The following is a 57671-nucleotide window of genomic DNA, read 5'->3' as shown; positions in this document are numbered from 1 at the left end:
GTTTCCGATTCGGATGACGATGACGATTCGGACGATATCGGCACCGACAGGCTCTACTCCGACCAGTCCGAATCGGACCTGGAGGATTTCGACGCGGGGGAGTCCGACCCAGGAGATTCGGACGCAGGGGCATCGGACGCGGGGGATCCAGGGGATCCGGACCCGGGGAATTCGGACCCAGGGGGTACCGAACCGGAGGATTCGGACCCGGAGGATTCGGACCCGGAGGATTCGGACGCTGGGGAAGCCGACTCGGAGGAAGGCGAATCGGAGCAGGACGCCGCCACCGGTAACCCGTTCGATTCGTTGCCGGCGCCGCCGATGGAGTTGGCCGACCCGGCCGCGATGCGGGTGTTCGGTCCGGACTACCTCGCTCCGATCGAGGACGACGCGCTGCAGGAAACGCTCGAGAAAGCGCTGCGCGGTCCCGAGGGATTCGTCGCATACGCCGACCCGAGTAGCTATCCCTCCGCCGACAGTCCGTACGGCACGATGATCAACCCCGGCTTCCAGGACATTCCGGGGCGCAGGGTGAATTGCCAGGACTGCATGCTGGCCGGTTTGGCGAGCTTCCTCGGCTACCCACTGGTCGCCGCACCGGTTCATCCCATCATCGTGGACGGCAATGTCGTCTGGGACGGTGAGTCCTTCGCTGCCGGCCGGCAATATTGGATGACCGGGCTCGGTGAGCGGCGCTTCCGGGCCGGGTCCAGGAGCCCGCGCGAGCAATTGACGGCCATCCACGATCAGGTGGCCGAGCTCGGGCCGGGGTCGGCGGCCCTCGTTTCCACCGTCTGGCAGTCGATGGATCCAGCGGCCCAGGGCGGGCCGGAGGGTAGTGCCGGCCAACCCGTCAGCGGCGACGGACACGGCGTGCTGATTGTCTATCCGAAGCCGGATCCGGACAACCTCGATGAGAACGGTCAGGTCATCGACAACGGCCCGCTCTGGTGGGATCCGCAGAGCGGCGAGATGTCCCGCCGGCCGCCCGAAACGTTCGCGCGGTCCTCCCATGAGATCGGGTTCACGTTCATCCCGCCCGGTCGTTCCGTATTCGATGCGGCGGGCCGGCGACCGGTTCAGGCGCCGCGGCCGGAACCACAGCCGGTGCCGCCGCGCGCGGAACCGGCGCTGGTCCCGATACGCAACCGTCCGGCGCCGATGCGGTTGCCGGATCCCGCGCGGACTCGCCGGTTCGGGGCCGGTGCGCTGGATCCGGTCGAGCATCCCGGGCAGCAGAAGTTGCTCGACAGTGTATTGCGGGACAGCAGCGGCAATTTTGTGGTGGGAGCCGATCCGCGAACCTACCCGTCACCGGGGTACCCGTACGGATGGATGGTCAACGGCGGCAACGGCGGCGCCCCGGGCCGGAGCACCAATCGGTGGGATGCGGCGCTGTCGGGGCTGTCGTCGTTCCTGGGTAGCCCGTTGGTCGCTGCCCCGCGGTCACCGGAGGCGGGTCCCGGGCAGTACGACACGACCGAAGAACCCCGGCGGGCCGTCCAGTGGCTGCAGACCCAGCCCGATGATTTCGGCTCCGGCTCGCCGGAACAGAAGTACGCGGCACTACGGGACCGGGTGGCTCATTCCGGACCCGGGTCGGCGGCATTGGCTTTCTGCGGTGTCGGCACGGTGGACCCCGATACCGGCGAATTCGCGGTCGATCAGGACGGGCGGTTCGTCCTCAGCCACTACGAGCCACTGGTGCTGATATTCCCGGTGATCGCCACAGCCGACGATCGAATCCCGCGGCCGGCCGAGCCGGTGTGGTGGGATCCGCTGACCGGCACTACCTGGGAGCAAGCGCCGGCCGAGATCGTGGATATGACAGTGCAGCTCCGGTTCATCGAGATCCGGCCGGGTACGACGGTGGATGCGTCGGGGCGGGGTTCGGTGGTGCGGTCGGTGCCGGTGCCGTTGGTGGTGCCGGTGTTCAATCGTGCGGGGCCGCCGATGCGGTTGATGGATCCGTCGCGGGGGCGGGTTTTCGGTCCTGGCCAGTTGGCTCCGTTGGAGTTTGCTGGTGTGGAGGGGCCGTTGGAGTCGTTGTTGTCCGACGGCGGTGGTGGGTTTGTGGTGGGTGCGGATCCGCGGAGTTTTCCGTCGGTGGGGAATTCGTTTGGGTGGTTGGTGAATCAGGGTGGGCATTTTGTGTTGGGGCGGGGTTCGAATCGGTGGGATGCGGCGTTGTCGGGGTTGTCGTCGTTTTTGGGGTATCCGTTGGTGGCTGCTCCGCGGTATGCGGATGCCGGACCGGATTCGTACAGCGATGCGGACGAGACCGACGGGTATTCGCGGGCCCTGGATTGGTTGCTGAGCGCACCCGACCATTTCCGGGGCGGGTCGCGGCCGCAACAATACGCGGCGCTGCACGCATGGGTGGCGATGCTCGGACCGGGGTCGGCCGCCCTGGCTATCCGCGCGGTTCCCGAGCTGGATCCCGTGACCGGGAGCCCGGTCCGGGTGAACGGCCGGGTCGTGGTCTCCCACCACGAACCCGCGGCCCTGGTGGTCTACCCGGCGCGCGTTTCGAGGGACAATCCGGGGCCGGCCCCCGGACCGGTGTGGTGGGACCCGGCCACCGATGACACCTGGGAGCAGCCGCCCGCCGAGCTGAGCTCGGTGACCGGCGAGCTGAGCTTCATCGCCGTGCCCCCCGGCCGGATCATCGATCCCGACCTGGAGCCGGCCGAGGAGGAACCTTCCGACGACGAGTCGGACGAGTTCTCTTCGGACGACGATGATTCCTACGATGGTGATTCGGACGATGAATCGGTCCAGCCGGTCGACTACGGTGCCGACCCGTACCGTCCGGATACCGAGTCCGGTCAGTCCTTGCCCGGGCCGGCGCCGGTTGCGCCGGCGACCTCCATCCCGTGGTTCGGTGCCGACGAACGTGCCGTGATTCCGAGTCTTTTCCGGGATCAGGATCGCGAGGTATGGGGCGGGGTCGGACAGCGGCATCAGGATGCACTGGAGGACGCGGTGCGGGTCGGTGACCAATTCGCGCTGTTCCAGAATCCGGCGACCTTCAGCGCGGTGGCGGGCGGCGAACCGTATGGGTTGCTGATCGCCGCCGCCGGCCGGCGGCACCTCGAGGATGCCTGCCAGGATATTTCGCTGTCGCTGATCTCCACCTTCTTCGGGAAACCTCAGGCGGCTTCCCCGCGGATCGGCCCGGTCAAACGGGATACGCACACCTCCGGTATGTCTCAGGCCACGAGGTTCCTCGGCCACCGGGGCCTCTCCCTCGACCTGGACGGCCGATCGATCGAGCAGCAATTCCACGAGGCGCACCGGCTCTTCGCCGCGCTGGGGCCGGGCACCGCGGTATACGTCAACCTCGTGTGGCACCGGCAGGAGGACGGGCGCAAGCTGTACCATCCGGACGGTTCGCCGCAATGGGACGGTGGACACGCCATGGTGGTCGTGTATCCCGACTACGGCGCGGATCCGAACGCCGACCAGGGCCCGGTCTGGTACGACGCGCAGCTGCGGACGGCGAACTACGGCGGCCCGCCGGAACATGTCCTGGCGAACACGGCGCGCGTCGATTTCGTCATCGGTACCCCCGAATCCGTATCGGCCGCGGCACGGCACCGCCGGGCACTCCGGCGCGCGATGAGTGACGGCCGTGGCGGATTCGCCAGGTACCGGGCCCCGTCCGCCACCGCGGTGCCGGGCGGCCGGCCGTACGGTGAGCTGGCTACCTTCGATTCCGGGGACCCGGGCCGGTTCAGTTTCTTCGAGTCCGCGCTCGCCGGGGCGGCGTGTTTCGTCGGCCTTCCGGTTTTCGCCGCCGCGAGCCCGAACTCGTACAACGTCGATGGGCGGCCCACTCCGGACGAGCTGCTCAACGGGGGCGGCCGCGATCTGGTCCGGCAGTGGTTCGGTAAGCGGCTGAAGTCACTGGCCCGGGATAATCGGACGATCGCCGAGCAGTTCGCCGAGGCGTATTTTCAGGTGGCGGGCCGGGACTCGGGGTCGCTGGGATTGGCGGTTGTCTCCGGGGGGCCGCGTGGTGCCGATCTAGCGGCGCTGCTGCTGGTCCACCCGAGGTCGGCGGACGGCCGGGGGACGGCCCCGGTGTGGTGGGACACCATGACGGGCCGACAGTATTCGCAGCGTGAGATGCTGGCCGGCCTCGCGCAGAACCCGGAGTTCGAGGAACTCTCCTTCGTGACCACCAGCGGACGGGGCCTGCGCGACTATCTCGCGGAACCGCTGTCCGGCCTGTCCGGCGCCGGGGCACCGGCACGGAGGGCCGGCCGGGTGTGGGAACTCGCCGACGACTCGGACGCGGATACCGCCGGTGAGGGCGCCCCGGAAATGGGTGGCGACGAGGCGCCTCGGCCGGACGCGGGCCCGCGCGACGGGACCGGTCCGGTGCCCCGGCTCCCGCTCGGTGAGCGTGCCGGCGGGTTCCACGGTGAGGTGACCGGTTCGCCTTTCCACTTGCGGGATCGGCTGCGCCGGCTTCTGGGACGCGGCCCGTCGCCGGTCGGTACGCACGTCCGGGCTGCGGCGGCGAGTGGTGTTCCGCGGCTGACCGATGAGGAGCTGGCGCTCGTTCCGGATCCCGCCGAGCGCCGGGACGGCAACGGGTACATTGCCGTCGATCCACAGGATCAAGCGGCATTGGATGCGGCATTGCGCGACCCGGTGACGGGTAAGGCCGCGCAGTACCCGAATCTGGTGGCCTTCTCGGCGGTCGGTGGGACGCCGGCCGGGAAACTGATCAACGGGCCCGGGTCGCAGGAAATCGGCCGGTGGCGGAACTGCGCCGATATTTCGCTGTCGGCGATAGTCTCGTTCTTCGGTGTGCCGCAGGTCGCGGCTCCGCGGCCCGGCACAATTCTGCGGGACTATTTCACGTTCGGGGATATGCAGGCATTTCAGATGCTCGGCAACCGGTTCATGTCCTTCACCGGCCCGGCCGCGAAGTCGGTCCCCCAGCAATACGAGACAGCGCACCGCTTCATCAAGGAGCTGGGGCCGGGCACGGTGGCCCAGGTCAGCACGCACTATCAACGGTTCGACCGGTACGGCAACAAGGTATTCAACGACGACGGCTCCCCGAAACTCATCGGCGGGCACGCAACGATCGTCTACGTCCCGGACGACGGCCCGGACAGCGGGCCGATCTGGTTGGATCCGATGAGCGGGAGGTGGGAAACGGAGCCGCCCGAGGGCTACCTGTTCGCGGCGGGACGAGTGTATTTCGTGGTCGGCCGGCCGGATCTCTATGTGGCCGCGCTGAAACATCGCCGGGCGCTGCGGAACGCGCTGGACGACGGCAAGGGCGGGTTTGTCAGGTATCAGGATCCGTTCGTGCCGGTGCGTGGTGGCCGCGCCTACGGTGAGTTCGTCACCTTCGGGGCGGGGGACTCCGGCGGGCGAGCCAGTGTCCACGAATCGGCGCTCGCGGGAGTGTCGTGTTTCCTCGGGCGGCCGAATTTCTCGGTGCCGAGCTGGAATCATCTGAATCCGGGCGGGCAGCCGGCCTCGGACGAGGTGCTGTGGGACGGCGCCCGGGACCGAGTAAAGGAGTACTTCGGCACACCGCTGGAGTCTTTGTCGTCCCCGGATTCTCCGGCGCTGCGGCAGCAGGTGGACGCGGCATACGAACAGGTTTCGAATCGGGGTCCTGGGTCGGTGGGCGTGGCGTTCGTATCGTTGCCGGAGAAGATTTCCCCAACGGGCCGAAGTGTCCCGGGTAAAGATGTCGCGGCGTTCGTGCTGGTCTATCCGAAAGCCCAGGACGGTGCGGAACAGCCGGCGCCCCTGTGGTGGGACACGATGACGAATACGCGGTATTCGCGGTCGGAGATGGCAGACCTGCTGGCCGCCACACCGGAATTCGGTGCGCTGTCGTTTGTTTCGGCCACCGGCGATGAACTGGTGCACCACCTTTCTCATTCGTATACGAGTTATCCCGTCGCCAACCCGGGCCCCGAACCGGTACCGGAACAAGAGGACGAGGACCCGGACGGGGCGGCGGGTACACCACCGGTCCAGGGCCCGCCGCAGGCGGTCGATGCGGCCGGATCGGCCGACCGTGACGCGATTCCGGTCGACGCGGGCGAGGACGGCGGTGCGGACCAGACGGTTCCGGTCGATGCCGGGCCCGCTCGGGGAACGGAAGCAGGTCCGTCCGAGACGCGGAAGCGGGCGTTGCCCGATTCCGATGCGGCACCGGAAAAGCGACGCCGGCTGGGTGATTCGGATCCGTCGCCGGAGAGCGAGGAGACGGCGCCACCGGAGCCCGTCGCGGTGTTCGACCGGCCGGCGCCGCCGCTGCGTTTGCCGGACCCGTCGCAGAGTCGTCGTTTCGGTCCGGGGCAGCTGGCTGCCCTCGAGCACCCCTTCCTGCAGCAGGCGCTGGAGAACAGGCTCCGCGGTCGCGAGGGAAACTATGTGGCCGGGGCCGATCCACGAACCTATCCGACCGCGGACCATGCGTACGGAAAGCTGATCAACGCGGAAGGATTCTTCCCGCTGGGGCGCCGAACCAATATGTGGGATGCCCTGATGTCGGGACTGTCGTCGTTCCTGGGGCATCCCTTGGTTGCGGCGCCCAGGTACCCGGCCGGCCCCGATCGATACGACAACGGTGACGAGGGAGCCGGTGGGTACACCAGGGTCCTCCAGTGGTTGCAGCGTCAGCCCGATCGCTTCGGGACCGGCACGCTGCCGGAACAGTATGCGGCGCTGCATAATCGAGTAGCCGCACTGGGCCCGGGGGCGGCCGCGGTGGTGATCGGTGTGATTCCCGTGATGAACCCGGCGACCGGGCAGCCGGTGCGCGATCGGACCGGTAGGGTGGCCACCCGCCTGGAGCCGGTGGTGATTGTCTATCCGCGGGTCACCTCGCGGGACAACCCGAACCCGCCGCCCGGCCCGGTGTGGTGGGTTCCCGCCACCGGCGAACACTGGACCCGGCCGCCGGCCCATCCGATCGCCGGCAGCAGCTCGTTCGGTTTCTTTGTGATTCCGCCCGGCCGGACCATCGATTCGCCGAATCAGGATCAGGCGAATACGCCGCGACCGGACCATGCGATACAACCGGTGCTCAACCGTCCGGCGGCGCTGCGGTTGCCGGATCCGTCGCGGTCGCGTCCTATCGGCCCCGGTCTGCTGGCTCCCGTCGAACATCCCGGTCTGCAACGGGCGGTGGCGGATGCCTTGCGAGCGGGTGGTGACACCTTTGTCGCCGGGGCCGATCCGCAGAATTACCCCACGCCCGGTAATCCGTTCGGACGGCTGGTCAACGGCGGGCAGAGCCGGACTGTCCTGCGTGGACGGGACAACAACCAGTGGGACGCGCTGCTGTCAGGGCTGTCGTCGTTCCTCGGTCATCCCTTGGTCGCTGCACCCCGGAATGCCGTTTCGGGCCCCGGCGGCCCGGGGAGTATCGAGGACGCCGGATGGGTCCGCTGGGCCGGGGCATGGCTGGGCAGCCGGCCCGATACCTTCCGCGGCTCACTTCCTGTTGCGCAGCAGTACGCCGCACTGCACATCTGGACGGCCATTCACGGACCGGGCACGGCCGCGGTCGCGCTGCGGATGATGCCCAAAACGGACCCGGTTACCAGGCGCCCGATGGTCGCGGACGGCAAATATGTTTTCTCCCACTATGCCCCGCTGCTGGTGGTCTTTCCGCAGATCACCTCCATCGATGATCGGGAGCCGCCGCCCGGCCCGACGTGGTGGGACCCGGTGACCGGGCAGACCTGGGTCCAGCCGTCGGCCGCGCTGATGGCCGGCAGCGTGGGACTCGCCTTCATTCCGGTCCGGCCCGGTACGACGGTCGACCCGGCTCTCGGCAATCCGACGAATACACCCGCACCGGCCGCCCTGGAAGACATCGGCGCGGCGGCCGAGAATGCGACGGAAATCAACAGTGTCGCCGATAACGATGACGCGCCGGATATCTACAGCGCGTCCGACGAACCCGGCGCCGCCCGTGGTGCTCGAGCGGACGCATCCCCGGCCACCGGACCGGCCGAGCCATCGGGAGCCGGTGCGGACTCCGCGCCGCCGCACGACGCGCACGGCAGCCGGCCCGATCCCGCCGCGCCGACCCCGGCGACTCCGCCGAACCGGTCGCCCCAGCGCCCGATGCCCGAGCCGCCGATGCAGTTGATCGCGCCGGCGCAGACCCGGGCGTACGGTCCCGGGTTCCTCGCCCCGGTGGAGAGCCCCGCACTGCAGCAGGACTTGGAGAACGTGCTGCGGAGCGCAGACGGGACATTCCTCAGATACGCCGATCCGAGCAAGTACCCGGCCACGGGGGAACCGTACGGTAAGCGAATCAACCCCGGCTTCGGTGTCGCACCGGGCCGGGCCACCAATTGCGTCGATTGTGTGTTGTCCGCGCTGGCGACCTTTCTCGGCCTGCCGACGGTGAGCGCGCCGGTCTTTCCCCGTCAGGTCGGCGGTACGGTCAACGGGGACCTGCCCGAGGAACACCACCCCAGGCGGTCCCGGGCGATGTTCCGGATTCCGGTGCAAAGCTTCAGAGACGGAAACCGTTCCATACCTGAGCAGTTCACCGCCATCCATGATCTCGTCGCTTCGTTCGGGCCCGGATCGGCGGCCACCGTCAGCGCCACCTGGAAGGCGAACGACCCGGCAAGCGATGCCGGCCACGCCGTGCTGGTCGTCTATCCCGCGCCGGATCCGGCGCACCGCGACGCAGCGGGAAACATCATCGATGAAGGCCCGCTGTGGTGGGATCCGCAGTCCGGCGAAATGGCTCGTCAGCCGTTGGAATGGATGATACGGAACTCCGCCCGGGTCGTTTTCCGGCCGATTCCGCCGGGACGGAGCATCGTCGGTATCGGCGCGGCCGATGCTCCGCCGGCGCCGCGACCGCGATCGGCTACCCTGCCACCGCCAGGGCCGGTGACCGCGCCGGTGCACAATCACCCGGCCCCGGCGCGATTGCCGGATCCGGCGCAGAGTCGCGGCTCCGGGCCTGACCGGCCGCTGACGCTGCAACACCCCGGTCTGCAGAACGTCCTGGAGACCGCGTTGCGCACGAGCGACGGAACCTTCGTGGCCGGCGCCGATCCGCGAACCTACCCGACACCGGACAGTTCATACGGATGGATGGTCGGTGAAGGTGGTAGGGGGCCTCGGAAACTCGTCCCGGACGAATGGGATGCGGCGATGTCCGGCCTCTCGACGTTCCTCGGCAATCCCCTCAGCACTGCCTTCCGAAAGCAGCAGGACGGTCCCGGCCACCGCGACGCCCAGGTCAACGGGTTCGACAGGGCACGCACGTGGTTGCGGAGCCGGCCCGATAATTTCGGCTTCGCCCGCCCGGTGCGGGAACAGTACGCGGCTATGCACAATTGGGTAACCGCCCGCGGACCGGGGTCGGCGGCCCTGGCCGGCCGCGCGATCCCCACCACCGACGCCGCTACCGGCAAGATCTCGATCTCCCACTTCGAGCCGGTGGTGGTCGTCTTCCCGTCGATCGCCGACGCGGGCGGCGAACTGGCACCGCCGGCCGCGCCGCTGTGGTGGCTCCCGGCGACGAACGAAACCTGGGAGCAACCACCGGACGCATTGATCGATACCAGCATGGCGCTCGTCTTCGTCGCGCTGTCGGCGGGGACCGCTGTCGATTCTTCCGGTCGTAGTCAACCGAACCCACCGCCGCCACCCGGGCTTCCAGCCCCGATCCCATCGGCACCGGCGACAGCGCAGAACGCCGATCTGCCGGTGTTCGATGATGGTTTGATACCGGTGCAGCCGGCGACGGTCGACGCCGAGCACGCGCCAGGGCAGCCCGGGCCGGAGCCGGAACAACCCGCGGATGCGGATTCGCAGACTCGGCGGGAACAGAGTTCCGGGTTGTCCGGGGTTGAGCCACTGTACGAACTCCCTGGGGATGAGCCGCGGTACGAACTCCCTGGAGACGATGCGCGGTTCGAGCTGCCCGGGGACGAAGCACTGTACGAACTCCCCGGAGACGAGCCGCCGCGCAAATCGCCGGTGGACGGAACCGGCCGGCCGGGTCCCGCGGACACACCGGGACCTCGCGATGGTGATCGGCAAACAGACCCGGCTACCGAGGCCGACGAGCACCGGCGCGAGGGTGGCCGCCGCGTGGGTGAGCCGGTATCAGGAGCGGGACGGAACCCGGCCGGAGGTGGGGACCACGAAGTACGGAAGCCGGAGGCCGCGCCGCAGGATCCGGTAACCCGGCACCCGGTGCCGCAGCCACCGGCACAGCTGGCCGACCCAGCGAACACCCGGGTGTTCGGGCCCGGATTGCTTGCTCCGGTCGAGCACCCGACGTTGCAGAGAACCCTCGAGGACGCGCTCCGGGACAAAGCTGGGGAATACGCCGTATTCGCTGATCCGAGCACCTATCCGCCCGGCGGGACACCGTACGGGAAGTTGATCAATCCGGGTTATGGAGTCGAGCCCGGCCGTTTCACCAACGGCCTCGAATGCGTGCTGTCCGGGTTGGCGACTTTCCTCGGCCACCCGCTGGTCGCCGCGCCGCGTTATCCCGATACTGTGCACGGACTCGTCGGCCCGATCGGTCCCGAGCGCAACGGCGAATACCGCATGTACGCCGTACTGCAGACCCCCGTCAACCATTTCGACGGCGGAACCAGTTCTGTAGCCGAGCAATTCGCCGCTCTCCACAATCGTATGCGCGCGCTCGGCCCCGGCTCGGCGGCCGTTGTCCACAACGATCTGTACGCGAAGGATCCCGCCACCGGCGAGCCGCTGCTCGACCGAGCCGGCAATCCCGTGCTGGGCGCCTCGTTCGATTCGCTGATCGTCTACCCCGTCCCGGATCCGGCGAACCGGGACGAGGCGGGCAAGGTCATCGACGCGGGCCCGGTGTGGTGGGATCCGCAGTCCGGGGAGATGACCCGCCTACCACCCGAGCGGCTCATCCGCGACTCCGCGACAGTGGGTTTCCGGGCGATCCCGCCGGGCCGCACGATTATCAGCGAGTCCGGTGCGGGACGGCTACCGGCGCCGGCGCCCGCACCGCGGCCCCGGCCGGCGCGCCCCCTCGTTCCGGTGATCACACCGGTGCACGATCGCCCGGTGCCGCCGGCGCGGCTGCCGGACCCGTCCGCCGGTCGCCGTTTCGGCCACGGCCGGCTGGCTCGACTCGAACATCCGGCGCTGCAGGTGCTCGTCGAGGACGCATTACGCGGTGCCGACGGTACCTTCGTGGCCGGGGCGGATCCGGCGAGCTACCCGACGCCGGAGAATTCGTACGGCTGGTTGATCAACCTGGGTGCGCCTCCCGGCACCGGTCGCGAAAACAACAAATGGGATGCGACATTGGCGGGAGTGGCGACGATCCTGGGTTATCCCGTGGCCGCCGTTCCCCGGCATCCGGACCCGGGGCCCGGCCGATACAACAGCAACGACGAGGCCGGGGGCGTGGCCAGAGCCTGCCAGTGGCTACGTAGCCGCCCCAACAGCTTCGGTTCCGATCTCCCGCTGCCGGAGCAGTACGCGGCACTGCACGCCTGGATTGCCATGCTCGGGCCGGGTTCGGTGGCGGTGGTTTTCCGGGCGATCCCCAAGACGGACCCCGAAACCGGCGAGTGGATGACCGACCCGCGCGGCAAAGCCCTTGTCTCGCATGTCGAGCCCCTCGTGGTCACCTTTCCGGCCAGGGAATCGAGAAACAATCCGCAGCCACCACCGGGGCCGCGGTGGTGGGACCCGGCGGCCGGCGATACCTGGACCCAGCCGCCGGAGGCGCTGATCGCCGAGAGCGCGGAGCTCGGCTTCATCGTGCTACCACCCGGCCGGGTCATCGATGCTCCCCACCCGGTGTCCGCGGCCGGGCGGATAACGGAACTGCCGGACGACGCCCCCCAGGGGCCGGACCTGGAGAGCAGTATCCCGGCGCCAGGAACTTCGCCGACGGTGCCGGATGATGCAGGCACGCGGCAGGATGCCGAACGCTCGCCGGTGCCGGTGCCGGCGCGTATCGGGCAGGTACGGGAAGTGCCAGAGGACGAACCGCCGCGACCGGACACGTCGAGTGCGTCGGTGGCGCCGGCGCCGGGTGGGGCTGTTTCACCGTCGCGGCGGGTGGCGTGGGGCGGGCACCTCGACCGTGCGACAGTCGGCACGCCCTTCCGTCTGTGGCAGCGATTCCGCAGGCTGCTGAGAGCGGGCACCTTGCCGCCGACGCAGCAGGTCGCGCGGTCGGCCGCGGTTCCGTGGTTCACCGCCGGCGAAGTGGCGGCGATTCCACAGCTGTCCGCCGATCGGGACGGCCGCATCTGGGGCGAGCTGGAAAACCGGTCTTATCAAACGGATCTGGACGACGCGCTGCGTAACCCCGACGGCTCCGGTTACGCACTGTTCCAGGATCCGCGGACCTTCACGGCGGTGCCGGGTGGCCGGCCCTATGGGGAAATCCTCAACGGGCCGGGCACGCGGAACCTGGGCCGCAACGACAACTGCCAGGACACCTCGCTCGCACTGATCGCCTCGTTCCTGGGCAAACCTCAGGTCGCGGCACCGCGGATCGGGTCGGCGCCGCACGGCTTGTTCAACGGGAAAGCGCAGGCGGCGCGGTTCGTCGGTAACCGGACCCTCTCCTTCGCCGACGGGTCCCGGTCGATCCCCGAGCAGTATCGGGCGGCCTACGAGCATATTGCTGCCCTGGGGAAAGGAACGGTCGCATATGTCTCCATCGAATGGCACGGGACGGACAGCGACGGCAACAAGCTGTACCACCCGGATGGCTCGCCGAGGATCGATCGCGGTCACGACATCGTGGTGGTCTACCCCGCCTATTCCGACAAGGAACGGGACAAAGGCCAGGTCTGGTTCGACGCGCAAACCGGCAAAAGCTACCAGGGTCCGCCCGCGGATTTCGTCGAGAAGTCGGCGGCGGTGACATTCGTGATCGGAACCCACGAGTTCGTCGTGCCCGCGGCGAAGCATCGTGCGGCGCTCGAGGATGCGCTGCGCAACGGCGAAACCGGGTTCGCCGCGCACCGGGATCCGAGTTCGTACACCTCGGTGCCCGGCGGCACGCCGTACGGCGAGCTCGTCAATTTCGGTGGGGGTTTCCCTGCGGAAGGCAGAATCAGCTTCTATGAATCGGCGATCGCGGGACTGTCGTGCTTCAGCGGCCGTCCGATATTTGCTGTGCCGAGCTGGGACCGTGTGAACCCGGGCGGGCGGCCCACACCTGATGACGTCCTGCACCAGGGCGGACGCCGAATGATCGAGGAAATGTTCGGTGCCGCGCTGACCTCGCGTGCGGGCGCATCCCCGGTTCAGCAACTGACCGGAGTCTACGACGAGGTCGTCGATCTGGGCCCCGGGTCGGCGGCTTTCGTCGAGGTGTCGTGGGATGCCGACGGAGCGAAAGGGCCGGCCGAGGCGGGGATCCTGCTGATCTATCCGGTGACATCGGAGGACGGCGGGGAGTCGGCACCGGTGTGGTGGGACCCGATGACGAACACCCGGTACTCCCACGACGAGGCGCTGGCCCTGGTGGCCCGGTACAACCAGATCTCGTACGCCACGGCCGGCGAGAAGACGTTGACCAACTTCTGCCACAACGTGGAGTGGCCGCACAACGGGAGCCCGCGTCCGATTCCGCGCGCCGTTCCGGTACCCGACGAGGTCGATTCGATCGATTCCGGGACAGCGCGTGGAGGAGGCGACGGCCTGCCGAGCGCGCGGGCGGATGACCCCGGACACCGCCGGGAGAACTGGTACAAGGGGCACGGTCGGCCGCAGCGCCGCCGCCCCGAGGAGTGGTCGTTGCCCAGCGATTTCCGGGCGCCGGCGCCGTCCGACATCCAATGGCTGCCGGAGGTCGCGGTGTCGGCCGACGGCGATCCGGACCCGGAATCCACCGATCCGGAGATGGTGGAAACGCCGGACACCGACGGTCCCGGCTCGCCGCCGGCCGTGGACGCTGCACAACAGGATGAGCCGGATGTAGATGTTCCGTTCACGTTGACCTGATCCGATAGCGGCCGGACCGCAGCCGTCCGGCACCGAATTGGAGGAGTGATATGCCCGACCTGCTGGAAACCGTGGAGGACGTGCGGCAGTACCTGGCAGAGGCATTCGGCCCGGAAGCCGTATTCGCGGTGTATCCGTGTGAGTTCGGCTGGGTGTGCCGGGAGGAACTGCCCGAGGAGAACAGCGAAGCGGGTTTCGGTATGGGCAACTACGTGATCAACCGGCGAACCGGGGTGATCACCGCGCACGGGAGCCTGCACCCGCTGATGATCGGCGAAATGTACGACGAGGATATCCGCTCCGCCCGGCCGGTCCAGGGCTACCAGGTGTACCCGCCGACCTGGGAGATGCAGGTCGACCGGGTGCGCGACACCTCGGCGGACGTGGAATACCGGGTCCGTGCTCGTTCGCTGAAAGTGCCGCCCGAGGAACCGCCGACGGAGCATCTGCTGACCATCGACAAGGAAACCTTCCGTTACCACACCGATACCGGCGATATCCACGTGACCTGTACCCACACCGTCACCTGGGCCGAATCGCGGTGGCGGCGCGACGGCAGCTGGCCGGCGGGCGCAAAACTACGCGCCTGACCGGGCCCGGCCCGCGTGACCGGGTCGCCGGCGTGGTGCGGAGAACCCCGGGTCTATCCGCGGGCGGAATGAAGTCAGTCCAGCCGGTAGACCCGCTGGGCGTTCGTCCGGAAGATCTTTTCCAGCGGTGCGGAATCACCGATGTGCTCGGTCAGGACGGTCGAGACCGCTTCCGCGCTGCCGGTGATCGAGGTGATCGGCCGGTCGACCGGGAAATTCGACCCCCAGATGAGGCGGTCGGGACCGAACACATCGGCGGCGTGCCGCAGCAGGGGGCCGATCCGGTCGGCGAGTTCCGGCACCGGTGTCGAGGTGCCGGCCCGCGGGACCGGATGCCCGAGGATGGGCATCATCAGCCCGCTGATCTTCGCCACCACCTTCGGCGATTCGGCCAGGTCGGCGATATCGGTGCGCCAGCGTTCGAGAATACGGTTGCGTGCCGCGGCGTCGCGGCCGGTGTGCTTGCCGACCGGGCCGAAGATTCCGGCGGGTGTGCCCAGGTGGTTCAGGATGATGGTCACTTTCGGATAGCGCTGGGCGAGCGCGGTCACCTCCGGGATCTGATGCGAGTACACCCACGCCTCGAAGGCCAGTTCGCGTTCGGCCAGGGCGGCGAAACCGTCCAGGAAAGCCGGGCCGCGCAGCGCGTTCGGCCCGGGCGCGAAACTGCGGATACCGGTATCCGGGTGGTGCGCGACCATACTGCGGATCCCGCGCACCAGCGGCGACGCCGACAGGTGCGCCTCGAGGAGTTCGGCGAACCCCGGATCGGCCGGAAAACCGCCGCCGCTGACCGCCGCGAGCGCCGGGGTGTCCACCCCGAACGGCAGTGCGGTGACCCAGCGTGTTTCCTCCGCCTTCGACCCGGTCCATTCGACCTCGATATGCACCACCGATTCGACCGGCAGCTCACCGGCGTCCGACCGGTAGTCGGCGGGCAGGTACGGGCCCAGATACGCCGAGGGGTCGCCGATGAATTCCCGGTCCCGGCGCGGGGCCAGCCGCACCGCGAGTCCGAGGGGGAGCGGCAGGGCCCGCAGCAGTTTCGCTGTCCGGCTGAATTCACGCGGGTTGGTGAACGGGTCCCACTGATGGATGTGCGCGTCGATGATCCGGATCTCGCCGATGTCCATGGCGCTGCCGGCTCCTTCCCGCGATCGTCGTCGGTTCGCGGGCCCGAGCGTAGCGCGTGCGCACCCCCGCCGGGGTGGATTGATCTCGCGGCGCGAAAGTCGGCGGCCGGGGCGGCATACTGGGTGCTGTGGCCGAACAGGATTCGGCGCCGGAAGCGTCGCAGCAGAACTTGCCGGGTGAGTCGCGCCCCGCGGAGCCCGGAGCGGCGCGGGCCGAGCCGGGAATCCCGTCCGCGGGCGATCCGAAGGCTCCCGCTCGTCGCCGTTTCGGCAAATCATCGAGCGGAACAGGCAAGTCGTCGGCCGCAACCGGCGCGAGTAAGACCGCGGGTCGAACCGCCGGCGACAAAGTGCCGGGCGCACCCGGCACCAGCAACACGCCGACCGGCGGCGGTGGCGAGGAGACGCGCAGCGGAATCGGTGTCGGCGCGGCTCCGGCCGGCATCGGCGGCGATACGACTCCGTCCGGAACGGGCGATGCGAAGGCTCGGGCCGGAACCCGCGGTGGGAAGCCTCGGGCCGGAATCGGGGGTGGCAAGACCTCGGGCGGAAGCAGTGGCGATACGGCTCCGGCCGGAATCGGTGGTGTCGTGGCTCCCGCTGGGGCCAGTGGTGAAATGACTTCGGCCGGCGTCGGCGGCAAGACTGCGCCCGGGCCCGGTGGCGAGCGCCTATCGGATCGGACGGGTGGCGAGAAGCAGCCGGTCGGGCGGGCACCCGAGCGGGCTCCGGCCGCACTGGTGGATCTCGTGCGGCGGGGCGTGCTCGACGAAACCCAGTTGGGCGCGGTGGTGACAGCGCTGGCCGAGGAGCCCCCACGACCTACTCCGGCACGGCTGCTCGCCGAGATCGCCGCGTATGCGGGTGCCGGATTGCTGCTCAGCGGCCTGGTGCTGATCCTGGCCGAATCCTGGGACGATATGGCGAAGGTCGGCCGGTTCGTGCTGTTCGTCCTGGTCGCGCTGGGGTTGATCGTCGCGGGTGTCGCCACCGCCGGTGGGCGGTCGGTGCTGTTCCGTCCGGCCTGGCGCCGGTTCCCCGCCACCGGGCATACCGCGCGGACGCGGCTGGCGGCAGTGCTGCTCGCCCTGGCCGCGGTGAGTATCGCGGCCGCGGCCGGCGCCGTCTTCGACGACGGGAATGTCAGCACCGATACCACCTGGGTGTATGCCGCCGCGGCCGGTCTCGTGGCCGCGGCCGTGGGTTACGCCGCGCTGCCGTCGTTGCTCGGGCTGCTGGTGTGCGCCGGTTTCAGTGCGGCGGCGGTGTCGGGTTTGCTGGGCGAGGTGCTGGGGATCGACGGTGATCTCACCGGCCTGGGGGTGCTGGTTCTCGGTTTCGGATGGCTCGGATTGTCGCGATTGCGGGCCGTGCTCGAGGTGTGGGCGGGGTATGTGGCGGGGGTGGTCCTGGCGGTGGCGGGGGCGCAGATGGTCGATGTGTTCGACGAGATGCGGCTGGCGTATGTCCTGACGGCGGTGGTGTCGGTGGTGTGTTTCGCGGTCTACGCCACCGACCGCTCCTGGGTGCTGAGCCTGGGTGGCGCGGCCGCACTGACCTTGGCGGCAGTGGAGGCGGTGGCGGACTGGACCGGGGAATCGGCGGGGGCGTCCGGGGCGATTCTGGTGGTCGGTGCGGTGGTGCTCGGGATCGGCAGCTATCTGCTGACCCGGTCCGCGAAGAACGCCACGTAAACCGGAAGGTCTGGTTTGTTGGTGGGGTCGGGTGTATCGTTTTGCTTGGACGTCCAACTATTGGACGCCCGCAAGAATGATCTTCGTGTGACGGACGGCCGCAGCGCCGCGCCCGCCACCCCCGACACGAGGCAGGAATCGCCATGGTTCGAGAACTCACACATTTCATCGGCGGGCAGCACGTCCCGGGCGCGTCCGGCCGGTTCGGCGACGTCTACGACCCGAACCTCGGCCAGGTGCAGGCCCGGGTGCCGCTGGCGAGTAAATCCGAGGTCGAGCAGGTCATTGCGAATGCCGAAGCCGCTCAGGCCGGTTGGGCCGCGACGAACCCGCAGCGGCGGGCCCGGGTCCTGATGAAGTTCGTCTCCCTCGTCAACGACGAGATGGATTCCCTTGCCGCGTTGCTGTCCAGCGAGCACGGAAAGACCATTCCCGACGCCAAGGGCGATATCCAGCGCGGGCTCGAAGTGATCGAATTCTCGATCGGTATTCCGCACCTCCTCAAGGGTGAATACACCGAGAGCGCGGGCACCGGGATCGATGTGTACTCGATGCGCCAGCCGCTGGGTGTGGTCGCCGGTATCACCCCGTTCAACTTCCCGGCCATGATCCCGCTCTGGAAGGCCGGTCCGGCGCTGGCCTGCGGTAATGCCTTCGTGCTCAAGCCCTCCGAACGCGATCCCTCGGTCCCGTTGCGGCTCGCCGAACTGTTCCTCGAAGCCGGTTTGCCCGAGGGCGTGTTCAACGTGGTCAACGGCGACAAGGAAGCCGTCGACACCATCCTGCACGACCCCCGGATCAAGGCTGTCGGCTTCGTCGGCTCCACCCCGATCGCGCAGTACATCTACGAAACCGCCACCGCCAACGGCAAGCGCGCCCAGTGCTTCGGCGGCGCGAAGAACCACGCCATCGTCATGCCGGACGCCGATCTCGACGATGTCGCCGACCAGTTGATCGGTGCCGGCTACGGTTCGGCCGGCGAGCGCTGTATGGCGATCTCGGTGGCCGTGCCCGTGGGCGAGGAGACCGCGAACCGGCTGGTCGAGAAGCTCACCGAGCGGGTGCACAAGCTCAACGTCGGCAAATCCGACGATCCCGGCGCCGACTACGGGCCGCTGGTGGGCCTCGACGGTGTGGACCGGGTGAAGAAGTACATCCAGCAGGGCATCGACGAGGGCGCCGAACTGGTGGTCGATGGCCGCGGGATCACCGTGGAGGGCGCCGAGAACGGCTACTTCGTCGGCGCGACCCTGTTCGACCGGGTCGGCAAGGAGATGTCGATCTATACCGACGAGATCTTCGGCCCGGTGCTCAGCGTGGTGCGCGCGGGCGACTACGAGGAAGCCCTGGCGCTCGCCAACGATCACGAATACGGCAACGGTGTCGCGATCTTCACCCGCGACGGTGATGCCGCCCGTGACTTCGCGGCCAAGGTGCAGGTGGGCATGGTCGGGATCAATGTCCCGATCCCCGTGCCGATCGCCTACTACACCTTCGGCGGCTGGAAGCGGTCCGGGTTCGGCGATCTGAACCAGCACGGCCCCGATTCGATCCGCTTCTACACCAAGACCAAGACCGTCACCCAGCGGTGGCCGGCGGGGCTGAAGGAGAGCAACAGCTTCGTCATCCCCACGATGGAATGATCATGTTCACTCTCGACGAGGACGAGCGGGCCATCCGCGATACCGCCCGGGAGTTCGCCGACGAATACCTGGCCCCGCATGCCGTGGAATGGGATCAGGAGAAGCATTTCCCGGTGGACGTCCTGCGGAAATCGGGTGCGGTCGGGCTGGGCGGCATCTACGTGGACGAGGAATTCGGTGGGTCCGGGCTGCGCCGGCTGGACGCGGTCCGCATCTTCGAACAGCTCGCCACCGGCTGCCCGGCCGTGGCCGCCTATATTTCCATCCACAACATGGCGACCTGGATGATCGACGCCTACGGTGACGACGAACAGCGCCGCCGCTGGCTGCCGGGGCTCACCGCGATGGATCTGCTGGCCAGCTACGCGCTCACCGAACCGGGGGTGGGGTCGGATGCCGCGGCCATCACCACCCGGGCGGTACGCGACGGCGACGACTACATCGTCAACGGTGTCAAGCAGTTCATCTCGGGTGCGGGTAGCAACGACGTGTACGTCATGATGGTCCGCACCCAGGACACCGGTGGCCGGGGAATCTCGACGCTGGTGATCCCGGCCGACACCCCCGGCCTCGAGGTGGGGCCGAACGAGAAGAAGATGGGCTGGAACGCCCAGCCCACCCGGCAGGTGATCCTCACCGATGCCCGCGTCCCCGTGGCCAACCGGCTCGGCGCCGAGGGCGACGGATTCCGGATCGCCATGAACGGGCTCAACGGCGGCCGCCTCAATATCGCGGCGTGCTCGGTGGGCGGGGCCCAGGCCGCGCTCGAAAAAACCGTGCCCTACCTGGCCCAGCGCACCGCGTTCGGCGCACCGCTGCTGAACAATCAGGCGCTGCAGTTCGAACTGGCCGATATGCGGACGAAGCTGGAGGCGGCCCGGACACTGCTGTGGCGGGCGGCGGCGGCCTTGGACGCGGACGCGCCGGACAAGGTCGAACTCTGTGCCATGGCCAAACGTTTCGGCACCGACGCCGGGTTCGAGGTTGCCAACAGCGCCCTGCAACTGCACGGCGGTTACGGTTACCTCGCCGAATACGGGCTGGAGAAGATCGTCCGGGACCTGCGGGTGCATCAGATCCTGGAGGGCACCAACGAGATCATGCGTATGGTCGTGGCCCGGTCGATGACGGCGTCCGTCGCGGGTACGCCGGCATGATCGGTCAGCGCCCGGAGGCGGTAGCGGAGCGTAACCACGGAGGGTGCCCGATCATGGCGAATGACACAGCGTTCGGCTGGGTCGCGCCGGCTTGCGCGGAAGGAACTATATGAGCGACGAACCCGAAGTCCTGGTCGAACAGCGTGACGGCCTCGGACTGATCACCTTGAACCGGCCCAAGGCCATCAACGCGCTCAACCATGCGATGGCGCTGACCATCACCGAGCAGTTGCGCGCCTGGGCCACCGAAGATTCGGTGCGCACCGTCGCCATCACCGGCGCCGGGGAACGCGGGCTGTGCGCCGGCGGCGATATCGTCGCCATTCATCACGACGCCAAGGAACAGCAGGCCGCCGGGCATATCGGGTCGGCGGCGGACTCGGCCACCGGGAAGTTCTGGCGGGACGAGTACATCCTCAACGCGCTGATCGGCCGCTACCCGAAACCGTATGTCGCGGTGATGGACGGGATCGTGATGGGCGGCGGGGTCGGGCTCTCCGCGCACGGCAGCCACCGGATCGTCACCGAGAAGTCGACCATCGGGATGCCCGAGGTCGGAATCGGTTTCATCCCCGATGTCGGCGGCACCTATCTGCTGTCGCGGGCGCCGGGCGAACTGGGCACCCATATCGCGCTCACCACGGCACGGATGAAGGCGGGTGACGCCATCGCCACCGGTTTCGCGGACTATTACGTTCCCGCCGAACAGATTCCGGCCCTGCTGACCACCCTGCAGACGGAATCCGCGGATATCGCGATCGCCAAATACGCCACCGAGGCGCCGGAATCGGTGCTGCTCGGGCAGCGTGCGTGGATCGATGCGTGCTACGGCGCGGAGACGGTCGCCGAGATCGTCGCCCATCTGCAGGAGCACCCCGATACCGAGGCGAATGCCGCCGCCACCGCGATACTCGGTAAATCGCCGGTCGCGCTGCAAGTCACCCTGCGGTCGCTGCGGTCGGCCGGTAGGGCGGACAGCTTGGAGGCGGTGCTGAACGAGGAATACCGCGTTTCGATCGCCTCGCTGGCCTCGCACGATCTGGTCGAGGGAATCCGCGCGCAGGTCGTCGACAAGGACCGCAACCCGCAGTGGTCGCCCGCTACTGCGACCGATGTCACCGCCGCGCAGGTCGACGCGTATTTCGCCGAACTCGGGGCGCGGGAACTGGGTCTGACAACTCCGGAGGACAAGTAATGAGCAAGACGATCGGCTTCCTCGGTCTCGGCCATATGGGCGGGCCCATGGCGGCGAACCTGGTCAAGGCCGGGTATGACGTGCACGCGTTCGACCCGTCGGCCGCCGCACAGGAACAGGCCCGTGCCGACGGTGTGGCGCTGGTGGACACCGGTATCGCCGCGGCCACCGGCCGGGACATCGTCATCACGATGCTCACCAACGGCAAACTGGTGCGCGACGTGTATGCCGAACTGCTGCCGGTCGCGGCGCCGGACACGCTGTTCGTGGACTGCTCGACCATCGATGTCGCCGACGCCAAGGCGGCCGCGGAAACGGCCACGGCGGCCGGGCACCGGGCACTGGATGCCCCGGTCTCCGGTGGTGTCGCGGGCGCGGCGGCCGGCACGCTGACGTTCATGGTCGGCGGCGCGGAAGCCGATTTCGCCGAGGCGCTGCCGGTGCTCGAGGTGATGGGCGCCAAGGTTGTGCACTGTGGGGCGTCCGGGGTCGGCCAGGCGGCCAAGATCTGCAACAACATGCTGCTCGGCATCTCCATGATCGGCCTGTCCGAAGCGCTGGTGCTGGGGGAGAAACTGGGGCTGAGCCACCAGTCGTTCTTCGACGTGGTGTCCACCGCGTCCGGACAGAGCTGGGCGCTCACCACCTACTGCCCGGTGCCGGGCCCGGTGCCGACCAGCCCGGCGAACAACGACTACCAGCCGGGTTTCGCGACGGCATTGATGAACAAGGATCTCGGGCTGGCGGCGGAAGCATTGCGCGCCAACGGTGTCGAGGGCCGGATCGGTCAGCTGGCCGCGGAGATCTACCGCGAATTCAACGAGAGTTCCGGCGGCCGGGATTTCTCGGCGATCATCACCGCGGTGCGCGAGCGCAGCGCGGGCTCCGCCGAGTAGCTCCCGCCCGTTCGCCAGGGGGTGCGTCGCGGCGCGGCGCACCCCCTAGTCGAACCGGTAGTTGTAGGTCGCGTAGCGCTCTCGGGCGCTGCCGGCGTCCTCCCAGGTGAACCCGTAGATGCCGAAATGTTCCAGGCGGATGCGGGTATCGGCGTACAGATCGAATCCGCTGCGCCGGACACGCTCACAGAAGGCGAAATCCTCGCCGAGGTACCAGTGGTTTCCGTCGTCCTCGGGTAGCAGCATCGGCAGGAAGTACGGGACGATCGGCTGATCGAACCGCAGGTTGCACACCGGAAGCTGCTCCTGTTCGACGATCTTCTCGTACACGAAGCGCCGGGTGTGCAGGAAACCGGTTGCTGCGTACCGTAATTCGGTGAGCCCGCCGCCCTCGCCGAAAACGAAACTCTCCGATTCGGGCAGTTTGTAGACGGCGATCGCGCGGGCATTCTTCTTCGCATAGACCCCGCTGACCACCGGAAGATCGTGTTCGCGCAGCATGTCCACCGCGTCCGGGTGGAAACCGATATCCGAGTCGATCCACATCAGCTCCTCGAAACCCGCGGCCAGCGCGTCGGTCGCGAGCTGGCTCCGCGCCTGGTCGATGGCCGACGAGCCGAATCTGCGCCATACGGTGTAGCCCCGCCGCTCCAGCTTCCGCAGGCCGTCCTCGCATCCGTTCTCGATATGGCTGCCGACCGGCACCAGGACAACACAGCGCGAGGGATCCATTTCCGATTTTCCGCCTTCCAGCCAGACCACGATCGAATCAACCGTACCGTCGAGAATCCGCCCGGGCGCGCGGGCAACGACTCTGATCCGGGGGTGGCCGGCGCCGGATCCCGGCGCTGTTCGGTGGCTGGAAACACGGTGTTGGGCAGCCGGTTCAACCGAGTTCACGCCCGGGGCCGGGACGGCACCCGCGAGGTAACGCAGAGGCAACGCGGCAGTAACTGGCTGGGGCCGAATTTCCATCCATGTCATGATCCGATCATCTGGATTGCGGTAATCTGACCGAACCGGTCGTCGGATGAATTGGGTGATCAGCACAGTGATTTCGAATGCGCTGTCCCGATGACTCTCTACTTACCCGAGGAAATGCGCTGGCTGGGCTGGATCGCGGGCGCCGAATGGCCGGACGGGGACGAAGACAAAGCCTGGGCGGTCTCGGAGGTCTGGAAGGAAGAGGCCGAGGCGCTGCAGGCCCTGTACGCCGCGATCGAGCTGGCCAAACAGGCCACCATGGCGGCATATCAGGCAGGCGATGCCCAGGCGGAGATGGCCGCTCGCTACGACAAGCTCCGATACGGCGACCAATCCCTCGAAGCGCTGGTCAACAGCATGCTCGGAACGTCGGAGTCGACCTTCGACTACGGCACCGAACTGCAGGCCGCGAAGATCAATATCATCATCACGCTGTGCTGGCTTGCGGTCGAAATAGCCCTGGCCTGGCTCTTCCCGCCCACCGCGCCCGCGGTGGAAGCCGCGGCGATCGGCACCACGCGGGCCATCATGCAGGCCATCCGTACCGGCACCCAGCAAGCGATCAAGAATCTGGCGTCGAAACTGGGTGCCCCGAAGATAGAGCGGAGTTTCTGGCGCAACCTTGCCAACGGCAAACCGACGATGCCCACGGCCAGTGACTGGGGCAGCATAGGTTCGGAGGTGATCCAGGGCGCCGCGGAAGAAGCGGTGATCAACGCGTCGGTGCAGCTCGGCCAGATGGCCGACGGTAAGCGTGACGAGTTCAACGGTGAGGAATTCGGTTACAGCGTTCTCGCCGGTGGCGCCGCGGAGCCGGTGGGCGCGGGGGTGGCCAAGGGACTCAACAAGGGATTCGACAACGGCTTCGGATTCAACAAGAACTTCGGCGACAACCTCGACAACTGGTGGGGACGGCCGACCCGCAACGCGGTGGTGGGAGCCGGCGCGGACGGAATCGCAGGGATCTTCGGCAGTCTGCTCGTCGCCGGCGTCTCCGGGCAGAGCCTCAGCGACAGCATCACCGGTATCGGGGTGGCCGGCGGCTTCATCCAGGGCGCCATGGTCGGGGCGGCGGATCCGTCGAGCTTCTACGGCGCGGGCATGTTCGGGCGGTCGGCCCCGACCGATTGGTCGGCCGGGGCCGACAGCGGGGAGATCGGTTCGGAGTTCGTTCCCGGTCCCGGCCCCGGCGACGGGTCCGCGCCGAACGGGGAGAAATCGCACAATCCGCCGCCGACGGAAAGCACCCGCGAAAATCCGGGTTCCTCCTCGCCGGGCGGACAGGACCGGCAGAACTCTCCGGGCGGCCCGAATACCTCGCCGAGTTCGGGGAGATCGGATTTCGGGTCGAACGGACAGCAGTCGCCGGGCGGCCGGCAGTCGTTCGGCGAACAGGCGCCGGGCGGTCAGTCGTCGCCGGGCGGCGATGAGAAGCCCGGGGAGCAGAACTCTTCGCGCCCGGATCCGAACAGCGATCAGCCGGGGCAGAACAACACCCCCGAAACATCGGATTCCGCTGATAGCGGAAGGGGCGAGTCGCAACAGCAGGGGCCATCGCAGCAGCCGGGCCAGCAGCCGCCGACGCAGCAGCCCACATCCGAAACTCCGGGCCCGGCGCAGCAGACCCCGCCGGGTTCGCAGAGCGGCGACACACCGGTGCCGAACCCGGCAGGCGAGTCCGGGCCGGGCAGTCAGCAGCAGCCGAGTTCTCCGCCCGTCAGCTCCACCGGCGGCGAGACGACGACCGGCCCGGACGGCAGCGACCAGGGTTCGTCCGACCAACAGGCCGGTGGTCAAAAGGGGCCGGAGTCGCAGGTCGCCGGGCAGGAAGGGCCGGAGTCGCAGGTCGGTGCTCAGGAGGGGCCGGAGTCGCAGGCCGGTGGCCAGGATGCGGAGGCACGTCCCGACGCCGATGCCGGGCAGCGGCCCTCGGAAGCCGGTGATCCGAACGCTGTTACCGGCGAGAGTAACTCCGCTTCCGGCGAAGGCGAGGGAACACGCGGCGAGACGGGCGGTCCGCGCGATACCGGGCAGCAGGTCACGGCACCGCAGTCGAACGAATCCCAGTCGCCGACCGCGGCTCCGCCCGGTGCGTCCACGGCCGGGCCGGTATCGGCGGGTGCGCCCAACCAGGCCGCGCCCGGCTCGACGACACCCGGAGCGACGGGACCGGCCACGACCGGTACGTCCGGCCCGGCACCTACCGGATCGAGTTCGACGGCAGCCGGCGGGCCGGCGTCGAGCGCCGCCGGGGGGCCGAATTCGACCACGAGCGGAAGTCCGAATCAGCCAGCGGCGCCGAACTCCGCTGCCGCCAAGGATTCGGCAGGGGAACAGTCGAGCCCGAAATCGGGTACGCGGTCCGGGCCGCTGACCGCGATGCCACAGAACGGTTCCGCCACGCCGGAGCGCACCGGTGCGGACGGTGCGCGGGTGGTGCGGTCCGACGGGTCGCCGCAGGCGGGGATAGACAGTTCGCCGAAGAGTTCCCGTGCCGAAGAATCGCCGAAACTGCCGTCGAACCAGCAGTCGCAGTACCGGGTGCAACCCGCGCCCGGGCCGCAGCCGCCGGCCCCGCAACAGGGCCCGGCCCCGCAGCAGAGCCAATCCCCGCAGCAGAGCCAATCCCCGCAGCAGGGTCCGGCTCAGCAACAAGGCCCGGCTCAGCACCAGGACCTGGTGACGCAGCGAGGCCCGGCGCAGAAGCAGCCGGCGGAGGCGCAGGCCGGTCCGGCGCCGGACTCGCAGTCGCCGGATCCTGCGACACCGCAGGGCCAGCCGATCCCGATACCGATGAACGCCGGTCCGCAGGCCGCGCCGCCCCCGGGCCCGGTGCGGCAACCGGTTCCGGCGGCTTCTCCGGTGTCCTCGGAGAATCCGGTCCAGGGGACCGGGCCCGAGCACGATCAGGTACCGCAGCCGAGGTATCCGGTGCTGGATCCGCCGATGCACCTGGCCAACCCGAGCGGAACCCGGGTCTTCGGGCCGGGCCTGCTCGCACCGGTGGAAGACCCGGCACTCCAACAGGACGTCGAAGATGCGCTCCGGGGCCCCGACGGAAACTTCGTGGCGTACGCCGATCCGCGCACGGTCATGGCCAACGGGAAGCGGTACGGTGAGCTGATCAATCCCGGCGGTACCAGCGTGCTGGGGCGGAGCAACAACTGCCTCGACTGCACCCTGTCGGGGCTCGCGACCTTCCTCGGGCGACCCGAAGTCGCCGCACCCCGTTATCCCGATATGGTGAACGGAACCATCGATACGGTCGCGGGTGAGCGCGACGGTATGCAGCGGGTTCACCATATCCTCGGGTCCCGGCCGAACAGTTTCGGTGGCGGGAATCTGTCGGTCTCCGAACAATTCGCCGCCATCTCCGACTATATGGCCGCGCTGGGCCCGGGCTCGGCGGCCGTTGTCCGCACCACCGCCGGCCGGAAAAGTGAGGCCGGAACCGGTACACCGCGGGACGAGGACGGCAAGCCCGTACCGGGCCCGGGACATACCAGCCTGATCGTTTACCCGGCGGGCGCCGACGGGCCGGTGTGGTGGGATCCGCAGTCCGGCGAGACATCCGATCTGCCGATCGACTGGATGGTGCGGGATTCGATCGAGGTCGACTTCGTACCGATCCCGCCGGGTCGCCTCGTGAGCGATGAATCGTCCGCCGAAGGAGCCAGTGATGACGTTGCCGCTACAGACCGAGGACCAGGTCCACGACTACCTGCGCACAGCCCTTCCGGTTCAGCGTTCATATCTGATCGGCCGGATACCGATCGGAGCCTGGTTGATCCAGCCGGCGGTGACCGAGGAGGACCGGTCGATCGGGATATCGAATCTGGTGGTGAACGCGGAGACCGGAGTGATACTGCAGTATCCGAGCTGGTCGGGCCGGCGGACAGCGGAGGAGTACACGACCGCGATCGAGGCCGGTCGCAGCCCGGAGGGGCGGCAGATCTATCCGAGGCAGACGCGGATCGAACTGGTACGGACCGAGGAGAGCGCGGACCGGATCGAGTACCGCATCAGCGTGGGGTCGACAGTGAAACCCGCGGAACAGTTCTCGATGGTGATCGACAGACGGACCCGGCTGCCGCAGCCGGTGAGCAGCGACGCGATGGTGGCCGCGGCCTGGGCCGGTTGGTACCAGGAGCAGAACGGGACCTGGCCGGAGACGGGGACCACGGAGTACTGACTCCGGGCCCGGCACCACGGCCCGCGAATGCCGAGACAGATTCGCTGTCCCACCCCATTGAGACTCCGTCACGTGATGAGTCCGTCCCGCCCGGCGACAATGTTGTCGATGCCGTGGAAACCGACCACGAGGTCGACGATTCGCCGGGCCGGAGCTGGGACGAGATCACCGGACTCGGTCCCGGGCCGCTGCAGTTGTCCCGGACCGAGTTCGCCAAGAGGCCGGCCGGCGCGGATGCTCTCGTGGTGTTGGGCGACGAGTCCGGCGCCCGGTACGTCTGGTCCAGGTCCGGTGGGTTGACCGACGCCGGTGGGGGAGCGGTGCCGGGTTCGGCGACCTTGGACTCGGTGCTGTCGGATTCGTCGATCACCGAGGTCCGGATTCCGACTCCCTCCGCGCGTCCGGCCCCGAATACCGACGGCAGCAGCACTGTTCGCCCGGCGCAGTCACCGATCCGGCCGATCTACCCACCCTCGGGGCGCCCGGGTACCGATCGGGTTCCCGGGTCGCATCCGTCCGCATTCCAGCCGCAACGAGACTTCCCGTCGATCGATACCACCCTCGGTATCAGGCCGGCCTCGCCACCGTCGAACGTGCTCGGTCGCAGCCCGTCCGGGCAGACCGAGGCAGGCCCCTCGACACCGGCGAGATATCAGTTCGACACCCAGGTCAACGACGGTTCGACCGAGCCGCCGGTGAAGGTGCCGGCGCCGGAGACCGCACCACCACGTGAATTCCCCGCGACAATCGCCCCGTACGAACGCCGGACGAGATCCGGGCTCGGGCGGCTGTTCCAGGGATTGTCCCGCCGAGTGCCGACCGCGCTGGTCGACGGCCGCCGGACGACCGTGCAGCAGGAGTCGTGGCATCACCCCACGACCATGCGCAATCCCTATCTGCAGCTGACCGGCGAATCGAACGACCGAGGTCTGTGGATCCGTCCCGCACACCGCACAGCGGAACTCCCCGGAGATACGGTGGGGCGGTTCGGCGGTTGGCTGGCGATGCACTGGTTGCTGCAGGGGCCCTCGGACCGAGCCAGATTCGATTACACGACACTCACAGCCACCCAGCGCCAGGCTGCGATCAACGTCATCGCCGGTCTGCGGGCCGAAAGCGAGGACCGCACCCATGCACAGTGGATCACCTGGGCGGAACTGAGCCTGGGCGGCAATGCCAGACATGAACCTCGCGATTCGGTGCAGCTGCGGAATCTGCCCGACAACGCCCGGGTCTGGATGCTGAACTCCGACCGTTCCCGCACATGGGCGGTGCAGCGCATCGACGACAGCGAGTACTTCCACGTCTACGATCCCGACACCGGTGTGCCCGGCCGTTCGCATGTCACGGTGCTGGAACAGATGATGCGTCATCCCGAGTTCACCATCACTGATCTGGTGGTTCTCGAGGATGGAGACCGGTCTGTAGCGCCCGCCGAAACGGTGATGGCTCAGGCCGTGGCTCCCGCGCGCGAACCGCTGCCGGTCTACGGCGAGCTCGGTGAACGCCTGCCCGGCTATCCGGAGCCGCCTGCCTACACCGCTCCGGAGGATCCGGCCGCGGTGTGGGGTGGGGTCAACTGTGCGGTGATCGCGCTGGAACAGTTGTCCGCGTTCACCGGGCGTCCGCGTGCTCAGGTGGCCGAGTCGCTGTCCGGTATCACGGGTATGCCCGCGGAGGCGCTGGCGGACAGCGCGGGTGCGCCGTTGCGGCAGTTCCGGAACCATGACCATATTGCCGCGCAGCTGGTCGAGCGGGGTCCGGGTGCGGTGGCTCTGGTGGTGGACGACTACCGGGGTTACACGGATGCCAATGGGGTGGGTGCTCATGCGTATCTGCTGCGTGTGGGCGAGGACGGCACCGTCGCGGTGCATGATTCGTCCGATCCGGATACCCGGGTTTTCCCGCCGCACGTTCCGCGTGAGCTGGCGGGGACGTATGCGGTGCTCTACGACGCTCAGGGCAATCCGGTGTCCACGGATCTCGGCTCAACTCTCGACGGTGATGTCCGCATCGGGTTGTCCACGGCGCCGGACGACACCTTCACCACCGGAACAGATGATGCGGTCGACCGCCCACCGGCCCGAAGCTGGGACGAGGTCACCGAACTCGGTTCCCGTTCGAAAACGCTGACCAAGACCGCATTCGGCAAGAGCCCCATCGACACCTACGATCTCGTAGTCTTCGGCGACGAATCCGGAGCGCGATACATCAGGTCCGAGTCGGGCGAAATTACCGATGCCGAGGGTCGGGCGGTGCCGGCGTCGACAACCCTGGACTCGTTGCTGTCGGATCCGTCGATCACCGAGGTCCGGATTCCCGGCCTCAGCGATCCGGTGTGGAATTTCGGCCGGAACCGCGCAGGCGCCGAGGACCTGATCGATGTCATGGCGATTCCGCCACGCACGATCTCCTGGCTGCGCAAACACGTCGTCCACGCAGTGGAGACCAGCGGCGGCACCAGATCCGAAGCCGGACAATGGCTGCAGAATGTCCGGGAATTCAATCCAGATGCGACCGACGCCGAAATTCGCGAGAAGCTAGACGAACTGGGGGTCGACCAGAAATTCAAGGACGAGGTGGACAGGATCCTGTCCACCGGTCCGGTCCGCGCCCGGTTCGACCGCGTCATGGGCAGGACGGGTCCGGACAGCGAATCCGGAAGCGCCCCGGGCGAGAAATTCCGCGAGGCCGTCGACCGGAAACTGACCAACCGCCTGACCACCGCCGAGATGTACCGCCTGCTGAGCGAATCGGGTATGCCGCTGGCCGTGGAATACCAGGGCAAACCGTTTCCGGTGTTCCTGCGGCTGAAACTGCGCGCGCGCGAGAAGTCGCGGCCGAACGACGGGCCGGCGGTGAGTACTCAGCGGTGGACCTACGGAATCGCCGAGAGCAGTGACTCCGCGGGCGGCCACGATCTGCGCTCGGCCGGACTCTCCGGCAGCAAACTGTGGGATGTTTTCAGCCAGACGTTCCTCAACTGGGGCCTGGCACCGCAGTTCAACCTCACGCACAACCAGCTGTCCTCGGGCACATCGGTCTACTCGACGATCCAGTCGATCATCAAGAAGCGCAGCACCGAAGCCGCCGCTGTACCGCACGACTACGAGATGCAGTGGGAGATACGTCTCAACGACGACGGCGTGGACGGTGTGCTGTCGCCGGACATGCCGACCGCGGCGGGCTGGATGCCCATCGAGGAACCGGCCCCGGATGATCTGGTGGCCTGGTTCCCGAAATACCTGGACAAGAGCAGGGAGATCCCGAAGGTCGATCCCAAGAACGATGCCACCATCCCCCCGCCCTGGCACCGCTCCAAGAAGAAGCCGGCGTCCACGACCCCGGACCCGAAGGTCGAGGAAGGCAAGGAGTCCACCTCCCCGGAGTCGAAGGTCGAGGAAGGCAAGGAGTCCACCTCCCCGGAGCCGAAGGCCGAGGAGGACAAGGATTCCACCTCCCTGGAGCAGTTCCCCTTCTACGGTCCGCTCGACTTCCCGCATCACGACCGGCTCTTCGCCGATGTGATGGCCTCATTCCCCGATCAGGTGAAGGGCATCTCCCAGGTCTCCGCGGTCCAGCTGCGGACGTTCTTCGGCGACAACTTCCGCGGCAACATCCCGATGATGCACGGCGGCTCGGCGGCGTCCCCGACCCTGTACACGGCGTCGGGCAAACCGCTCGGGTACTTCGAGGTGGAGATCGCCGACTTCCACGGCGGCACTACCCTCACCGGACCCACCACCACGCCGGGCGCCTCCCGGCTCGAATACAACGTGCTGCGCGCGTTGCGCACGCAGGCCAGAGCCATGATCTCCAACGCGCTCGGCGCCTCGCTGGGGCTGCCCTTCGGACTGGGTAAGGGCAAGGCAGACGAGAAGACCGGTTATTCGCCGGTCGGGGGGACCCTCACGCCCCTCAAAGCCGGTGTATCGCACCAGAACAGTCATGCGCTGACCTACGGTGGCCGGGCCCTCACGTCGCGTGCACTGCGGCTGGTGGCGCACCTGCTGCACACCACACCCGAGATGGAGGTCCGGGTCAAATTCGTCCGGGCCGACGGCCCGGCAATCCAGCCGAAGCCGGGATCGCCCCTGGCCCCGGCCGAGAACAAGGACGGGAAAGACCCGAACGAGGGCAGGCCCGGGAAGCGCTACCCGATCAACATGCTGGTGCCGTCGAAGCAATCGCTCGGCCGCCGGCCCCAGGAAGGAAAACACCGCCACCTGCCCCCGGATCTGCTGCACCTGCAACAACTCGGACTGCTGACCACACCGCTCCAGGTCGATATCCCCGCGAAAGTATTCGACGATATCGAAACGTTCGTCGCCGGCAAGGGCTTCCTGCCGCCCGCGGACGCGAAATGGAATTTCTTCGACCAGGATTCCACCAGGAATCAGCGACTGGAGAACTCCCGCAAACTCGCGCAGATCAAAGCCAGGATGGGTCGCCTCGCGACGGCGGACGATATGATCCAGGGCGGCTCCCGCACCGTGTTCGAGAAGTCCAACGGCATCGACACCGAGCGCATCACCGTGACCATCAAGGCCGCACGGGACCCGGATCGGGACGTCACCCATGAATGGACGACCGACGACGTCCAGACGATGAACTACACCGGCATCATCCTGCACAGCGGGGAGCAGTCCGAAAGTACACCGTTCGCCTGGGAGGCCGGCCCCGAGGCCAGATGGACCAACCCGTTCGACGTCGCGGGCAGCGGGCTGTCGAGCGTCGACTTCTCGTACGTCCGGTCGGGCGGCACATCGAAGACCACCCAGGCCGACCACAACCACGCCGAAGAGAACTACACCTTCAGCCCGAACAACAAAACCGACAAGCCCGGCCTCCAGATCTTCGACGTACCCACCCGCTACTACGTGGAGATCGCCTACAGTCACGGTCCCGGCGCGGACCCGATCGAGGATGAGGGCAGCTTCCACCTGGCCGTCCCGACATACCTGACGACCGAAAAAGCCACTACCGACCGCCTGCCGGAACCGGAGATCCGCGACAAGCCGGACTCCGCGGCCGCGCCACCCACCGACGTCACCGCGAGCCTCGGCCTCGCCGCGAAAGCCTCGATCGACAAGGGTGTCGGCCGGCTCCCGCTGTCCGCCGTCATCGCCGGACACCCGGTCGGCGAGGTACTCCACAAGGCCACGATGGGTCTCATCGGCGATATCGAACGTGACGTCGCGGCCGAGTCCGGCAAGCCCGCGGACGGTGAACAGCCCCCCGCCGCGCCCGACAGTTCCACGAAGGCTCCGGAGGGTACGCTCCCGTTCTACCGGCAACAAATCGAACAACAAGACTCGAACGCCGGCTCCGGGTGGAACCTCGGTGCGTGGATGCCGGACACGAGCCCGTTCCGCAGGGCCGTCACCTCCTGGTTCGGATCGCAGACTCCGCAGACGGAGAGTCACGAACTATCGGTCCGCAACGAATCCGGCTCGACCGGTCCCACGACCGCGGTTCAGAATCGCCCGGCGCACACGACCGTCGAGGCCGCCGCCACAGATCTCGATGAGATCGACATCGCCGACCTTCCCCACCCCGACGAATTCGAGCTGTCCGACGATGACGCGGAAGAGGTGCAGCCGAAGGATCCGAAAGCCACCGACCTCGGCGCGGAAGACAACAACGTCCCGAAGCCGCCCGGCGCCTCGCCTGAAGGCGATAAGGCGTCCCCGGCCGGGGACGGTTCGAAGGGGTCCTGGTCGGACTTCGGCAACTGGGTGTGGGACAAGGCCGTCGGCGCCGGAAACTGGGTCCGGCGTAACGCATTCGGTGATTCGGCGACCCATCCCACGTCCGCGGTCCAATCGGTCGTGCACACCTCGTTCTCGCCGCAGCACATGACCTCCTTCGCGCCGCTGATCTTCCGCGACTCCTACAAGTTCGAAGGCGAGATCCCCGGCGGCGTGGCCGGTACCGATTACAGCGTCGACATCCGCGGCTACTTCGACAACATCAAGGCGCTCGAGCCGACGCCGATCGACACCGAGCACTGGCTCGAGGGAACCAACACCACCGCACGGACCGAGACTGTCAACCGTGGTAACCAGGGCGGTGTCACCGCGCAGCTCGCCATCGGCGAGCATGCCGACAAGAGCTACCGCCCCGGCGGCGGCTGGCAGGGCAGCGATACCACCAGTAAGAGCGTCACCGCCGCCGATGCCACCGACACCATGCGGGTCACCTCCGATTACGGCGGCAAGGTCTACCGCTTCGCCGCGGACGCCCACTATGTCGTCACCGTCAAGGCCGGCATGCGCAATTACGTCGGCAATGCCGTCCGCCAACTCTTCGGCGGCAAGCCGCACGCCACCCGCACTCGCGTGGTCGACGCCCCCCAGCGGCTCGAGTTCTTCCTCACCGATAACGACCTGCACGACAACCCGGAGTACCGGAAACTCGTCGAGGATGAGGCCGAGAAACAAGGCTGGAAACTGGACATCGTCCCCGAGGAACACGAGCAGCAGGCGGACAAGACGTGGAAGCCGACCGAACGCCGCCTGCTCCCCGACGCGTACGCCGGTAAACGCTCCGACGATCCGGAGACGGCCAAGGGCCTGCTGTCCTTCGGCGCGGTCACCGAGGTCCTCTTCGACGACGGCCGCGGAGCTCTCGAGGACGCCGCCACGAAACTGGTGGAGAAAGTCTCACCCGGCGCCACCACGGTGGGCTCGACCAACTACCACCCCGGCGTCGCACCGCTGATCAACGAGCACACCACCAGCTTCGGTGTGCGCAATCTCGCCAACGCCGGGTCCGAGGGCAATCACTCGTTCCACTTCGTCGACCGGACCGGGCCCTTCCCGCGCCTGGTCGGTGTCACATTCACCTCCCGCCCCCGGCCGGACAAGGACCTGCCCGACGGCCAGACCCTGGCTACGCTGGAAGGTAAACAGGTCCCGCGTACCGCCGCCCTGGACAACGTCCACCGGCACATCCGCCCCGACGGCAACTCCCTGATCGAACCCGGCGCGACCAGCGTCCGCACCAGCCATTCCCAGGCCAATCAGGTGAGCGTCACCCCTTTGGCCGGTCAGATCAACGGCCATCGCCCCTCGGCCACGATTGCAGTCCAGCGCGAGGGTGAACACAGCGACATCCACAACTCCAGTCGTGACCTGAGCGCGTGGGAGCGCAGCAGTGACGCCCAGTACGAGTTCAAGGTCCCGACCGAGTACAGCGTGACGGTCGATTCGCGGCCGCTGACCGAGTCGTTGTCGGCTTATCTTGCCGACAAGGCCGGCGACCTGCTGGCTTCGGGCCTCCAAGGGCTGGCCGCCGGGCAAGGGATGGGTGTCGCGCAGGGATTGGACCCCACGGAGCTCCCCCCTGCGGGCAAGTCCGAATCGGACACGGTCGATGCCACTTCCCATGTACGCCTGCATATTTCGGACACGAAACCGATCCCGAAGGCCACCGATGCCGCCGCGACCGAGGTCGCGCGCACCAAGCCGGCGATTTTCGGATTCGATCCGTCGAAGGTCGAGCCTGCTGAGGAGGCTGCGAAGGTCGAGCCAGCGAAGGTCGAGCCAGCGAAGGAGGCCGCGAAGGACGAGCCCGCGAAGGAAGCCCCGAAGGAGACTGCGAAGGCCGAGCCCGCGAAGGAAGTCCCCGCGGAGGTGCGCGAGCTGCTGTCCGCCGTGCCCTGGAAGCCCGAGAAGCCGTTCGACCTCCGCGAATTCGACGCGTCGCAGCAACTCGCCGAGGCACTGCTGGCCGTCGATCCCTCGCTGCGGACCAACGACAACACTCGTTCGGCCGAGGCCATGTACAACCGCCTGGTCACGCTCGTCGCGAGCGGAGACCTCACCCATCTGGGGCCCGAGTCAACCGCTCCGTTCCTCAACATCGAGCCGTCCGATTCCGTGCTCACCCCGCAGAAGCACGCCGCAGACGTCAAGATCAACGGCGTCAACGTCAAGATCAGCCTGTATTCGCCGCGCGAGGAGGAGTCCGCCGACAGCGTCGCCAACGACCGCTTCAAATTCACCGTCGACAGCATGAGTTCCACGGAGAGCAAGAGCACGACGGTCGCCCCGACTGTCAGCTACAGCGGCCCGGTGGCCTCGAACGCCCGGATGGGCCCCACCGGCGTACCCATCGGCGGCCAGACCGAGAGCAAGGGAATAAGCGGCGGCATCGGCAGCGTCCTGCGCGACCTCCACCGCACCAACGCGCCGACCGCCGGCCACCGCCTGCGCAATGTGGCCCTCATCGAGGTCTCCGGGCCCAAGGGGACCCTCTGGGTCACCGGCGACATGATCCTCCGCACCATCGAGACGCCGCCGGCGAGTGCGAACGTCACGAAAACCGTCACTCCGCCGAAGGACGAGAAGCCCCCGGAAACCGAGCCGGAGAAGGAGACCGAGCCCGAGAAGACGGCCGAGCCGGACGCCGACAAGGACAAATCCGAAAAGTCCGACACGACAAAGCAAGCCGAACCCGAGGACAAGGACGAAACCGAGGGCAAGGACGCCGAGGCCGGGGCCGAGAAGAAGGCGGAAGCTGAAGCGAAGGCCGAGGCGGACAAGGCCGAAGCCGAGGCAGCAGCCGCGAAGCTCGAAGCCGAAGCGAAGGTGGCCGCGGACAAGGCTGCCGCCCAGGCGAAAGCCGAGGCAGATGCCGAGGCGAAGGCCAAAGACAAGGGCAAGTCCTGGATCTCCGGCCTGCTGGGAGGCCTCTCGTCGAAGGCCGGGCGGAGAAGAGGCGCGCGAGGGCCCGTTGTGGACTCGGTCCGTGCGCCGGAGGGATACGAGTGGGAGTCGATGCCACCGGATGGCGACTGTTTCTTCCACGCCCTCGAACGCATCGTCTTCCCCGAGCCATACGGTTCGGAACAGGAACTCGCCCAGCGGATCCAGATCCTGCGTGGCCTGGCCGCCGACGAGCTGTCGGGGCCCAGAAGTGACGACTACTTCGAGGTCTTCCTGAACATCAGGCTCCGCGACGAGAACATCGGCCGAACTCTCAGCGACGAAGAACTGCGGGCCCCGATCTCGCCGGCAGACAGGGCCCGCCATCGCACCGAGTTCGACCGGCAGGTCCAAGAGGTAAGACGGCGAGGAGTCTGGCGAACCGACGCCTTTCACCTGGTCCCCCAAGCCGCCGCGGTCGCACTCGCTCCCAGAGGCGTCACCGTGCGCGTGTACAGCCGGCAAATGCGGAATGGATTGACCTTCGGCGAAAACACCCGGGCCCGGGCCCAGGGTGCGGTCCTCATCGCGCACAACCACTACCACCTCGCCGTACCCACCGGGGATCACCCACCTGCCAGTACGCTCGGCACACCCGCGGGCACGCAGCCCGCCAGGCCCTGGGACGAATTCGCCGATCTGCTCGGCGCCGAGGTCGAGGAGTACGCCCCACGCGCCTCAGCGCAGCCTGCCCCCGACCCGGCCCGGATCACCGTATTCGGCGACGACGGGGCCGCACGCTACATCTGGTTCCCACCCTCCGGTACCTGGCCCGGCGAAATGCACGACGCCGATAGCCGACCGGTGCCGGTCACTTTCGACCAGGCCCTCGCCGACCCCGCCGTCACCGTCGTCCGTGCGTCCACTTCGGTCGCCGGAACCGCCGGCCCGGATCTGGATTCGACCGACCCGGAGCTGGCCGCGGCCATCGCCGCGTCCTTGGCCGACCTCCAAGCCTCCGTCACCTCGGCCGAAGATGCCGTGACAGCCCCGGAACCGGCCGCCGCGTCGGCCACAACACCTGCGGTATCGACCGAAGACGAGCAACGCGGGGACGAACTGCCGACCGCCCCCGATCCGAAGGCCCAGCCCCTGGGCCTGGTCACCGTCGACGAGGATGCCTTCGATCCGGACGGCAAAATCGCCCTGCCTCCCGCATCCCCCACGGGCACAGTTATTCACAACCCACTGCCCGCGGACGGCGAAGCGGCTTTGTCCGACGACGAATCGCTTTACAGCACCGACGGTTTGGACGCGGATGTTCCCTTCGCACCGCTTCCCTCGGGGTCCCTCTCGCTCGAACCCGGTCTGCCGCAGGAGACGACACCGACTCACGCGTCGAGCCCACCGCAGTCCGGGCCCGTCGAACATCACGACGGTGCCCCGTCCGTCGATCGGTCGCACCCCACGAGGACCTCCGCGCATTTCGAGCCCGCGGACGGGGACACTTATTTCGGTCAGAACCTTTCGCAGCAGCTGACAGTCGAACTCGACGGCGAAACCCAGGTCCGGCGAGCACATCTGGAACGGACCGACCCCGGCCCGCAGCAACCGGGACCCGGCCTACTGCTGCACGAGCTCACCCTCGAGCAGCGCGAGCAGCTGCTACCGATGCCCGCGGTGTCGACCAGGCTTCCCCGCCCCGCCGGCAACACCGACATCCTCACCTTCATCGACCACAACGGCCGAGCCGAACGACTGCCGGCGACCGGCACGAATGTACCGGCACGACTTGTCGAACAGCCTGGGCAGCCGGCGCACTACCAGATCACCGAGGCCGGCGGACAGGTGCACTACGTCCTGCGAGATACAGCGCCGGACTTCATCTTCCAGCCGGCTCCCCACAGCGCCGCCGCGGGCCCGGGCATCAGCATCGGCACAGTGAGCTGGAACGTGGCGGGTGGAGGGATCCGATTCCTCGCCTTCGGTGAGCACAACCAACCGCGGCCGGTGATGATGCCGTACGACGTCCCTCTCGTGGCGCGGGACGGCAACGGGCCCTGGCAATGGGTGAAGTACCCCGGAAATGTGCCGTGGATCCGCGTCAACACCTCCGGCGGTGTTCTTCCGGGACTACCTGATATCCGTGGCCGGCACAACGACCCGATCTTCGGGCCGGACGGACTGCCCAGGCCCGAAGAGGTGCGTCAAGGCGAGGCCGGGGACTGCGTCGTGCTGGCCGATCTGAAATCACTCGCCGAACACGACCCGCACGCGATCGCCGACATCCTGCACGACCACGGCGACGGCACCGTCAGTGTCCGCTTCTACGTCGAGCAGCCCGACGGCACCGCCACCCTGGAATGGGTGCGGGTCGAAAAGACGATCTATGTCACCCCGGGCACCGAGACGGGACACTTCGTCCGCCACGAGCCCGGGGAACCGCTCTGGGCCACCATGATCGAAAAGGCATACGCGCACCGGTTCGGGAACGGCGACGGGTACCGCGCCATCGAGGCAATACCGGCCACCACCGCGGCCGCACGCTTGGGCAAGGGTTTCCACCGGGCCGAAGGCGGCTGGTTCGCACAGCCGGTCGCCCGGTTCAGGAACTTCGACATCCTGAACCCACTCCGTTTCGACACCGACACTCTGCACGAGCTGGTGAGCGACTTCATCGCACGCGACCAGGTGCGCTCCGGCGCAACGAACGGGCAGACACCCACGCCGGACCTCGAATTCTCCCGTCAACTTGCCGATACCTTCCAGGACTGGCAAACCCGGCAGCTGTCCCTGTTCAATTCCACCCGAGCGCGCCTCTCCGCCCGCCACCGCAACGACCCGGCTGCCTTCGACACCGCCTGGAACGAGTTCCTGCGCACGGGGGAGCTCCGGTCTTCCGCCGGCTTCCGCGCCTACCTGGATCAGCGCTTCCCGCAGCGGTGGGAGACCGAGAAACAAGCGCTCACTGTCTATTTCAGCGAGGTATACGACGGCCCGTCCCAGGATCGGTTGCTGTCGAGCAGATCCGCGGCCGCGGCCAGGGCGATCGGCGGGCAGATCGAATGGGCACTGCGCCGCGGCACCACGGTAACCGTCGGAACCTCCTCCTTCGGAGGCACCAACGCTGTACCGGGCCTGACCCAGAATCACGCCTACACCGTCTTGGCAATCGAACACGACCAAGCCGGTCGGCCGGTGCGTGTTCTGCTGGACGACCCGTACGGCAACCACGGCCGCTATCCCGTTCCGCGCGACGGCATCGAATACCGGCTCGACCCTCGGGGAACCGATCACATCGGCGAACCGGGCATCCCTCCTCGTCAGGCCCCCGAAGGCACCGAGTACGGCACCGAACCCGATGGCAAACGGTATCGCCGTGAGCCGGACGGCACCGAGTACGGCACCCACCCCGGCGGCACCCGGTATCGCCGCAACCCCGACGGCACCGAGTACGGCACCGAACCCGGCGGCACCCGGTATCGCCGCGACCCCGACGGCACCGAGTACGGACTGACCCCCAGCGGCGCCCGGTACCACGAAACCCCGGACGGGATGATCCAATACACGTACCCGAGCGGGGGCAGACGCCTCGAAACCCCCGACGGAACCCAATACTGGACCGAACCCAACGGCGACAAAGAGCGCAAACCAGCGGGGACCGACGACTGGATCCCCGACCCGGGCCGCGTGGACCCACCCGACACCACCGTCCCACGCCGCGGCGGCATCCTCGCGGTCGACCTCACACACGTGCCGAAATTCCTCGCGATCGGCATGAGCGGCCCCGGAGCCTACGGCCTCGAACCACTGTCACGCACAAACGTCCGGCCGCTCGACAGCGACGAGGACAACGTGCTGCACACGCTGTTCGACGAACCCGACGACCGCGACACCGTGGTACCCGCCGACGATCACCAGGAAATCGGCACACCGCCCCCGGCCACACCGCTGCCGCCGCTGGCGAGCACACCACCGGCATTGACAAGCGCCGCCGACACGGAGGGCGATATCGCCCTCCTGCCCGCCTCCCCGACGGGCACGGTCGTTCACAACCCGCTGTCCGAGGACGGCGAAGCGGTCCGGTCCGAGGAGGAATCGCTCCTGCCGGAAACCGGGCACACCGACGAAACCGTCACACCGCCGCCGCTCGTGCCCACCCCGGGCGTCGAGCAGTGGACCCTCGTCACCGACCCGGACGAAGCCGGCACATCGCGTCAACCGCACCAGGATTCGCCTCTGCCGGCGCAAGCGGACCCGGAACTGCCGGTATCCCTGCCGCACGCGCAGCGCAAGGATTCCGAGACCGAGCTGCCCGCGGATCCGGTCACCGGTCCGACTGTCCGGCCGCTCCGGCTGAGCTCTATCCGATCCGCGCTCCGTATGGACGACGAGGAGTCGATCGGCACCCTCGAATCCGAGAACTCCACACCCTCCGAAGACGCCGCGCCTCCCGAGGTCTCCACGACGGTCGAGGACCTCGCATCAACCGAGCCTGTGACACTGCCCTCGGATGTCGAGCCGTCCGAGCTTGTCGAGGCACCCGAGGTCGACAAGGCACCCGATGACGTCACGCCGATCGAGAAGGTCGATACTGCCGAGGACGTCACTGCGGTCGACGACACGATCTCTCCCAAGGATGTCGAGCCGGCCAAGACTGTCGAGACGCCCACCGAAAAGGCGCCGGCATCCCAGGGCACGCAGGGCCGAGGCGACACGGTTGCCGCAGACGATTCGGCCACCCCCGCCCGGAGCACGCGCAGTCCGTGGAACCGTCTGCAGCGCCTGGCATCCCGCATCCGCACCACACCGGACCGGACGACCGACCCCGCCGCACTCCGCCTGACCGAGGAAACCCCGCGCCGACACACCCGCGATCTGTTCCGGCGCCCCCTGGACCGTTTCCGCCGCCGCCCGGCGACTTCCACCCCGCTACCGATCTCGCAGACCGTCCGCGGCGACGGCACCGCCGCTCATGTGGCGGTCACGATCCGTCCGGACTCGACCGTGCGGGATACGCAGGTGAGTCCGGATTGCCTCGTCGACACCCTCACCCATATCCGGAACGACCAGGGCGGTAGCACCAGAATCCGGATACCGCAGACCCGCTCACCGCTGGCCGCCCGCACGAGACGGGAGCTCGAGTGGGGCGCCCGCGGGCGACTGCACGGATATCCCGACGAGAGCGCGATCGTCCGGAACCTCCAGATCCACGGCCCGGGTGCCCAGGCGCTCGTCGTCGCCGTGCACGCAACTCCCAACGGGAACGGTGTCGGCGCGCATGCGTATCGAATGGTCAACGACGGTGGTCTCGTTCGTGTCCACGATGTCGCCGATCCCGCGCATACGCTGCCCGGGCAACAGCATCCGGCCGGTGTCCATGCCGTCCTGTACACCCCGCGGGGCAAAACGGTTCGCCCGCTGCTCCCACGTGGTGCCGCGGTCCCGGGATTCCCATCCGATATCCGCATCGGCGCGCCCGAGGACGATGTCACGGGCGTCCGGCCGCCCGGCGGTCGGATGGTCGCCCCCAGACGAGCAGGCGGCACCCCGGAGCGCTCCTCTCGCACAGCACGCGGATGGCGGCGGCTCGCGAGCTCCGTATCTCGCCTGCGCGACAACCTCGGCACTCCCGCCGATTCCACCACGGTGGCGACGACCTCTCCTGCGACGCGAGATGTTCCCACGGCACTGCCGGCCCTGTACACCGTCGACGACGGCGCCACCGCATACGCGCCGGCCACCGGCGCACCGCAGGGTGGGCCGCGCACTCCGGCCGCGGTACGGGACGGTGCCAACTGCGCGGTGGCAGCGCTGGGACAATTATCCGCGTTCACCGGGCGTCCGCGTCCGCGGGTGCCCGAGACACTCGCCGGTATCACCGGTATGCCCGCAGGTGCCTTGGCAGAACACACGGGCGCGCCGCTGCGGCCGTTCCGCGACCACGCCGATATCGCCGCGCAACTGACCGAGGTCGGACCGGGCGCGGTGGCTCTGGTGGTGGACCACTACCGGGGCCCTGCCGACGCCAACGGGGTGGGCGGGCACGCATATCTGCTCCGTGTGGGCGACGACGGCACCATTGCGGTCCATGATTCGGCCGATCCCGATACACGAGTCTTCCCGCCGCGGGCACCCCGTGAGCTGGCGGGCACGCACGCGGTGCTCTACGACGCTCAGGGCAACCCGGTGTTCACCGTTCCCGCGAACTCGGACGAGCTGCCCGCGGCGACTCGGATCGGTGCGGAGGGGGCCGGTGACAAGGACAGCGAGCCGAGCGATGAGGACGGCAAGCCGAGCGGTCCCAGTGATCCGGTCAGGAATTTCGGTGCCCGCCGGGACGGCGCCGACGGGCTGGTCAACATCAGGAAGGTTCCGGACAACACGATCAAGTGGCTGCGTGAGCACATCGTCCAGGCGGTGGAGACGAAGGGCGAATACGACAAGAACAGAGCGGCTCGATGGGTCGAGGTCTACCGCAAGAAGTATCCGGACGCGACCGTCGACCGAATCCGCCAGGAAATGGACGATTCGAAGCCCCCTCAGGAATTCCGGGACGCCGTCGAAAAGGTCCTGTCTCCCGGTTCGGGCACCTCCGGAACCGACCGCGGACCGGACACAGTGAACAAAGAAACCGACATCGCGCGCGTAGCGGACGAGAAATTCCGCGCCGAGGTCGAACGGAAGCTGACCGCCGAGTTGACCACCGCCGAAATGAGGCGGCTGCTGAGCAAATCGGGTATCCCGCTGCCGGTGAAATACCAGGGCAAACCCTATCCGGTATTCCTGCGTCTGAAACTGAACCCGAGCCCCCGCGACGGGTCGCGGAAACATGAAGCCCCGCCGGTGAGCACCCAGCAGTGGATCTACGGATGGCACGAGGTCAGCGACTTCGCGGGCAGCCAGAATCACCGCTCGACCGGGCTGACTCTCAATATGCTGTTCAATGCGGTGGCCCGTGGTGCGTTGCGCAGAGGGGGCCTGGAACCGCGGGTGGACATCACGCACAACGAGCTCGAGTCGAACACAGCGACCTTTGCGACGGTCCAGTCGATCAACAAAGAGCGCAGCACCGACGCCGAGGCCGTGCCGCACGACTACGAGATGCAGTGGGAGCTGCGTCTCAACGACGACGGCGTGGACGGGGCGCTGTCGGGCGATCTGCCGGACGCGACGGGCTGGATGCCCATCCCGGAAGTGCCCCCGGAAGATCTGGTGGCCTGGTTCCCGAAATATCTGAACGACAGCAAGGAACTCCCGAAGGCCGGCTCCGGGACGGATCCCGCCGCCACCACCCCGCCGCCCTTCCACCGCACCGATACCGAGTCCATTTCCCTGGAGCAGGTGCCGCACTTCAGTGCGCTCGACTTCCCGCAGCACGAACGGCTCTTCGCCGATGTGATGGCCTCGTTCCCTGATCAGGTCAAGGGAATCTCCGAGGATTCCGCGGTGCGACTGCGGACGTTCTTCGGCGACACCTTCCTCGGCAACATCCCGGCGATGCACGGTGGTGCGCTGGCGACCCCGACCTTGTACACCCCGTCCGGCACCGCGCTCGGGTTCTTCGAGGTGGAGATTCTCGACTTCCACGGCGGGGACACCCTCACCGGTCCCACCACCGCCGCGGGGAACTCCCGGCTCGAAACCAATGTGCTGCGGGCGTTGCGCACGCAAGCCCGCGCCGCGGTCTCCAACGCGCTCGGCCTGTCCCTGGCGTTGATTTTCCGGTTCGGCAAGGGCAGCGCCGACCCGGCGACCGGCTATTCGCCGTTCGGGGGGGATTACAAACCCAAAGGCGGCGTATCGCACAAGAACGTTCAGGCGCTGCTCTCCGGCAACCGGGCTCTCACGTCGCGTGCGCTGCGCCTGGTGGCCCATCTGCTGCACACGACACCCGAGATGGAGGTCCGGGTCAGATTCGTCGGGGCCGAGGGCACGCCCGTCGAGCCGAAGAAAGGCACACCCCTTGCCCCGGCCGGGAAGAAGGCCGGGAAGGATTCGACGGCGGGGGAGGATTCGAAGACCGGGAAGGACACGACGCCCGGTAAGCGCTACCCGATCAACATGCTGGTGCCGTCGCTGAAGTCCCTCGGCCACAAACCCGCAAAACAGCGCCACCTGCCCTCGGACCTGCTGCACCTGCGCCAGCTCGGGCTGACGACCACCCCGCTCCGGACCGATATCCCGAAGGACATATTCGACAAGATCGAGACATTCCTCGCGGACAAGGAGTTCCTGCCACCCCAGGACAGGGCGCAGCGGAATATCTTCACCCCGGAATCCACCAGGAATCAGCGACTGGAGAACGTCCGCAAGCTCGAACAGATCAAGTCCAGGATGGGTCGCCTCGCCACCGTGGACGAGATGATCCAGGACGGCTCCCAGGCGGTCTTCACGAAGGCAGGCGAGCGCATCTCCGTCACCATCAAGGCCGAACGGCGATACGCGACGCGCACCGGCCGGTACGACCCGAACGGCGACTCGACCAAGGGCGTCACCCATGAATGGACGATCCCCGACCTCCAGACGATGAACTACTCCGGCGTCATCTCGACGACCGGGGAGCAGTCCCAGAAGACACCGTACGACTGGAATGCCAGCCTCATCAGCGGCGAAGTGACCAACCCGTTCAACGTCGAGGGTAGTCAAGCCCTGGCGGGCCTCGAGGGCTCGCACACCCGGACGGGCGGTGATACCAAGACCGACCAGAAAACCCACAACCTGGCCGAGGAGAACTACACCTTCAGCCCCAAGGGTCTCGAGATCTTCGGTGTGCCCACCCGCTACTACGTGGAGATCGCCTACAGCCACGGCGACAGCCCGGACCCGATAGAGGGTGAGGGCAGCTTCCACCTGGCCGTACCGGAATACCTGACCACCGGCGAAGCCACTACCGAATCGCGGGCCGAGACGAAGGTCCGGAAGGATCCGGACTCCGCGGCCGAGCTACCCGCCGACGTCACCAAAGGACTCGGCTTGGCCGCGAAGACCTCGATCGAGGAGGGCGTCGGCAGGCTCCCGATGTCCGCCGTCGTCGCGGGCCACCCGGTCAGCGCGATACTCGGTAAGGTCACCAGAGATCTCATGGGCGAGATCGAACGCGATGCCGCGGCCGAGGCGGCCGAGCAGCAGGCCAAGCCCATGCCCGGTGCGTTCCCGGAGGATCCCGGTGAGCCTCCGAAGGATTCGGAGAATGTGCTCCCGCTCCACCGGCAGCAGATCGCACCACAGAACCCGGACTCCGGCTGGAATCTCGCCGCCTGGATGCCGAGTACGAACCCGTTCCGCAGAGCTGTCGACGCGTGGTTCCGGCCGCGGACTGCCCAGCCCGACAATTACGAACTGCCGATCCGCAACGAACACGGTTCGACCACCGCGGTTCAGGATCGCCCGGTGGATACGCCGGTCCAGGTGGGTACGACCACTGTCGAAGAGGCCGCCCGCACCGATCGTCCCCAGCCCGACGACAAGGCGGAACAGTCCCGGCCGAAGGACCCGGAACTCACCGATTCCGGCGCAGCGGACACCGAGCCCCAGAAGAAGTCCGGCGAAAACCCCAGCGACGACGCGCCGGCACCGGGCGGCGACGGCCGTCAGGACGATTGGTCGAAGTGGGCCGGCTATTTGTGGGACAAGGCGGTAGGTCTCGGATCGGAGATCCGGCGCGCCTGGTCCGGCGATCCGGTGTTACATCCCGCGTCCCCGGTCCAATCGGTCGTGCACACCTCGCTGTCGCCGAACCATATGACATCGTTCGCGCCGCTGATCTTCCGTGACTCGTACAAGTTCGAGACCGACATTCCCGGCGGGGTGCACGGTAGGGACTACAGCGTCGATATCCGCGGCTATTTCGACAACATCAAGGCGCTCGAACCGGTCAAGATCGACACCGAGCACTGGCTCGAGACAACCAACAACACCGCCCGGGCCACTGCCACCAACAAGGGCAACCAGGTCGGCACCGCCCTGAAAGCCATCTTCGGCAAGGAGGCCGACACGAGCTTCCGGCCCGGTATCGGCTACCAGTACGGCGACTCCACCAGCAAGCAGGTCACCGCCGCCGATGGCACCGACACGATGCGGGTCACCTCCGATTACGGCGGTAACGTGTACCGGTTCGTCGCGGACGGTCACTACGTTGTCACCGTCGAACTCGGTCTGCGCAAGTACCTCAGTGGGGTCTTCCGCGGCAAGCCGTACAACAAACGCACCCGTGTCGTCGACGCGCCCCGAGCGTTCGAGTTCTTCCTCACCGACAACGACCTGCACAACAACCCGGAATACCTGGAACTCGCCCGGAAGGCAGCCGAGGCCCGGGGCCAGAAATTCGAGATCATTCCCGCGGAGCACCAGAAGACCGAGACCGACGCCGAGAAGGCCGAGTTCGGGGATTACAAGCCGGCCGAGCGCCGCCTGCTTCCCGACGCGTACGCCGGTAAACGCGCCGACGATCCGGAAACCGCCAAGGCCCTGCTGTCCTTCGGTTCGGTGACCGAGGTCCTCTTCGACGACGGCCGCGGTGCCCTGGAGGACGCCGCCACGACGCTCGTGGAGAAGGTCGCGCCCGGCGCGACCGACGTCGCCTCCACCAACTACCACCCCGGTGTCGCCCCGCTGATCAACGGGCTCAGCACCAGTTTCGGCGTGCGCACCCTCGCCAACGCCGGGTCCGCGGGCAATCATTCGTTCCACTTCGTCGACCGGTCCGGGCTCGTGCCTCGCCTGGTCGGTGTCACCTTCACCTCGCGTCCCCGGCCGGACAAGGACCTGCCCGATGGTCAGACCCTGGCCACGCTGGAAGGTAAACGAGTTCCGCACACCGCCGCCCTCGACAACGTCCACCGCGCTATTCGCCCTGCCGGCAACCCCCTGTTGCAACCGGGTGCGTCCAGCGCCGGCGAAACCCGTACCAGAAGCCATGAGATGGACGGCATCGTGGGCTTCGCGGCCGGCGATGCTCGCTTTTCGGGCGCGGTCGCCGTCCAGCGCGAGGGTTCGAACACCGACACCCACACCTCCACTCGCGACGTGAGCGCGTGGCAGCGCAGTAATGGCGGCCAGTACGAATTCAAGGTCCCCACGGAGTACACGGTCACGGTGGACTCGCGGCCGTTGACCGAAGCGTTGTCGGTCTATCTGCTCGGAAAGGTCGGCGAGGCCGGCGGCCTGGTGCTCGACAAGGTCGGCGACCTCGTGTTCAGGGGCAAGAAGAACACGAAGAAGCGGACGGGGGCACCGGAGGAGGACAAGTGGGTAGGGGTCGTGGAGGGGCTGGACCCTGCGGATCTCCCACCTGTGGTCGCGGCAGAATCGACTACCAAGAAGTCCACTTCACATGTGCGCCTGCATATTTCGGATACAAAGCCGAAGAAGGGCGATTCCGGCGCGACCGAAGTCCCCCGCACAGAACCGCAGATCTACGCGTTCGATCCGACCGTGAGCGATTCCGATCCGGCGGCGAGCACCGAGTTCGAGTCCGGCGACAAGGTGCTGGCGGACGTGCAAAAACCACCGCCCGCAGTCACTCGGAAGCCCAAGGATCCCTTCGATACCGACCTGGAAAAGGGCCCAGATCCCGCGCCCGCGGACAAGGCACCCGCTAAGAAAGTGCCCCCGGACGTGCGCGAACTGCTGTCCGTCGACCCCTGGAAACCCGAGCTCTCGTTCGACATCCGCGAATTCGACGCGGCGCAGCAGTTCGCCGATGCGCTGCTGGCCGTCGATCCCTCGCTGCGGACCAACGACGGCACCCGCTCGGCCGAGGCCATGTACATCCGCCTGGTCACCCTCGTCGCGCGCGGCGATTTCATGCAGCTGGGCCCCCAGTCCACGGATCCGTTCCTCAACGTCGAACCGTCCGGTACCGCGCCCACCCCGCAGAAGAAGCACGTCAAAGAGGCCCGGATCGGCGAGGTCGATGTCAAGATGAGCCTCTACTCGCCGCGCGCCGAGGATTCCAGCGATTCGATCGCCATCGACCGCTTCGATTTCATTGTCGACAATATGAGTTCCACCGAGAGCAAGAGCACGAAGGTTGCCCCGACGCTCAACTTCACCAGCCCGGAAATCGGGGGCGTCGCACGCCTGGGCGTCAACGATTTCTCTGCCGGCGGGCACACCGAGACCAGGGGTGGAAGCACGGGCGTCAACAGCGTCCTGCGCGCACTTTTCCGTACCAACACACCGGTGGTCGACGGCCACCGCTCGCGCTCGGTGGCCGTTATCGAGGTCAGTGGGCCCGAGGGAACTCTCTGGGTCACCGGCGACCTCATCCTGCGCAGCATCGAGGCGCCGCCGGCGAGTGCGAACGTCACGAAGACCGTTACCCCGCCGAAGGATCCGGAGTCCACGGAGAAGGACTCGGCGAAGAAGGCGCCCGAGAAATCGGACGTAACAAAAGAATCCGATCCCGATCCCGAGTCCAAGGGCAAGGACGCCGAAGCCGACGTCAAAGAAGAAACGGAGGCCGAAGACAAGGGTGATGCACAGGCCGAGGCAAAGGCCGAGGCGGAGAAAGCTGAGGCTGAAGCGAAGGCCGAGGCGGAGAAAGAGGCTGAGGCGAAAGCCGAGGCTGCCAAGAACAAGGCTGATGCCGAGGTCAGGGCAAAGGCTGAGGCAGAAAAGGCCGAGGCAGAAGCGAAGGCCGAAGCGAAGAAAGAGACTGAGGCGGACGCCGAGGTCGCCGAGGAGAAGGCTGACGCCGAGGGAACGTCCGGGTCCGAGACGAAGGCTGAGGATGCGGCGGCGGAGGCCGAAGCGAAGGGTAAGTCCCCGGTTGTCGGTCCGGAGGGAGCCGACGACCACGCACCCCTACCGTCACCGCAGGTCCGGAGTGGGACAGGTGAGCGATCACCCGTCGTGGCCGGTATCCGCGCACCGGAGGGATTCGTGTGGGAATCGATGCCGAAGAATGGCGACTGTTTCTTCCACGCCCTCGAACGCCTCGTCTACCCCGACCCGCACCGCTCGGAAGCGGAACTCGACCAGCGGATTCGCTATTTGCGCGGCCTTGCCGCCGACGAACTGTCGGGTATCGGGGGCTACGGCTACTTCGATTCCTTTCAGCAGACGTTGCACGCTGACCTGAATCCTGATGCGGAGGCCGATGATGGGGCCGTCGAGATCCCGCCGGTCGATTCGGTCCGCTACCGTGCGGAGTTCGAGGAACAGGCCGAAGATATTCGGCAACGAGGGGTATGGGAGAACCTTGTCTCCGACCGGGTTCCTCAGGCTGCGGCCGCCGCGGTCGCCCGGCTGGGCCACATTGTGCGCCTGTACGGTGCGGCATACCCGGACGGAGTGACCTTCGGCGAGGACAGCAGTGCACGACCCCACGGCTCCATCCTCCGCGCCTCCGACCACTACCATCTCGCCGTGCCCGCCGGGGCCCACGTACTCACTTCGGTCGCCGATACCGGCGACCCGGATGACCCGGACCTGGCCGCTGCCATCGCCGCGTCCTCGGCCGACCGGGCCACCAGTGCCGAGTCCTCGTCCACTGGCACCGTGGTAGCGGCCGAAAGCAAGAAATTCGGTGACGAACCGCAGGCCGCCCCCGATCCGAAGCTTTCCGCGCTGGACCCGGGCACCGTCGATGAGGATGGCGTCGATTCGGACGGCGATTTCATCCTCCCGCCCGTATCCCCGACGGGCACGGTTATTTACAATCCACTGTCCGAGAACGGCGAGGCGGCCCTGTCCGACGACGGACGGCTCCCGCCGGAATCCGGGCACACCGACGAAACCGTCACACTGCCGGCGCTCGAGTCCACCACGCGCATCGAGCAGTGGACCCTCGTCACCGACCCGGACGAAGCCGGCGCATCGCCTCAACCGCACCAGGACTCGCCCCTGACACAGGAAGCGGACCCGGAACCGCCGGCATCCCTGCCGCACGGACAGCTCACCGACTCCGAGACCGAGTTGCCCGCGGACTCCGGGACCGAGCTGCCCGTAGAACCGATCACCGGATCCACGGACCACCCGCGGCGGCTGAGCGATATCCGATCCGCACTCCATATGGACGACGAGGAGCCGGCCCGGCCACCGCGCCGCTCCCGCTCCGACGAGCAGTTCGACTTCACCGGACCACGGGCGAACTCCCAGCCGATCGGACGCCGGGACGGTCGACGATCGTCTTCGGTCACCGGGCAGCAACGCTTCCCCCTGTTCCTCGCCGGGACATCACCGAGCACCGACCCCCGTCTGCTCAGCACCACCAGCCCGTTCCCCGCCGCGTCGACGCCCGCCGAAACCCTCGGGCTGCCGAGGTCGTTCGGCACCACCGCGATCACCCCACCCGAGGCCGTCCGCACAGAGCTCGAGGACGTCACGCTGTCCGAAGGCAGCACGCTCCCCGTAGACCGCACACCAACCGAAGTCGGCACGCCGGCGGAGGACAGGCGGGAACGCACGGAGGACGGACGATCGGCGACCGATCCCGACGCTTCCCGGGAACAGTCCGGCCGACCGGCCGCATCACCTGCGGACCCCCCGGCCCCCGACGCCGAGGACACCTCACAGCACCGGGCCCACACCGCGATCCGGGACTTGACACCGGACGAGGACCACGCGCTGCGCGAATACGCCGATATCCAGCGGATCGTGCTGCAGCGGATCTTGTCGATCGGCGGGATCGACGACGACGCCCTCTTCCACCTCGTCGAACGGATGCGACCGGACCTGCTCGGCGACGTGGCCAGTGCGGCGGAAGCGCTGGGGACGACCGCCCAGAACGCTGTGGATTGGCAGCGCCGGGCCGACATCTTCGGTATGAGCCTGCAGGATGTCGCACGCGACCAGACCCGCGGGACCGACGACTTCGGAGGCGGTTTCGTCGACGATTTCGCCGCCTTCCGTGCCGGTGACGGTTTCGTGGACGATTTCGCCGCCTTCCGTGCCGCCGACGGTTTCGTGGACGATTTCGCCGCCTTCCGCAGTGAGCATTTCGAGGAGGGAACGTCCGCCGGGGCGCCGGTGCCTGGAGACGACGCCGCGCCGCTGGAGGAAGCCGGGCAGTCGGAGGAGGCCGCGTCTCCAGAAGACGTCGCGACGGCGGAGGAAGCGCCGGCGCGCACGCCCACGCCGGAGTTCCGGGAACTGACTCCCGCGGAAACCGATGCGCTGCGGCAATTCGGCAGGATCAGCGCGGAGATCGGTGATGCGGAACCGGAGGAGGCGCTGGAACTCGCCCGGCGATTGCGGCCGGAACTTCAGGACGCTTTCCACCGTGCGGCGACGGCGCTCCGGGTGCCCCCCGGGTTGGCTGTCGATCTGCAGATCGAGGCCGACAATCGCCAGGACACCGAGCCCGGTCTCCGGGTGGAAGACCTCAGACGCCGGATCACCGTGGCCTGGGAGCCGGTACCCGACTACTCCGAGCCGTCCACACGGATCTGGGAGCCGTCACCGCACGATGGGAACCATCTGCTGGAGGTACTCGCGCAGTCCTCCGGCCACCCGGCGCCGGACGAGATGCGTACCACGCTCGCCCAGCGCATGGAAGCGCATCTCGAGGACTATGTCGACCTGATCCCCTTCTTCACCCCCGACGGACTGAAAGAACTGAAGGTCGAGAAGCTCCGCGTGGCCCGGATGGAGGCCGAGGTCAACAGAGAGAGGTGGCGACGCGCCGGCAGGGCCACCGAACTCATCATGCGCGGCGAACTCGCGCGTGGTGCGCCGATGCCCAGGACCGCCGAGGAGATCGCGGCGGAAACTCGCCGGAACGAGCAGTTCGAGGAATCGGTTCGGCAATTCACCGAATCGGTTCGCGGACGTGCGCGGGATCGGCTGAGATATCTGCTCGGCGCGGTGCGGGATCCGAACCGGCCCCTCGACCATCTGATGAGTGCCGACCTCCTGCCGATTGTCGCCCGGGAACTCGAACTCAATATCGTTGTGCTGCGCCCGGACGCACCCCGCGACGTGTACCAGCACGGCCGGCCGAACGCGCCGTTCACGCTGCTGTATGCCTCAACCGAGCACCCGGAACACCTGCAGGTGGCCACAACCACCGACGGCACCCCGCTCCGGCTGCACCCGGACCACCTGCAGGACCCGGTCACATTCGAACCGCCGCCGGGACGTGAGTGGCAGCCGGAAACGCCGACCGGCAGCGAGCCCCGGAACACCGGACATCTCGACGACAACGGCATCCGGGTCTTCGATTCCGACGACGCGGGCTTGGAATACGGCGAGTCCGTGCTGAACCAGTGGCACCTGCTCCCCCCGGAACAGCAGCACGCGGCGTGGGCATATCACGCGTCCGCGATCCACAACACACTGCTGCGGGAGGGCAGCGGCCGGGTACAGGAGGTGCTCGGGCGCGGGCACTCCGCTGCCCAGCACATGGCGCTGCTGGCCGAACTGACCGGGCCGGGGGAGCCTACGCTCACCGCGCTCCTGGAACATTACCGAGCCGGGGAAGAGCATCTGTACGAGGTGCTTCCGGATCCGCACCGCGCGAACGCGACCTGGCAGCTGATCCACGCGATCGTCAACAGGAATGATCCGGAGTCGACGCTCGCGCAGCTGATCGCCGACGCGGGGTCCCACCGGCAAACGCAGGAACCGTTCTTCCAGCGCTACTTCGGCACATTGCCGAGCTTCGATATGCTCGCGCACGGGATCCACACGCTCGATCAGGCGACCCGGCCCCTACCGAACACCGAGCCGATCCGGGTCGTGCGCGGCCTGACGAGCATCTACTTCATGCGGGACCACAACGGAAACCCCTTCCGCTCATACCAGGACCCGGCCGATCTCATAGGCACCGTGCAGCAGGAGCCCGGCTACCTGTCCACCTCGGTCGGGCATGACCTGGCCACCATGCCGGACGGCCGCCGATTCGAGTACCGGGTGAATCTCACCGTTCCGCCCGGCGCCCCGGGCCTGTGGATCGGACCGCGCAGCGGGGTACCCCGCGACAACGAACTCCTCCTCGCCCGCGATACGCGCTACCGCATCACCGGGGTGACCCGAGACGAAGCGAACGAGCTCGTCGTCTTCGATGCGGAGGTCCTGCTCCCCGAGCACCTCGCCCCATCCGGAGACACCACGCCATCCGAAGCCGCCGCGCCTCCCGCGGACGCCACGACCGCCGCGGACCCGACGCCGGCCGACCATGTGACGCTGACCCAGGATATCGAGGCACCGGAGGGTTTCCGGGCGCCCGAGGACATCACGCCGGCCGAAGAAATCGCACTCCCCGTCGACCCCGCACCATCCGAAGCCGCCGTGCTGCCCGAGGTCCCCACGTCCTTCGAGAACCAGACACCGGCCGACGATGTGACGCTGACCGAGGTTGTCGATGTGCCGGAGGAGGTCAGGGCACCGGAGGACATCGAGCGACGCGAGGAGGTCACGCCGGCCGAAAACATCACGCTCCCCGCGGTTCTCACATCACCTGAAGCTGCCGTGCGGCCCGAGGACCCCGCGTCCGTCGAGCACGTGACGCGGTCCGAGGATATCCAGGAGCCCGGGGACATCACGTCGTCCAAGGGCTTCACGTCAACCGGGCACGTGACGCTCTCCGAGCGCATCACGCCACTCGGCGATATCGTCTCTCCTCAGGCGGTGGAGCCGGCCACGGTCGTCGAGGCACCCGCCGAGAATGCCCCGGCACCCGAGGGAACGCAGCGCTCGGGCCGCACGGTCCCCGCTTCCGACGGAAGCGCCCTGACGGGCCTCGCCACCACACCGCACGCCGCCGACTCGGCCACTCCCGCCCGGCAGACCCGTGGCACATGGAACCGGCTGCAGCGCTTCGTGTCCCGTATCCGGCCCGCGTCCGACCGGTCGACCGGCGCCGCGGTAATCCGCCCGCCCGAGGGCACGCCGCGCCGCCACACCCGCGATCTGTTCCGGCGTCCCCTGGACCGATTGCGCCGCAATCCGACTCCCACCCCGGTACGGATCTCCCGGACTGTTCGTGGCGACGGCACCACCGCTCATGTGGCGGTCACGAACCGTCCCGTCTCGATCGTGCAGGGCCCGCAGGCGGGTACGGACTGCGTCACCGACACGCTCACCGACATCCGAAACTCTCTGGGCGGCACCCGGATCCGAATACCGCAAAACCCCTCGTCCCTGCCCGGCCGTACGCGCCGGGAACTCGAACGGGCCGCGGGCGCGCGACTCCACGGATATCCCGACGAGAGTGCGATCGTCCGGAACCTCCAGATCCACGGCCCCGGCGCACAAGCGCTCGTCGTCGCTGTACACACGACTCCCAATGGCAACGGCATCGGCGCGCACGCCTATCGAATGATCAACGACGGTGGTCTCGTCCGCGTCGACGACGCCGCCGACCCCGCGCATACGCTGCCCGGACAACAGCATCCGGCCGGTGTCCATGCCGTCCTCTACACCGCGCAGGGCAAGACGATTCGCCCGCTCCTCCCACGCGGTGCCGCGGTCCCCGGTCTCCCGTCCGGTATCCGCATCGGCGCTCCTCAGGACGCTGCCGGCGTCACCGCGAGCACAAGCAGTTCCCCTGCGGTGCAACACAGTCGAACTCGACCATCGGCGGGATCGGTCTTGCGCAGCATCCGCCTCCCATCCGGCGATGGTTCCGCCCGGCCCGCGCAGAGCGTGCCCGGCCGGCAGTCGTGGTGGGACCGCCAGGACGGCGACGAATCGACCGGTTCGCGGTTCCATGTGCGGGCGAGACTGCGCAATCTGCTGGGATCCCAGCCGGCCCGAGCCGCGCAGTCCGGGCCGGACATGGAGACCGAGCCACCGGGCACGCAGCCGCCGCCGGAGGGCTCGGGACGCCGGCACCCGGATATTTGGTATCGCGGGCACGGGCGGCCGCAGCGCGTCCGTCCGAAAGAGTGGCATCTACCCTCCGATTTCCACGCGCCGGAACCGACCGGTGAATCGTGGCTGCCCGGCGGCGCAGTGGCCGGTGACGGCGCGCCTGTCCCGGAACCCGCCGGGCAGCCAGCGGATATTTCGTCGGCCACCGGCGGCGCCACGCCTCCTCCGGCGCCGGATGTGGATATTCCGTTCACCTTGAACTGACCCGGTAACAGCCCGGCGCCGCACCGGCCCGGTGCAGCCGGGACAGCCCCAGCGGCGAGCGCGTTCACACGGTCGTCTTCTCATGGAAATAGTGTCGAATTAGCCCAGCAGCCACCGGGAATTCAGCGAAGCGCATCAGAGTCGGTACGGCCAACACGACCCTGGTCCGCGATCCTGAACGTCGGAGCTGTGCCGCATGAGTTTGTACCTGCCCCCGGAGATGCGCTGGCTGGGCTGGATTGCGGGCGCACAATGGCCGGACGGGGACGAGGACAAGGCGTGGGCGGTCGCCACGGTCTGGCAGGAGGGCAGCAACGAGCTGAACGCCCTGCTCGCCACGATCGACAAGGCCAAGCAGGCCACCATGGCGGCGTACCCCGAGGGCGCGGCCCGCGACGAAATGGGTGCGCGGTACGACCTGCTGCGCAGCGGTGACCAGTCCCTCGAACAGCTCGCCAAATCGATGGAGGCCCAATACGGTTCGACCTTCGACATGGGTACCGAACTGCAGGCCACCAAACTCACCATCATCGTCACCCTGTGCTGGCTCGCGATCGAAATCGCCTGGGCCTGGCTGTTTCCCCCGACCGCCCCCGCGGTGGAGGCCGCGGCGATCGCCACGACGCGCTCCTACCTCAAGATCATTCAGGATTTTGTGCAGAAGACCATCCAGAACATCGCCCGCCGGATGGGTGCGCCCAATACGAAGCGTCATTTCTGGAAGGAGCTCGCGAAGGGCAATCCCGGCTGGCCGACTGCGAAGGGCTGGGGTGTGTACGGTGCTCGCGCCGCCGAAGGCGCCATCGTTCCGATGGTGATCAACGGCAGTATCCAGGCCGGTCAGATCGCCGACGGCAAAAGGCGCTCGTTCAACGGTCAGGAGTTCGGGCTCTCGGCGCTGGGCGGTGCCGCCGGGGCCATCCCGGCCCGTGAGTTCGGCCGGTACCTGGGCGAGGCCATCGAGAAGGTCGCCGGCAAATATCTGAACAATCTTGCCGGTCGCACCGCCAACGGAATGTTCATCGGCGCGATGTCCGACGGATTCGGGGCGGTATTCGGCAATCTGGCCACCTCGCTGGCGGCGGGCGGCGATTTCTCGGCGTTCACCAACGGGCCGGGCTGGGTCGGCAACTTTGCGCAAGGCGGCCTGGTGGGCGGTGCCCGTGGTGCGTCGGCCTTCAACAGCTACGTGCCGAAAACCACCGACGGTTTCACCAATATGTCGGCCTTCCGGAAAGACCATTGGTTGCGCGGCAATGCGTGGCATTTCGCCAAGTACGACGGGCCGGGGCTGTTCGCTGGGAGCGACAGTTCCGGAGGTGGTGGTCGCGAGGGGAGTCCCGGGGGGAGTCGCGACGGGAGTCGTGAGGGGAGTCGTGAGGGGAGTCGTGAGGGGAGTCGTGAGGGGAGTCGGGAAGGGAGTCGGGAAGGGAGTCGTGAGGGGAGTCGGGAAGGGAGCCCCGTAGGTAGCGTGGGATCCGGGATTCCGCTGGGAAGTGTCTCCGGTGGGGAGACTGGTGGTGGTGTAATGCCTGCTGGTTGGGGTGGGGAGTCCGGTGAGCTGGGCGGTGGGGGTGGCGGTTTCGGTGGTGGTGCCGGTTTCGGTGCTGGGCTCGGCGGGGGTGAAGGTTTCGGTGGTGGGTTCGGTGGGGGTGGTGCTGGGCTCGGCGGGGGCGGTGGTTTCGGTGGTTATGGTGCAGAAGGCACCTTCGGGGAGACCAGTGGTCCAGGGCGTTCGCATTCGGCACCGGAGCTTTCGTCACCCATGCCGCACAGTCACTGGTTCGGGCCGACCGGGGAGACGTCGGCTTGGGGAGGAGAGGGGGGCCGGTCGCCCGGGTCGGGCGAGGGCGGCCCCTCGTTCGGCGCCCCATTACGGGTCGAACCGGGCGATCCCACACTAGGAGGGATCGAAACCAGGGGAATTCACGACTCGGGCTCCGAAAGGTCCGCGGATTTGTACGGTGCCACCCCGCGAGCTGAGTCGCCGAGTCCTGCAGGGGGCCTGGATCGTACAGTTTCCCCGTTGGCGGACGACGACAGTATCTTCAATCGCCCGCTTTCGCAGATGTCCGAGGTGTCGGCTCTGGACGGTTCCTTCACCCCGGCACCGCGGGGCGATTCGCCCGTGACCGGTGGGCCGCCACCGGTACCGCGTGGTGAGTCTGCGTTGGCCGGTGGGTCACCACCAGCGCCGCGTGGCGATTCGCCATTGGCCGGTGGGTCGACACCGGCACCGCGAGCTGATTCGTCGACTGCTGGTGGTCCACCGTTGTCGTCACGAGGTGAGATGCCACCGCTGCGTCACCCGATACCGATGCGTCCACTGCCACCGCCGTCGGTTCTGCTGGATCGGGCAGGTGCGTCACCGCCGCCGTTGCCGCCGTCGCGGTCGGGGTCGGTGGATGCTTCGGGGGTGGCGTTGCCGCCGTCGCGGTCGGGGTCGGTGGATGCTTCGGGGGTGGCGTTGCCGCCGTCGCGGTCGGGGTCGGTGGATGCTTCGGGGGTGGCGTTGCCT

Annotated in this window: 10 protein-coding genes and 1 pseudogene (1 of these 11 cut by a window edge); 9 read left to right on the top strand and 2 right to left on the bottom strand. The window is 67.8% G+C overall.

Annotated elements, in window-relative coordinates:
• Positions 1-13992: the 3' portion of a toxin glutamine deamidase domain-containing protein gene (locus ACIA75_RS33925; protein ID WP_397111158.1), read on the top strand. It extends 10059 nt beyond the left edge of the window; 13992 of the gene's 24051 nt are visible here — the last part of the coding sequence; its start codon lies beyond the left edge, outside the window; it ends in the stop codon at positions 13990-13992.
• Positions 13993-14042: 50 nt separating this feature from the next.
• A complete protein-coding gene (locus ACIA75_RS33920) occupies positions 14043-14582 on the top strand; it encodes a hypothetical protein (RefSeq protein WP_397111157.1) in 540 nt (179 codons plus the stop codon).
• Positions 14583-14656: 74 nt separating this feature from the next.
• Here the strand turns inward: ACIA75_RS33920 and ACIA75_RS33915 are convergent, their stop codons facing one another.
• Positions 14657-15715 (bottom strand): amidohydrolase family protein, encoded by a 1059-nt coding sequence (locus ACIA75_RS33915; RefSeq protein WP_397111156.1) that lies wholly within the window; start codon positions 15713-15715, stop codon positions 14657-14659.
• A 128-nt stretch (positions 15716-15843) separates the two neighbouring features.
• On the opposite strand from ACIA75_RS33915, the gene ACIA75_RS33910 reads away from it, so the two are divergent.
• From ACIA75_RS33910 to mmsB, 5 genes are all read left to right on the top strand, one after another.
• On the top strand, positions 15844-17409 hold the full coding sequence (locus ACIA75_RS33910; protein WP_397111155.1) for a DUF2157 domain-containing protein: 1566 nt from the start codon (positions 15844-15846) through the stop codon (positions 17407-17409).
• Positions 17410-17552: 143 nt separating this feature from the next.
• The gene (locus ACIA75_RS33905; protein ID WP_397111154.1) at positions 17553-19052 is read left to right on the top strand and encodes a CoA-acylating methylmalonate-semialdehyde dehydrogenase; all 1500 of its coding nucleotides are present in this window, start codon (positions 17553-17555) and stop codon (positions 19050-19052) included.
• 2 nt (positions 19053-19054) lie between these two features.
• Complete coding sequence (locus ACIA75_RS33900; protein WP_397111153.1) at positions 19055-20209, top strand: acyl-CoA dehydrogenase family protein; 1155 nt, start codon at positions 19055-19057, stop codon at positions 20207-20209.
• Positions 20210-20318: 109 nt separating this feature from the next.
• Complete coding sequence (locus ACIA75_RS33895; RefSeq protein ID WP_397111152.1) at positions 20319-21404, top strand: enoyl-CoA hydratase/isomerase family protein; 1086 nt, start codon at positions 20319-20321, stop codon at positions 21402-21404.
• A complete protein-coding gene (mmsB, locus tag ACIA75_RS33890) occupies positions 21404-22300 on the top strand; it encodes a 3-hydroxyisobutyrate dehydrogenase (RefSeq protein ID WP_397111151.1) in 897 nt (298 codons plus the stop codon). Before ACIA75_RS33895 ends, mmsB begins: the two co-directional genes overlap by 1 nt.
• Before the next feature lie 45 nt (positions 22301-22345).
• Here mmsB and ACIA75_RS33885 read toward each other — a convergent pair whose 3' ends face one another.
• On the bottom strand, positions 22346-23062 hold the full coding sequence (locus ACIA75_RS33885) for a hypothetical protein (RefSeq protein WP_397111150.1): 717 nt from the start codon (positions 23060-23062) through the stop codon (positions 22346-22348).
• 312 nt (positions 23063-23374) lie between these two features.
• Between ACIA75_RS33885 and ACIA75_RS33880 the strand changes: the two genes are divergently transcribed.
• Both ACIA75_RS33880 and ACIA75_RS33875 read left to right on the top strand, forming a co-directional pair.
• Positions 23375-55153, top strand: coding sequence for a toxin glutamine deamidase domain-containing protein (locus ACIA75_RS33880; RefSeq protein ID WP_397111149.1), 31779 nt, complete (start codon positions 23375-23377; stop codon positions 55151-55153).
• A 196-nt stretch (positions 55154-55349) separates the two neighbouring features.
• Positions 55350-57671, top strand: a pseudogene (locus tag ACIA75_RS33875) (hypothetical protein); the annotation flags it as partial.

The organism is Nocardia sp. NPDC051750 (assembly GCF_044453135.1).
In the GTDB taxonomy this organism is placed as follows: Bacteria; Actinomycetota; Actinomycetes; order Mycobacteriales; family Mycobacteriaceae; genus Nocardia.
The sequence above is the reverse complement of the archived record's forward strand: the minus strand, read 5'-3'. Positions and strand labels throughout refer to the sequence as shown.

Excerpts from the sequence above, each read along its gene's own strand:
- ACIA75_RS33920 (WP_397111157.1), top strand. The coding sequence starts at position 14,043 with ATGCCCGACCTGCTGGAAACCGTGGAGGACGTGCGGCAGTACCTGGCA.
- ACIA75_RS33915 (WP_397111156.1), bottom strand. The coding sequence starts at position 15,715 with ATGGACATCGGCGAGATCCGGATCATCGACGCGCACATCCATCAGTGG.
- ACIA75_RS33905 (WP_397111154.1), top strand. The coding sequence starts at position 17,553 with ATGGTTCGAGAACTCACACATTTCATCGGCGGGCAGCACGTCCCGGGC.
- ACIA75_RS33900 (WP_397111153.1), top strand. The coding sequence starts at position 19,055 with ATGTTCACTCTCGACGAGGACGAGCGGGCCATCCGCGATACCGCCCGG.
- ACIA75_RS33895 (WP_397111152.1), top strand. The coding sequence starts at position 20,319 with ATGAGCGACGAACCCGAAGTCCTGGTCGAACAGCGTGACGGCCTCGGA.
- mmsB (WP_397111151.1), top strand. The coding sequence starts at position 21,404 with ATGAGCAAGACGATCGGCTTCCTCGGTCTCGGCCATATGGGCGGGCCC.
- ACIA75_RS33880 (WP_397111149.1), top strand. The coding sequence starts at position 23,375 with ATGACTCTCTACTTACCCGAGGAAATGCGCTGGCTGGGCTGGATCGCG.